The following is a 54753-nucleotide window of genomic DNA, read 5'->3' as shown; positions in this document are numbered from 1 at the left end:
CGGCTACCGAGAGGCCCGGCGAGCCGAGCAAGGTCACCGTACGGGCGTTCGTGTCGGCGAGGTGTCACGATCGTCCATATAGGAGGATAAGATGCGTCGATGTCCGGCACCACTGGCGGAATGGCCTGTCGCATCCAGGTCCGACCGCTCAAGCCATGAATGCCCTGCTCAGCCGAGGCCTCTGAAACGAGTTGGATTTCAGGTCGAGGAACCAAGGACTGCCAAGCGGGGGCAAGTCACGAAGATCGGCCGGAATTCCAAACCAAACCGTACGCGCGTACGTGCAAAAATGCGTGTCACGCCGCCGCGGATTCGACGTCCAGACATGCAAAAGGCCAGCTAAGCTGGCCTTTTGTTCCGTCGGGCTGACAGGATTTGAACCTGCGACCCCTTGACCCCCAGTCAAGTGCGCTACCAAGCTGCGCTACAGCCCGATCCCGCCCCGACCCCAAGGACCCGGCGCGACATCTCCTAAAGCCTACCAACCCTACCCGTGGGCCTTCCCCCGACCCCCCGGCCCCGTCTTCTTCCGAGGCTTCACCGAGATCTCCACCGGGGTCCCCTCGAAGCCGAACTCCTCACGCAACTTCCGTTCGATGAACCGCAGGTACCCCGCGTCGAACGGCGCCGTCGTGAACAGCACGAAGCGCGGCGGCGCAACCCCCGCCTGCGTCGCGAACAGCACCCGAGGCGCACGCCCGCCCCGGACCGGGTGTGGCGTCGCAGCTGTCAGCGCGGTCAGCCACTGGTTCAGCGCCCCGGTGGGAACCCGTTGCTCCCATCCGGCCAGCGCCCGCCGGATGGCCGGCGCCAGTTTGTCCACCGCGCGGCCGGTCTTCGCCGAGATGTTCACCCGGACGGCCCACGTGACTCGTTTGAGGTCCCGGTCGATCTCCTTGTCGAGATAGAACCGCCGGTCCTCATCCACCAGGTCCCACTTGTTGAACGCGATGACGAGGGCCCGACCCGACTCGATGACCTGGGAGATCACCCGCTGGTCCTGCTCGCTGATCACGTCACCGGAGTCCAGCAGCACGACGGCGACCTCGGCGGCTTCGACCGCCCCGGCCGTGCGCAACGACGCGTAGTACTCCGTCCCGGACGCCTGGTGCACCCGGCGGCGCAGGCCGGCGGTGTCGACGAACTGCCAGACCTCGCCGTCCATCTCGACCAGCGAGTCGACCGGGTCGACGGTGGTGCCGGCGACCGAGTCGACCACCGCCCGCTCTTCGCGGGCGACCCGGTTCAGCAGGCTGGACTTGCCGACGTTGGGGCGGCCGACCAGCGCCACCCGGCGCGGCCCGCGGGGACCGCCTTCGGTGACCGGTGGGGTGGGCGGGAGTTTGGCGAGGATGTCGTCCAGCAGGTCGCCGGACCCGCGGCCGTGCAGGGCCGAGATCGGGTGCGGCTCACCCAGGCCCAGCGACCACAGCGAGACGGCCTCGAGTTCCAGGTTCTGGTTGTCCGCCTTGTTGGCGATCAGGATCACCGGCTTGTGGCTGCGGCGCAGCATCTTCACCGCCGCCTCGTCCACGTCGGTGGGGCCGACGGTCACGTCCACGACGAAGATGACCACGTCGGCGGTCTGCACGGCGATCTCGGCCTGCGCGGCGATGGCGGCGGCCCGGTCCTTCGCGTCGGGTTCCCAGCCGCCGGTGTCGACGACGGTGAACCGCCGTCCGTTCCATTGGGCGTCGTAGGGAACCCGGTCCCGGGTCACGCCGGGCACGTCCTCCACGACCGCCTGCCGCCGCCCGATGATGCGGTTGACCAGCGTCGACTTGCCCACGTTGGGCCGGCCGACGACGGCCACCACGGGCACGGGGCCGGTGAATTCGTCCGCGTCGGAGCCGGACGGGGAGTCGGAGATGTCGAAGCCGCCCTCGAAATCGTTGATGTCGAGGCCGGCGGGAAGGTCAGTCACTTACTTACCTTGCTGTTGAGCAGTTCAAGAAGGTGCGTCACGACCTCGTCGATGCCCATCCCGGTGGTGTCCACCTCGATGGCGTCGGAGGCCTGCCGCAACGGGTCCACAGCCCGGCTGGAGTCAAGCTTGTCACGGCGGGCCAGGTCGGCCTCGGTCGCCGCCACGTCGGTGGCGTCCTCGGCGCTGCGCCGGGCGGCCCGCGCTGCCGCCGAAGCGGTCAGGTAGACCTTCAGGTCGGCGTCGGGCGCCACCACTGATGCGATGTCGCGTCCCTCGACGATGATCCGGGGGTGCGCCGCGATGATCGCCTGCTGCAGCGCCACCAGGTGCTTGCGCACGGCCGGCACCGCGGCGACTGCCGACACCGCCCCGGTCACCTCGGCGCCCCGGATCGGCGCGTCCACGTTCGTGCCGTTGGCCGCGAAGTGCGGCGCCGCCGGGTCCGTGCCGATCGACAGCTCCGTCTCCAGCGCCACCTTGGCGATCGACTCGGCGTCGGTCAGATCGACGCCGGCGTCCAGCACCGCCCAGGTGATTGCCCTGTACATGGCGCCGGTGTCCAGGTAAACCCCGTCGACCGCGGTTGCGAGCCGCCGCGAGACGGTGGACTTCCCCGAGCCCGACGGCCCGTCGACGGCCACCACACACTGTTCCGGCCGTTCCTGAAGAGCCACCGTTCCTCCTAAAGTCCCCAGAACACCAACCCTCCCATTGTGCCCGCCCCGGCCCTCATCGACGAACGGGGGCACCTGCGCCGGCACACCCGCCGAGATCCGCGGCCACCTGCCACCGAACGGCCGCGGGGCGCCCGACGCCACCTGCGCAAACGCGAAGCCGCCCGCACCCAGGCCGAAACCCCTTACCCCCATGCGGCGGTACGCCCTACGCGCGCCGCCCGCAAGAAAGACCGCCGGACCGGCACGCCGTCACGAACCCGTCACCCGCACTGATTCAACGTCGGCAGCACCTTGGCCGTGATCACTCCCAGCCGCTGCACGTCCTCCGCGCTCAGGTGGTCGAACATCAGCCGCCGCACCTCGGCCACATGACCCGGCGCCGCCTCCCGCAGCACCGTGGCCCCGGCCTCGGTCAGGCACGCCACCTGCCCGCGCTTGTCACTGGGGCAGGCCCGCCGGCGCACCCACCCGCGCTGCTCCAGGCTCGCCACCGCATGCGACAGCCGGCTCGTGGTGCTTCCCACGACCCGGGCCAGGTCGCTCATCCGCATCGACTGTCCCGGCTCCGCGCTGAGCATCGCCAGGATCTGGTAGTAGGCGTGCGGGATCCCGGCGTCCTCACGCAGCTGCCGGTCCAGCGCCGCCGGCAGCAGCATCAGCATCTGCGCGACGTTCACCCACGTGTCGAGCTCCGCCGCACTCAGCCAGCGCGGCTCACCGTCGCGGGCAGCGGGTCCCGGCTCCGCCTCAGCCACGGGTCAGGGCTTCAGCACGTGTGCGTTGATCTCCCGCACCTGCTGGGCGAGATCGGGCATCTCGACGATCTGCACCCCGCGCCGCCGCAGCGTCTCCACCCCGTCGCAGTCGGCGAAGAACAGCGGCTCCCGCAGCGCCAGCACGACGCGCCCGATCCCGGCGGCCAGCACCAGGGTCGTGCAGGACGCCGGCCGCGACGCCCGGGTCGTACACGGCTCCAATGATGTGTAGAGCGTCGTCCTCGTCAGATCCACCCCGGGGAGCTTGGCCAGCGCGACCTCTTCGGCGTGATGCGCCGGGTCGGTCTCCCCGGTGTAGCCGGTGGCCAGCAGCGTCCCGTCGCCGTCCACGATCACCGCACCGACCGCGTACCGGCTCGGCACCAGCGGCGCCGAGCGCGACACGTCGATCGCGGTGTGCAGCCAGTCCCGCATCGTGGCCGTCAGAACCGGAACAGCCGGCCCAGGAGCGGCCGGACCAGGCACGGTCACAAGGGGAGAAGTCAGAGTCGTCATGTCAGCTCGCCAGCGGAAGGTCGAGGGTGTGCGCGGTGTGGTCCCGCTTCGCGGCAAGATACCGGGCATTCGCCTCGGACAGGTGCACATCGGTGGGGATCCGGTCGGCCACCTCGATGCCGTGGCCCGCCAGTTGGGCGGCCTTGTCCGGGTTGTTGCTCAGCAGCCGGATCCGGTCGGCGCCCAGCGCGGCGAGCATCTGCGCGGCCGGCGTGTAGTCCCGCTCGTCCTCGCCGTGCCCGAGGGCCAGGTTCGCCTGGTAGGTGTCGAGGCCGGTGTCCTGCAGCGCGTACGCGTCCAGCTTCGCGTAGAGGCCGATGCCCCGGCCCTCCTGGCGCAGGTAGAGCAGGAAGCCGCCGGCCTCGGTGATCCGCTCGGCCGCCTCGCGCAGCTGCGGGCCGCAGTCGCAGCGCTCGCTGCCGAACACGTCGCCGGTGAGGCATTCGCTGTGCGGCCGGACCAGCGGGGCCGGCCCGCCCGGCGCCGAGGCGGCGAGCGCCGCCCGCCAGTCGCCGAGGGCCAGCGCCAGGTGTTCCTTGCCGTCGGTGAGCCCGGTGAAGGTGTGTACCTCCGCGGTGGTGGCGTAGCCGTCGGGGAAACGCAGCGGGACGACGACCCGGGTCCGCACCCTGGCCACCGGCGTTCCGGTCGCGATCGTCATACCAACCCCCCGATTTATTGAAGCTTCACCGACATCCTCTGCCGGTGATGTTGAAACTTCAAGCTTGATCCCAGTGTCGAACGACACGCACCGCACCCCGGCGGCGGCACTGTCCGTCGATCGGCACCGCCGCCGCCGTGGTGCAGCCTTCCTCCGGCGCAGTTCGGTAGCGAAAGCACGGATCATCAGCCGCGCGCAAAGAAGTGCCGCCGGCACAGGAGCGGCGGCGGCACTTCGGGGCCAGCAGGAATGGCGGGGATGCGAATTCCGATCACGACTCGCGTGGCACTTCGGGGCCATCGTATTCGATTTTCTCCTTACGCACCGTCCCGGTGACCAATTCCTCGTCCCGCACGATTTCCTTACCGAGCCGCACCTGTTCCACCGCGACCGTCTCCGTGGTCACCACGGGCCGCTCGGCGTGCAGCACCACCGGCTCGCCCGGGGCCGGCACCGCCGGGTCCTCGGGGGCGTCGGCCGGCACCCGCTCGAGGCGGACCTCCTCGCGGGTCACCGGCACGGTGATCTGACGTTCCTCGGTCACCAGATATTTGCGCAGCCGCACCTTCTCGACCGGCTCGCGCAGGGTGCCGGTGACGAGCCGCTCCTCGGACCGGGTCATCGCGTCGTCGTCCGGACTTCCCGAGCCACCCCGCAAGCGCGAGGCGAAACCCGAGGTCAGCCCATAGTGGGCGGCCAGCCGTTCGGCGTCGTCGAGGTCCAGCGGGCCGTCGGTGTCCAGCATCGGGGCCTCCCGGACGCGCGCCCCGCCGACCGCCACCGTGAGCCGGCCGGCTTCCAGGCGGGCTCCCTGCAACGGCACGAACGCCTCCTGGAAGGAGAACGTTCCGGTGCGGACGGTCACCCACAGCGGATCGCCGTCGGTGGGATCCAGATAGACCTGGCCGACCGTGCCGATCCGGTCGCCCGCGTCGTCGTACACCTCGGCGCCGTCGAGGTCACCGAGTTCCTCCTTGGTAATCACCGAATCTCCTTTGTGGAATGGCGCTGAAGGGCTGAAAAGCGATTCATACCCGCGAGACTGCGACTGTCACATCAGCGGCCGGGATTCCTTGCCAGGTGTGAAGGAAATCCCCTTCACGCTGATTCATCAGATCATCGCGCATGGCCGAATTCGGGCCGGGTAGTGATGCAGTCGTACCGAGCGAAAGGAGACCCCCTGATGATCACGCTGGACCAGGTTCACACCCTCAACGGCCACGACGTCTACGACCGCGACGGTGACAAGATCGGCAGCGTCGGCCAGATCTGGACCGACGGCAACGGACAGCCGACGTGGGCGAGCGTCAACACCGGCCTGTTCGGCATGAACGAGTCGTTCGTGCCGCTGCAGGACGCCGACCTCCAGGGCGACCGGCTGGTGGTGCCGTTCGACAAGGCCAAGGTCAAGGACGCGCCGAACGTCGACGCCTCGCACGACGAGCCACTCGTGCGCGACGACGTGGAGCGGCTGTACGAGTACTACGGCATGAGCTGGTCGGACAGCTACGACTCCTACCAGGCCGGCGCCGCCGCGGGTGACGCCAACTACCAGGGTGCGACCTACCAGGACACCGAGTACCGCGGTGCCCGCACCGAGGACCGGGACCACGACACCTCCGGCATCGGCGCCGGCGACAACGCGATGACCCGTTCGGAGCAGCGGCTGCAGGCCGGCACCGAGCGCGAGGAGGTCGGCCGGGCCCGCCTCCGCAAGTACGTGGTCACCGAGCAGCAGCAGGTCCGCGTTCCGGTGGAGCGCGAAGAGGTGCGGCTGGAGCGGGAGCCGATCACCGACGCGAACCGGGACGCCGCCCTCGCGGGCCCGGACCTGACCGAGTCCGAGCACGAGGTGACCCTGCACGCCGACCGGGCGGTGGTCGGCACCGAGACCGTGCCGGTGGAGCGCGTGCGCCTCGGCAAGGAGACCGTCACCGAAGAGGAGACCGTCAGCGGCGAGGTGCGCAAGGAGCGCATCGAGGCCGACCTTCCGGACGAGAAGGGCCGGCGGACGCTCGACTGAGCGCCTTCCTCACACGGCTGGACACCCCCGCGCCCCGTTGCGGCCTCATCGGCTGCAGCGGGGCGTCGGCCTGTCCGGCGATGATGCGCGAGCGGAGCGGGGTCAGGCGGCCTCGGCCAGCACGCAGACCGCCAGCAGGTGCAGCGAGGGCCACGACGCGCGGTGCCAGCCCGCCCGGGTCTCCTCGGCGGACCAGCCCTTGGCCGTCACCGTGTCGGCGACACCGTCCGCGTACGCCGCGAGCTTGTCCGGGCGCACCTGGCCGATCGCGTCCTTGATCTGCGCGACGTGCTGGTCCACGGCGGCGGCCAGGCCGGGCACGGAGCGCATCGCGTCCATCCCGGCGGCGCCGAGCCGCTGCGACCACTGTGCCAGCGCCAGCCGCGCCGCCGCTGTCACGGTCTGGCAGGTGTGCCGATCCATCTCCATGACGAGGCACCGTACAAACTCGGCCGACCGCGTACAAGAGGCGATATCGCACACCTGGACCGCTGGTCAGCCGTCCGGGGTCGGTCACTCGGCCGCGATGTTGGCCTTGGCCTCGTCGTAACCGGCCGGGATCGGCGCCTCGGCGGGCGTGTAGATCACCCGGATCACCCCGGTCGGGAAGACCTCGGTCGCCGCCACCTTCAGGTGGTACGCGGTGTCGCCGTCGTCGAACAGCTTCTTGCCCTTGCGCGCGGCGACCGGGTGGATCAGCAGGCGCAGCTCGTCGACCAGCCCGGCGGCGAGCAGCTGCTGCACCACTGAGATCGAGCCGGGGATCAGGATGCCCTTGACCGACGGGTCGGCCTTGAGCGCGGTCACGCTGTCGACCAGCTCGGTGATCTGCTCGCAGTTGCGCCAGATGAACTCCTGCGGCTTGCGCGAGGCGACCACCTTGCGCATGTCGCCGATCTGCTTGGCGAACGGGGCGTCCTCGCCGCCCGCGGTCTCCCGCTCGGGCCACGCGCCGGCGAAGCTGTCGAACGTCTCCCGGCCCAGCAGCAGGGTGTCGGAGGTCTCGTAGTCCTCGGTGACGGCCCGGCCCATGTTCTCGTCGAAGTACGGGAAGTGCCAGTCCGGGTCGATCTCGGCGATCCCGTCGGCGGAGATGAACAGCGTGGAGATGACCTTGGCCATGGTGATGTTCCCTTCGGATCAAGTGGTGTTGTCAGGTAGACCGGCCCACCGGCCCGAACTCATCGGTGCGCCGGAAGAAATCTCTCAGCGGATGCCGACGGCGGAGAACGCAGCGAGGCCGGCCAGTGCCAGGGGCAGCGCCGCGGCCAGGGCACGCACGCGCAACCGGGTGGTGCGGGCGGCCACGGCGATGACGACGACACCGAGGACGGCGGCGATCGCGGCGTTGCCGAGCGAGCCGGTGCCGTAATTCGGGTCCGTCACATGCAGGGCGTGCAGGCCGGCCTCGGCGAACAGCACCGCGCCGGGCAGAGCGGTGCCGACGATCTGCCACCGGTCCGTGCGGCTGCGCGACCAGGTGCCGCCGATGCCGAAGACGACGCCGGCCACGACACCCATGGCCATCCACATGACCGAGGTGAACGCCCAGATCATCGCCCAGTCGTCGTTCTGGATCAGGGCGGCCGCCACGTAGTAGCTGGGCACCGCGACGACCAGCAGCGCGGAGGCGCCGACTGCGGCCCGCACCGCGCCGGCACGCACCCAGTAACCGAAGGCGAACGCCGCCACCGCCCAGACCGCCATCGAGTTGCCGAGCTCGCCGAACGGGGCCGGCACGTACTTGATCCAGACGAAGTCCAGGAAGCCGAGCAGGAATCCGGCGGGGACGACGGCTGCGGCCACCCGCCGATGATCAGGTCGCATAGGGCGGGACGGTACCCGCTGGTGTCACACCGGCTTGAGGACTTTCGCCAACGCGGTCGCGACCACGCGGGACTCCTCGGCGGTCATCCGGTCGGTGAAGTGCCGCCGGATGCCGGCCAGATAGATCTCGGCGGCCTCGCGCTGGCGCTGCCGGCCGGCCTCGGTGATCGTCGCGTACGCGGAGCGGCGGTCGTCGGCGTTGGACTCCCGCTCGACGAGGCCGGCCGCGGAGAGCGCGTCGACGACCCGGCTGACCCGGCTGCGGCTGACCACCGCCCGGTTGCCCAGCTCACCCATGCTGAGCCGGCCGTCCGGGGCGTACTTCAGCTCCAGCAACACGTCGTACCAGGTCAACGGCATTCCGCAGGCGGCCTGCAGCTCGCGGTCCAGCACCGGGACCACGGCGGCGTGCACCCGCAACAGGGCCGCCCAGGCAGCCACGTCGGTGTCGCTCATCACCGGAGTCTATCCAACTCTTGTGCGTGCGCACGCACAGAGGTAAAAATGTGCGTGCGCACGCACTTACTGATGGAGGAGAGATCGATGAAGAAGCTGCTGCACCTGTCAGCGTCCCCGCGCGGAGCCCGGTCCGAGTCCCTGGCGATCGCAGCCACGTTCCTCGACACGGCGCGCGAGACGGACCCGCACCTCCCGGTCGAGCAATACGACCTGTGGGACGGCACGCTGCCCGCCTTCGGGCCGGACGCGGTCGCCGCCAAGATGGCCGTCTTCGCCGGGGAGGAGCCGCAGGGCGCCGCCGCCCGGGCGTGGGACGCGGCGATCGCCACGTTCCGGCGTTTCGACGACGCCGACGGCTACCTGTTCAGCGTGCCCATGTGGAACGGCGGCGTGCCGTACATCCTCAAGCAGTTCATCGACGTGATCAGCCAGCCCGGGCAGGTGTTCGGCTTCGACCCCGAGCAGGGGTACACCGGGCTGCTGCGCGGCAAGAAGGCCGCCGTCATCTACACCAGCGCGGTGTACGGCCCGGACCGCGGCCCCACCTTCGGCGCCGACTTCCAGGCGCCGTACCTGGAGGACTGGCTGCGCTGGGCCGGCGTCCAGGACATCACCACGATCCACTTCCGGCCCAACCTCGCCACCGCCGACGCCGACACCGGCCGGCGCGACGCCCACGCCCGGGCCCGCGACGTGGCCAAACGATTCATCGCCTGAACCGGAAACCGGCCGAAGGAGCCTGCCATGACCTCCGCAGCACGAGTGGGACTCTGGGCACTGCCCGCGTACGGGGTCCTGCTCGGCCTGAGCACCCTCACCCATCAGCCGCCGGTCGACGACTTCGACGCCTACGCGCGGTACACCACGACCGGAGTCTTCCTGATCAGCCACCTCGGGGCGAGCATCCTCGGGGCCGCGCTCGCGATCCTCGGCGCCGTGGCGGTCACCGCCCACCTGCGACAGTCCCGGGCCGCGGTGACCGGGCTGGCCCTGACCACGATCGCGAACGTGTTCCTGGCCGCCACGTTCGGCAGCGCCACGTTCGTGCAACCGGGTCTCGGCCGGGCGCACCTCGACGGCGTGCCGGGCATGCCGGAGCTCAACGGCGACACCGCTTACGGGCCGGCGTTCTTCGCCACCGCGCTGTCGGCGTCGCTGCTGATGATGATCGCCGCGATCGTGCTCGGCGGTGCGCTCGCCCGCGGTGACCGGCGGCTCCGGGGATACGGCATCGCCTACGCGGTACTGATCGCGTTGTTCGTCGTCTCCGGATTCGCCCTGCAACCACTGCAGCCGATCGCCGGGTTCGCGCTGGCCGCCGCGACAGCCGGACTGGCGATCCGGCTTCCGCGCCTCGTTCCCGGCCCGGCGCCCGTCACCGTCACCTGATGGCGTGGCCACGAGCCTGATGACGTGGCTACGAGCGCTCGACCGCGGCGCGGCCGCCCGGATCGTCCGTGCGGCCGCGCCGGCGGGCGGAATCACCCGCCGTGGCAGGCGTACCCGGCGCTGCAGCGGGAATGGCAGTACGGGTGAGAACCGTCAATGTCACCGCAGCCGTGGTCGCCGTCGCGCTGGGCGTGCGCGTCGCCAAGTCCCGCCACCGCCGGTCACTGCACCCGGCCGGCCGCACGTTCACCGGCGAGCTCGACGTCTGGGGCCTGCCGGCACCGGTCGGCTCGGACCTGATCGACCAGCGCGGCCGGCACCCGGTCACCGTGCGGATGTCCAAGGGCGCCGGCACCCGCGGCGACCGGCTCGACGTGCTCGGCATGGCGATCCGGGTGCACGGCCGCGACCTGCTGCTCTCCACCAGCGGCACCGGGCCGCTGACGCGACATGTGCCGGTGCCGCGGCGCACGTTCGACACCGTCTACGGGTCGATCATGCCGTTCCGCAGCGGCACCGGAACCCGGCTCCTCCTGGCCGCCGGACCGGACCCGGACGCGCCGCCGGTGGGCCGGACCCTGGAGTCGGTGGCCGCGGCGGCTCAGCAGGATCGGGCCGCCTTCTTGCTGTACGCCGGCAGCGCCCAGCCGTTCGGGCGGCTGCGCCTCGGCGCGGAGCTGTCCCGGGAGACCGACGCCGAGCTGGCGTTCGACCCGATCCGCAACCACCCGGCCGATCTGCGCCCGGTGGGACCGCTGAATGCGATCCGCGCCGCGACCTATCGGCTCAGCCGGCACTGGCGCGGCGCGAGCGCCCCGTCGGTCTCCACCGATCTCAGCCCGGCGGCCGCGCCGCGGGCGTGAGCGGGCAGCCAGGTCGCGGTGTGGCCCCGGGACCGGGCCTGACTCGTACTCAAGAATGGAAGTAGGCCCGCACCGACGCGGCGTCCTTGCGCCACCGGGTCTCCTCCAGCAGCGGCGGCACGGTGGCCGGGAGCGGACCGCCGTCGCCGGGGTCGTCAGGGTAACGGGCCGTGACGTGGGTGTGCAGGTGCGGCTCGGTGTTGCCCATCGTCAGGAAGTTCATCTTGGCCGGTCGGAAGCAGTCACGGATGGCGCGGGCGACGAGCAGCGTCTCGCGGTTGAACTGCGCGGCCTCACCGACCGTGAGGTCCATCGGCTCGACGACGTGCCGGCCGCGCCAGACCACCACCGCGTAACCGCGGACGAAGGCACGCCTCGCGAAATAGACATCCGTGACCTTGCCGGTGAAGATCCGGATGCCCAGATCGATCTCGTCCCGCGGCCGGGGAACGCACCACCGGCAGCCGTCCCCGGTCACCCGCGCCGCCCAGTCGCCGCCGAAAGCCATGATTGCCGAACATAGACGACGATCACGCTGCGCGCTGCCCCGCTCACCGAAACGGAAGCGGGCCGCTCACCGCACCGGCGCGGCCTCGACCACCCGCCGCCGGCTCCGCGACACCGCGACCCCGGCCAGGCACAACGCCCCGCCCGCCAGCGTCCACCACCCGGGCACCTCGCCGAGCAGCGCCCACGACAGCGCGATCACCACCACCGGCACCGCGTAGGTCGTCGAGCCCATCTTGCCCGCGGTCGTGCGGGCCAGCGCGTACGCCCACGTCGTGAACGCGACAGCGGTCGGGAACACGCCCAGGTAGACGACGTTGAGGGTGGCGCTCAGCGGCGCGGCGGCGACGTCGGAGATCAGCCGGCCGGTGAACGGCAGGCAGGCGACCGCGCCGATCAGGCAGCCGAACGTGGTGGCCTGCAGCGCGGTCGCGTGCCGCAGCGCGGGTTTCTGCGCGACCACCCCGGCCGCGTAGGTGATGGCCGCGACCAGGCAGAGCAGCACACCGAGAATCGACGAGCGACCACTGCCGGACATGGACAGGCCCACCACGATCGTGCCGGCGAACGACACCGCGATGCCGGCGAGCAGCCGGGGCGGGAAGCCCTCGTGCAGCAGCCAGCCGGCGAGCAGCGCCATCACGGCCGGGCCGACGTTGACCACCATGGCCGCGGTGCCGGCGTCGACCATCTGCTCACCCCAGTTGAGGGCGACCATGTAGACGCCGAACCAGACCACGCCGGAGATCGCGATGCCGGGCCAGGCGGCCTTCGGCGGCAGTCCCTGGCGGCGGATCGCCAGGAAGATCAGCAGGGTGAGGGCGCCGGCGAGCAGGCGGCCGAGAGCCAGCGAGCCGGGGTGGAAGTGCGGTGCGGCGGCGCGGATGCCGACGAAGGCCGAGGCCCAGAGCACGACGGTGACGGAGGCGGCGGCGATCGCGCTGCGGGACGGTGCCATCCCCCGAGCCAACCCTGCCCGCCCCGCCCCGGCTAGTGGTTTTCGGACGTGGCGTTCGTTACCCCATGATCAGCTCGGCCGCGTCGATGGCGTTCTGCCGGACGACGTAGCGGGTGATCCCCCACCGCTGCTCGTGCCGTGCCATCGCGGCCCGGATCTGCTCGACCGTCCCGATCAACACGAACGGGGCGGCGAGCAGGTCCGCCACCGCGACACCCAGCTCGGCGGCGTGCGGCGCGGCGACCTTCTCCGCGTCGTCGGTGATCTCCACGATCTGGACCAGCGCCTCCCGCGCCGGCGGATCACCGCGGCCGGCGACCCCGGCGTCGACGCAGGACACCTGATGGTCGATCTGATCGAGGCGCCAGCGCGCCTCGTGCTGGTGCCCGTCCTCGAGGGTGCGGCCCAGCCCGCTGAGCCCGACGATGTCCGCGTGCGCACCGGCCCACCGCAGCATCCGCGAGTTCGCGGTGCCCAACGTCATGGGGATCCGCTCCTGCACCGGGCGCGGACTTCGCAGATCCTCGTCGAGCAACACCCTGATCTGCTCGGCGACAGCGAGACACCGGTCGACGCGGCCGCGCACGCCGGGTCGCTCCCGGCCGATCGCCTGCCATTCCGCCGGCGTGTGCCCGGCGCCCAGACCGATGCGGGCCCGGCCGCCGGAGACCACGTCCAGGGTCGCCACGTCGACAGCCAGGTGGATCGCCTCCCGCACCCCGGCGTTCGACACGTTCGAACCCAGCCGGATCGTCTCGGTCACCGACGCCGCTGCGGCGAGCGCCACGAACGGCGCCGCACACGACCCGGGATGATCAGGAACCAGCAACGAGTCGAACCCGGCACGCTCGCAGCGGACCGCCAGCTCCCGCCACGCCCGCGCCTCCACCGGGACGGCCTGCACCGAAAACGTCATGCGCCGACCCTGGCATCGGCCTCGCACCGCCGCCGACTCTTTCTGCGGTCAGCAGATCAAGGCCTTTGTTCTGGTACGCCAACGCGAACCGCGCCGGACCGGCTCCCTTCGGAGGTCGGCCCGGCGCGGTCCGGTCACCCTCTGGCGTTGCGCACGCTTGCTACGAGCGGCTCCCCTGGGCCGGAACGGTCGCGCCGACGAGCTCGCGCTCGGCGGGCTCGGCCGGCTCCAGGGCCTGCTCACCACTGGCGAACTGCTCGAGGTCCAGAATGCCCTCGCGCTTCGCGCATGATCGGGTCGACGGCCAGCAGCAGACCGACACCGGCCAGCGGCAGGCCCAGCGTGGACAGCGTCAGCGTCACCATGACCGTGGCGCCGGTGGTGCCGGCGGTCGCGGCCGAGCCGAGAACCGAGACCAGCACGATCAGCAGGTAGTCCGGAACGGTCAGGTTCAGGCCGAAGAACTGCGCCACGAAGATCGCCGCCAGCGCCGGGTAGATCGCCGCGCAACCGTCCATCTTGGTGGTGGCGCCGAGCGGGACGGCGAAGCTCGCGTACGACCGGGGCACCCCGAGACGTTCGTCGGGATCAGCGCGGTGATCGCGAACCAGAGCAACGTCTGCCCGGCCGGCCGGGCGGCCCCGGCCACACCGCGCAGGTTGGCGATGCTGGCGATGATCGCGGTCACGATCAACGGCACGACCAGCGTGCGCAGCAGCGAGACGAACGAGTTGTGTCCCTCCCGGGACACCGGCCGCACGCGCCGGTATTTCGGTCGCGGCCGCACCGGGGCGCACCCATAATCGGCCGATGGACCGGCCGACGATGACTTCACCGAAGCAGGACCGGATTGCCGCTCTCCTGAGGGAGGCCGGCTACGGCGACGGCGAACCGGTTGTGGTGGGTGTGCGGCAGGGTGACGCGCCGCCGGTCTACGTGGCCGGGGAGTCGATGACCGCCGACACGGTCGTCTACCTCGCCTCCCTGTCGAAACTGATCACCGCGACCTGCGTGGCGCTGCTCGTCCGCCAGGGCCGGCTGGACGTCGAGACGCCGCTGTCGCGGTGGATGCCCGAGCTGCCGGCCTGGGCGCGCACCGTCCGCCTGCGCCATCTGCTCCACCACACCGGCGCGCTGCCCGACGTGGACCCGTTCGGGGAGCTCCACCAGGCGAAGCGGAACCGCACCACCGACGGCGTCGTCGACGGCCTCTGCCGGGCCGGGCATCTCACCGGCACCCCGGGCGCGGAGTTCAGCTATGCCAACGCCGGATATGTCTGCCTGGCCGTCGTCGTCGAGCGCGCGTCCGGCCGGCCGTTGCCCGAGTTCGCCCGGGAGCACGTGTTCACCCCGCTCGGCATGACCGCCAGCCGGTACTGGCCCGGCCCGGCGGGGCAGCCGCCCGGGGCCCGGCCGCTCGACGCGTCGTTCCCGCTGCCGCTGTCTGTCGGTGACGGCGGAGCCTGGTCGACGGCCCGCGACCTGCTGCGCTGGAACCAGGCCCTCGAACGCGACGAGCTGGGCGTTTCCACATTGCTGCACACCCCCGGCCACCTCGACGACGGCACCCGGCTCGACTACGGATGGGGTGTCGACGTGCTCACCCGCAACGGCCGGCCGGTGCACCGGCACGGCGGCCGGTGGGCCGGGCTGAGCGTCCAGCTGGTGCGCCTGCCCGGCGCGCGGGCGAGCTTCGTCATCCTCGCCCTGGACAACGACGAGGAACGCACCGCACGCCTGGCCGCCACCCTGATCGACGAGCTCGCCGAGGCATAGGCCGGCGACGCGTCAGGTGATGTCGTACTGGTCGCCGACACGGTCGCGCAGATCATCCGCCGGCATCGGGTCAGCGGGGGTCTGCACGTTCCACCGATGCCCGAACGGGTCCACGATCCAGCCGGCGCGCGCCCCGTCGTCCTGTGCCGTGACCGGTCGCTCGACGGTGGCGCCGGCCGCGACGGCCCTGGCCACGGTCGCGTCGGCGTCGGGCACGCTGAGCACCAGGGACACCGCCGTGCCGCCGAGCACACGCGGGCTCCGCACCCCGATCTCCGGATGCTCGTCGGCGAGGTACAACGGCTCGCCGGCCACGCGCAGCTCGGCGTGCCCGATCCGGCCGTCGTCCGCGGTCCAGCGCTGGTCCTCGACCGCGCCGAACGTGGACACGTAGAAGTCGATGGCGGAGGCGGCGTCGGCACAGCACAGGTATGGCACCAGTCCTTGTCCCATGCCCGGACTCTACGGATCGGACCGGGACTGCCGCGACCTCAGCGGCGGCCCGCGGCCATCTCCATCAGGTGACCCAGGACCTGGGGGCCGGACGTGCGCAGCCCGTCGTGCTCGTGTTCGTTCGTCACCCAGGTGCGGACGTTGCCGACCGCGGCGGCCGTCTCCAGCGACAACCCGGCGTCCACGTACATGTCGTCGGCGTAGACGGCGGCCAGGACCGGGACCTCGTTGGCGGCGAGACGCTCCAGGTCGTACAGGGTGGGCCAGTCGTCGGTGGCCGCCAGCAGATCGGCCGCGCCGGCGAAGGGGCGGAGGGCGGCGATCTCCTGGAACATCCAGGGGTACATCATCTCGCCGGTGAACAGCAGCGGGTCGGCGGTGGCGGCGAATGCCGGGAAGCCCTCGAGGGCGCGGGCGGCGGCCCAGCCGGTGGGCTGCTTGCCCTGGCCGTACGTGAACTCCTGCAACGCGAACAGCGGGGTGTCGACGAAACCGGTGAGCCGGAGCACCTCGTGGCGGAACGTGTCGGACAGCTCGGCGCCGTTCCAGGCCTCGTCGAGCAGCCAGTGCAACTGGGCGTACCCGGTGCTCATGCCGAAGCCGTTGCCGATCAGGCGCAGCCGGTCGACGGTGAGGCGGTCGCCGTCGGGCAGCCGGACGTCGGACGACGAGAGATGGTCGGCGATGCGCCGGACGGCGGCCACGTCGCCGGGGAAGGCGCGGTAGAACTCGGCGTTCTTGGCGGCGACCCGGGGGTAGGTGCGGGCGTAGACGTCGTCGGCGGTGACGGTCAGTCCGGGCAGGCCGCCGGTGATGTAACAGGTGCGCAGTGCCTGCGGCGCGGTCGACAGGTATGTCATGGTGACGAACCCGCCGTAACTCTGGCCGAGCGTGTCCCACCGGGCGCCGCCGGCCACCCGCTCGCGGAGGATCTCGGCGTCGGCGACGATGCTGTCGGCGCGGAACAGCCTGAGGTGGGCGGCGAGCGCGCCGGCCGGCATGTCGCGGACGGTGCGGGCGGTGACCGGAGTGCTGCGCCCGGTTCCCCGCTGGTCGAGAAGCAGCACCCGATGGGTACGCAGGGCGTGCCCGAGCCAGCTGTCGGCGCGCAGCGGGCGGGGTGACTTGCCGCCGGGCCCGCCCTGCAGGAACAGCAGCCAGGGCAGATCGTCGCCGGCCCGGTCGGGGGCGACCACCTCGCGGGCGAAGACCTCGATGGTGTCGCCGTCCGGCCGCCGGTGATCGAGCGGGACGGTGACGGTGTGGTCGGTGTACCGCAGTCCGGGAAGCGCGATCATCGCCCGATGATGCCACGGCGCGGTTTCCCGGGTTTGCCCGTGACGGCGCAGCAAATGCGCAAAAATCTCAGGTAAACCGCTCACTCCCGTCATCACACCGGCATCAGTGGTGGATTGGCATGCCTGTGCGCATTGCCGTTCTTCGATCCTCGATGGTGGGGTGGGGGGAACATCCCCCGAACCCCGGAGGTCGTTCATGAGACGACGTCGTTCCCTCGCTGCGCTCGCTGCGGTCTCGCTCTGCGTGACAGCGGCGATCGTCGGCTCTTCTCCCGCGGGCGCGGGCCCCACACCGGATCCCGCCGCCGAGTACGAGATCTACGACGTGCGCACGCTGGCGCAGCGCAACACGATCACCAAGACCGGCGTGGCCCTGGAGGACGTCGAGCACGGGACCGCCACGGTCACCGCGACCGGCGCCGAGGTCAGCAAGCTGCGCAAGCTCGGCTTCACCGTCGAGCCGGTCCTGCGCACCCTCGACTTCCCGCCCGCCGACGCGGCGTACCACAACTACGCCGAGACGATCGCCGAGATCAACCGCGTGGTGGCGGCGTTCCCGGCCATCGCGAGCAAGCGGGTGCTGGGCAAGACGTACGAGGGACGCGACATCGTCGCCGTGAAGATCTCCGACAACGTCGGGACCGACGAGTCCGAGCCGGAGGTGCTGTACGACGCGAACCACCACGCCCGGGAGCACCTCACCGTGGAGCAGGCGCTCTACCTGCTCAACCAGTTCACCAGCAGCTACGCGGGCGACACCCGGGTGCGCAACATCGTGAACAGCCGCGAGCTGTGGATCATCCCGATGGTCAACCCGGACGGCGTCGAGTACGACATCGCCACCGGCAGCTACCGCTCGTGGCGCAAGAACCGGCAGCCGAACAGCGGCTCCAGCTACGTCGGCACCGACCTCAACCGCAACTACGGCTACCGCTGGGGCTGCTGCGGCGGCTCGTCCGGCAGCACCTCGTCGTCGACGTACCGGGGACCGTCGGCGTTCTCCGCCCCGGAGACCCGGGTGATCCGGGACTTCGTCAACAGCCGGGTGGTCGGCGGCGTGCAGCAGATCAAGGCCGCGATCGACTTCCACTCGTACTCGCAGCTGGTCCTCTGGCCGTACGGGCACACCACCGCGAACACGAGCACCGGCATGAGCGCCGACCAGGCCAACACGTTCGCCACGCTGGGCCGGCAGATGGCCGCCACCAACGGCTACACACCGCAGCAGTCCAGCGACCTCTACATCACCGACGGCGACTCGCTCGACTGGCTCTGGGGCACGCACAAGATCTTCGCGTACACCTTCGAGCTGTACCCGGGCAGCGCCTCCGGCGGCGGCTTCTACCCGCCGGCCAGCGTCATCCCGCGCGAGACCCAGCGCAACCGGGAGGCCGCGCTGATGATCGCCGAGGCCGCCGACTGCCCGTACAAGGTGATCGGAAAGCAGTCGACGTACTGCTGATCGGGCAACAGAATGCCGGAGTGATCTCCGAACAAACGGTGCGCGAGCTGATCGCGGATCAATGTCCCGAGTGGGCGGACCTGCCGGTCAGGCAGGTCCGCTCCACCGGCACGGTCAACGCCATCTTCCGGATCGGCCCCGGCCTGACGGCCCGCTTCCCCCACCCGCGCGGGGAGATCTCCGCCGAGCAGGTCCGGCAGGAACTTCTTGCCGAGATGTACGCCGGAACGAAACTGCACGAGAGCACCAGGTTCCCCACCCCCGCGCCGCTGCGGATCGGCGCGCCCGGCCACGGTCACCCGCTGCCCTGGACGGTGCAAACCTGGCTGCCGGGCACGACGGCCGTCGACGACGATCCCGGCCACTCCGAGGGCTTCGCCCGTGACCTCGCCGAGCTGATCACCGAGATGCGGGCCGTCGGCACCGACGGGCGCGTCTTCGACGGGCGCGGGCGTGGCGGCGTGCTCGCGGACCATGACGAGGGAATACGGGCATGCCTGGAGAAGAGCGAGCGGCTTCTGCCCGTACCCGCGCTGGAGAAGCTCTGGGAGCAGTGGCGTGAGTTGCCCCGCGGCCCCGCGCCCGACGTGATGGCGCACGCTGATCTGATGCCCGGCAACGTGCTGGTGGCCGAGGGCCGCCTGGCCGGCGTCCTGGACACCGGCGGGTTCGCCCCGGCCGACCCGGCGCTCGACCTGATCGGCGCCTGGCATCTGCTGGAGCATCGGCCCCGGCAGGTGCTGCGCCGCGCCCTGGGCTGCGACGACGCCGAGTGGGCACGCGGCCGGGCGTGGGCGTTCGCGCAGTCGCTCGGACTGGTCTGGTTCTACGAGACGAGCAACCCGGTGATGAGCCGGATCGGCCGGCGAACGCTGGACCGCATCCTGGCCGACCCGCACTGATCCGAGGTTTCGGCGCTGTTACCCGCGCGACCGCTCCACGGTATGAGCGACCTGAGATATACATATTTCGATTGTTGAATGCAAAGCTCCCCTCAGTGGCGTTCCCCACCGGGCACGCCCCGACTGAGGAGGACCCCCACATGCGCAGATGGCGAACCCTTCTGGCGACCGCAGCCGCCGCGTTCACGGTGGCGACCATGGGCGCGCTGGCCGCACCGTCCGCCGCCCAGGCGGACGACCCGGTCACCCCGTACGTCGTCGGCGGCACCCGCGCCGCCCAGGGCGAGTTCCCCTGGATGGTGCGCCTCTCGATGGGCTGCGGCGGGGCGCTCTACAGCCCGCGGCTGGTGCTGACCGCCGCCCACTGCGTGAGCCGGAGCGGCGCCAACACCTCGATCACCGCCACCCTCGGCTCGGTCGACCTGCAGGGCAGCGGCCGCATCCAGGTGCGCTCCAACTATGTGCAGCGGGCGCCCGGCTACAACGGCAACGGTGACGACTGGGCGCTCATCCGCCTCGCCACCCCGGTCACCGGCGTCGCCACCCTGCCGATCGCCACGACGACCGCCAACGACACCGGGACCTTCACCATCGCCGGCTGGGGCGCCAACCGGGAGGGCGGCTCGCAGCAGCGCTACCTGCTGAAGGCGACCGTGCCGTTCGTCAGCGACTCCACCTGCAACTCCAGCTCGATGTACGGCGGCCGGGTGATCGCGGCCGAGGAGATCTGCGCCGGTTACACGTCCGGCGGGATCGACACCTGCCAGGGTGACTCGGGCGGCCCGATGTTCCGCCGGGACGCCTCCAACGCCTGGATCCAGGTCGGCATCGTGAGCTGGGGCGACGGCTGCGCCCGCCCGAACAAGCCGGGCGTCTACACCCAGGTCAGCTACTTCTCCTCGGCGATCCGCTCGGCCGCCACCACCCTCGGCGGCTGACCGGCCCCTCCGGTGCGACGGTCAGGGCGTTCCACGGGGACGTCCTGACTGTCGTTTCCGTCCAAGACTCCGCTTCTATCCTGACTTCATGCGCGAACTGGTCTACACAGGGTTCATGTCCCTCGACGGCGTCGTCGACTCGCCGGGCGGGCCCGGCGAGGGGCACCGCAGCGGCGGCTGGGTGGTCAACGACCTCGAGTTCCGGCCGGAAGCCTGGTCGTTGAAGGGTGACGAACTCGCCGACACCACAGCTCTGCTGTTCGGGCGCCGCAGCTACGAGGCGTTCGCCCCGTTCTGGCGTGACTCCGAGGATCACGCCGCCTACCGTGACCTGCCGAAATATGTGCTGTCGACCAGCTTGACCGAGGACGCCCTGGTCGACGGGTGGGGCCCGACGACGATCCTGCGCTCCGCCGGCGAGGTCGCCGAGCTGAAGAAGAGCGACGGCGGCGGCATCTTCATCCACGGCAGCGCGGAACTGGCCCGGCGGCTGTCCGACGCCGACCTGATCGACCGGTACAACCTGCTCGTCTTCCCGGTGCTGCTCGGCGCCGGCAAGAGCCTGTTCAACCGGGCGGACCGGGACAAGCAGATGCTGCGCCTGCGGGAGACCGAGCCGTACGCCAACGGCATCGTGAAGATGATCTACGAGGTCGTCCGCTGATCCAGCTGCAGGGCGATCGCGCCGCCGTCGCCGGCCCGTAGCTGCCGCGCGGTGCGCCCGACGTACCGGCGCAGCGCCCGCGCCAGGTGCGGCTCGTCGAAGTAATCCAGTCGCACCACCACGTCAGCGACCGCGAGACCGCCGGCCAGCAGCACGGCGGCCTCGCGGGCCCGCTCGATCTGGCGGACCGCGCCCCGGGTCAACCCGGTCGCCGCCCGGAACCGGCGCTCGACCGTCCGCACCGAAGCCGGCGGGTCCAGGCCCCGCCGGACGTCGGTGACCAGCGGATCACGGATCACCGCGCCGGCCCGCACGAGACGCCCGACCAGGGCCTCCACGTCATCGGCGCCCGGGATCTCCCAGTCGGCGCCGTCGAGCCGGAACGTGCGGCGGGTGGCGGCGGGCAACTCGGCGCCGGCGTCGACCAGCGCCGGAACCGGCAGGGCCCGCAGCGAGGTGCCGACCGAGAACTCCACACCGACGAACGCCGCGCCCTCCGGCACCGGCGCGGTGCCGCTGCGGGTCTCCGGGCCGGTGACACTCGCGAACCGGCTGCCCTCCCGCTCCCAGAAGACCAGTCCCCAGGACGCGGTGGCGACCGAGGTCATCGACGCGACCCGTTCGCTGGCACAGGTCCACACGGTGTCGACCCACGGCGAGTCGGACACGCGGGTGACGAACCGCAGCCCCATCCGGGCAAGAATAGTCGCCCATGACGCTGACCAATCCCTGGCTGGCCGGCCCCGCGCCGACGGCGCGGCTCGACCCCGAACGCCTCGAGGAACGCATCCTCAACCTGCTCTCCGGCCAGAACATGTGCGTGCTCGCGACCGTCGGGCCGGACGGACCGCTGGCGACGCCGGTCCGCTACTTCCACCTCGGGCTCACGCTGGTCTTCACGGCGGCCGCGGACTCGCCGAAGATGCGCAACCTGCGGGCCGACCCGCGGGTGTCCGCCGGGGTCTTCGCGCCGCTGGTGAGCCAGGCGAGCAGCCGCGGCGCCCAGATCTTCGGAACGGCCCGGGTGTTGTCGCCGGGGGATGCGGGCTTCGACGAGCACCGGGCAGTGGTGCGGTGGCAGTCCGATCATGTGGAGCGCGGGCGGTCGCTCGACGAGCCGCCGACGGGCGTGATCGGAGTCGTCCCGGCCGACCGCGTCGTCTACACCGAACACTGGTTACGCCGGGAGGGATTCGCACCCCGACAGGTCTGGCGACGCCGGGGTCAGCGTGGCGAGGAAGTTGTCGAAGGCCTGGTCGGCCCGTGACACGTCGCCGGTGTCCTCGAGATCCATGATGAGGCCGCGGATGACCGCAAGCACCAGCGTGCCCAGCTCGGGCCGGCCGAGGCTGCGCATGCCGTCCTCGAACGGTTGCAGCCAGTCCGTCGTGGACTCGCGGCGGAAGCCCGGCCACAACCGCTGCCCCGCGTCGTCGCGCAGCTTGCCGAACATGCTGAGGTACGGCCGCCCGGCCGGACCGGTCATCGCCTGCCAGGCCCGCCGCAGCGTGGCCGGGTAGGGCTCGGCCGGTCGCGGGGAAACCAGCTCGCCGAAGAGGTCCCGCTGCCGCCGCCGCGCCCGGCGCAGGGTCTCCCGCAGCAGCGCGTCCCGCGTCCCGAAGTGGTAGATCAGCATCCGGGTCGAGGCGCCGGACGCCGCCGCCAACGGCTCGAGGCGGTCCGGCAGCCCGTGCGCGAGCGCGTGGTCGACACAGGCGTCGAGGATGCGGTCCCGGATCTCGGGCTGTTTGTGCCGTCCCATCGCCGCACTTTTTCACGTAACTGGCAGTACGTCTACCGTTGATCTCGTCGCCCGTCCCGAGAATCAAGGAGCAGCACAATGCGCGTGGTGTTCGTCCATGGAGCATGCGTACGTGACGGAGCGTGGTGGTGGCACCCGACCGCGGCCGTCCTCCAGGAGCGCGGCGTCGCCAGCGTCGCGCCGCTGCTGCCGAGCTGCGGAGAGGGTGATCAGCTGCCCGGATCGCAGGGCCCCGGCCTGCCCGAGGACGTCGCCTCGGTGCGTGCCGTCCTGACCGGGACCGACGAGCCGACCGTGGTCGTGGGGCACAGCTACGGCGGGATCGTGGCGGCCGAGGCGGCAGCGGGCCTGGACACCGTGCGTCACCTGGTCTTCGTGTCGAGTTACCTGCCCGAGCCCGGCGAGTCGCTGTCGACGTTCGGCGCCGACCCGCCGCCGCCGTTCCTGGACTTCGACCCCGACGGCGGCACGTTCGGCGCCCGGCCGGAACTGTTCGCCGAGACGTTCGCCCAGGACTGCCCGCCCGAGCTCGTCCGGGACGCGGCGACCCTGCTGGTGCGGCAGACGCTGGCCGTGACGCAGCAGCCCGTCCGGGCGGCGGCGTGGCACGAGCGGCCCACCACGTACGTGGTGTGCACCGAGGACCGCGGCACCCCGGCGGCGGCCCAGCGCGAGTTCGCTCGCCGCGCCGACAAGGTCGTCGAGGTGGACGCCGGCCACCACCCGTTCCTGTCCCGGCCGCGGGTCGTCGCCGGCATCGTCGCCAACCTGTTCTGACCGGCTTACAGAGGCAGCGGCTTCCACTCCCGGACGCCGGCCACCCGCACGCCGGCCGTGCGGAAATAGGGATCGGCGCCGAGCACCGCGTCCACGGCCGCGCGGTCCACCACGTCCAGAATGATCATGGCGCCGGTGTCGTCGGCGAGCGGCCCGGCCATCAGTACGGTGCCGGCCCGGTGCAGCGCGGCCAGCCGGTCACGGTGGGCCGGGCGGGCGGCCAGACGCTCCGGCGCATCGGAGAACGCCAATTCAACGATCCACATCCCCGCACGGTACGCCGTACCCGCACCGGTGACGGTCCTGTCCCTCGTTGACCAGCGCTTGTAGCCTCAGGCCATGGATCGCCACTCCCGGATCCGGGTCTCCGACGCCGACCGCGAGGGCATCGTCGCGCGGCTCGGCGTGGCGACGTCCGAGGGCCGCCTGACCGTCGACGAGTTCAGTCAGCGGGCGCAGCTCGCCTACGCCTCCCGGACGTGGGGTGAGCTGTCCCGGCTGGTCGACGACCTGCCGAGGCCGGTGGTGCCCCATCCGCCACCGCCACCGTTCAAGGTCCGCAACGACAGCCGGCTCCCGCTGCTCGCCCTGATCTTCGGCATCCTGTCCGTCCCGACGTTCGCCTGCCTCCCGCTCGGCGCCCCGGCCGGGGTGGCGGCGGTCGTGCTGGGCGTGCTCGGCATCCGCGGCGGCGACCGCGGCATGGCCGTCGCCGGCCTCGCCTGCGGCGTGCTCGGGCTGATTTTGCAGATCGGGGCGGTGCTGTTCTTCACCTCGGCGGACGTCTCGGGTCTCGGCTGATCCGAGCGCCGGGCTCAGCTCGTTGGAACCGCGCGGCTGCTCACTGAGCAGCACGAGGATCAGCACACTCCACTCCCCCGGCCCAGGATCTCGGTGGCCGCGCACGCCTCGCGGTCGGCCGGGGTGACGGGCAGCAGGGTCACCGGTGACATCGATGTGCCTTTTTTCTCCGCGTACGGGCGGTGACCACGATGAAAGCATGCGCACGGTGGTGATCACAGGAGGAACCCGGGGCATCGGCGGCGCCCTCGCCGCCCGGCTGAGCGACGAGGGGCACCGGGTGATTCCGCTCGGCAGCGCCGACGCCGACCTTTCGTCGATGCGGCAGACCGCGGAGCGGGTGACCCGGCTGCCGGACCGGGTCGACGCGCTGGTGCTGGCGGCCGGCCGGTTCGACCAGCAGCGGATGGTGACGGCCGAGGGGTTCGAGCGGACGTTCGCCCTCGGTGTGCTGGCACGGCCGCTGCTTGCCGAACGGATGCGGCCGACGCTGGAACGATCCGTGCGGTACGTGCTCCACAACCCGCTGTTCGTGAACAGCGGCATACACCGCTATCTGCGACAGCCGTTCCAGGGTGTGGTCGGTGTCGCGGCCAGTCACCGGAGAAGGCCGCGAGCCGCTCGCGCACCTCGTGGTGGAGCCGCCGGAGGCGCCGCTGACCGCACCGCGGCGGGGCACCGCGGTGCCGGTGAGCGGCGCGGCCTTCGATCCGAGTGGCGGCCGACCGCCTCTATCGGGTGTTCGATTCACTCGTGGCCGGCGTCTCCACCGTCCGGCACAGCGGATGCCTCCTTCGTGCGGAGCCGCCGGTCCGGTCAAGGCGTGACGCCTCCGGACCGGCGGGCGCTCTTCCACCATCAACCCATGGCGGAGCGCTGCCCCGGAAACCTGACTTCAAGCTCGATCGTATTCTCTTCCCGCCTCATGCTTGCTGCGATCGGGGCCGGCCTCCCCGTCCAGTATCCCTGGGCGAAATCGACGCCGTACTTTCTCAGTAGTTCGACAGTCTCCCTGTCCTGTACGTACTCGGCGGCGACCCGGATACCGAGTGCGTGGCACAGCTCTACCAGCTTCGACACGACGGCTTGATCCGGCGGCGACTGGCAGATGTCGACGATGAACACGCCGTCGATCTTGACCAAATCCACCGGTAGGTACTTCAAGTAAGCCAGGGCCGCATATCCGGTACCGAAGTCGTCGAGTGCGAGGTGACAGCCAATCTCCCTGATGCCCTTGGCGAAGGCAAGAGCTTCGTTGCGGTTTTCGATCAACGCCGTCTCGGTGATCTCGAACGTTAGGCATTCCGGTTTCACCCCGTGCCGGTCGATCGCTTCGGTCACATAGGAGAGGAGCCCGGGATCGGCCAGCGACTTCCCGGAGATGTTGACTTGGTAGTGAGATGTCTGTGCGCCCTGGCCGACCAGCTCCAAGGCATGGTCGATCACCCATTTGTCTACAGCAAGGATCGCGCCGACCCGCTCCGCCATGTCGAGGAACGCCCACGGCGCGATCAGTTCGCCAGTGTCGTTCCGCACCCGTAGCAAGATCTCATGGCGGGTGATCTGATTGAGGCCGAGATCGACGAGAGGCTGAGCGTAGAGCGCGAACCTTTCGCTCCGCACCGCATGCAGAACCCGGGAACGGCAGCGGTCCAACCGGTCGTCGTACCCGGCCGGCTCATCGAGAACGCTGACAGCGATGCCTTGCCGGCGCGCCTCGCGCGCCGCGTGCTCACCATCGGCGAGTAGATCGAAGCCAGTCGCGGACACGCCGCTGCTGAAGCGGACTACTCCTGCCCAGGCGTTGAGGCGGAGTGCCTTCTGCTGCAGGGTGAAGAGGTGGCTCCGGAATGTCGCGACTATATGGATAGGGAGGTCATCGGCAGCCTCCTCGGAAGGGATGAGGACTCCCCATCGCCCCGGGCCGACCAGCCCACAGGTGAAGCCGGGGCCGGCGATGGAACGCAGGAGATCGGCAACATCCTTGGCCAACTGTTCCTGCTCCTGGTCGGTGATGAAGCTGGGCAGGCGTGTGGCGAGTTCCGTCGCCACAACGACGAGGGCCCCGTCGGTGGCGCGCCGAGCACGATCTACTTCATCGGTGAAATACCCACGGTTGGGTAGTCCGGTCACGAGGTCCCGCGCGGCCGCATCGGCGCAAAGCATCTCCTTGCGGGTGGCCAGCCGCCTGCGCTCCTGGTGAGCGAGCTCGAAGGCGGTGACGTCTTCGCCGGTCGCGATGATGCCCGCGGGCTGCCCGCCGGTAGTCAGGATCTCGATGTGGCTGTGTATGTGGCGAACGCTGCCGCCCGGATGGACGACGCGGTAAGTGACCTCGCCAGGCCGACGCGACGTCCAAGCCGCTTCGACGGCTTCTCGGACCGCCGGCGCATCGGCCGGATGCACGAGTTCACTGAGCAACTCGGGTGTGAGATGCAGTGTTCCCGGCGCACTGCCGAAGATCATCGCCATCTCGTCCGACCATGACAAGCCACCGGCGGTCTTACCCGAGCCCATCATCCACGTGATCGTGCCTCGCTTCGCCAATTGTGCAGCACGCGCGATCCGAAGCGCTTCGTCGATGTCGCCTGTGAGGGGGTCGCTGACATCGGCGTCGACCAGAAGCTGGTAACCATCGGCGAGCGAAAGGTCATAATCACTCTGCACGGTCCGCGCCACTCGCCGCGCTCGGGCGAGTTCCAACGGGCTCGGCTTTCCCGCTTCAGCCAGAGCGAGGATGTCATCGAGATCCATGAGCACCTCCCGGGCGGCGCCGGCTGTCGGAGTCCGTGTAACCGGCCGCCTCGGCCAACTGACGTAACCGCTGCCTAGCAGCTGCTTTGTAGCTTCGGACACTGATGTCGGCCAGACCGAGGATCCGGGCGATCTCATCGTTGGAGAAGCCTTCACGCGACATCTGGAACACTTCGGCTTGCCGGGGAGGCAGTTGCTGCAGCCAGCCGCGCAGCGTCTCCTGGGCCTCCCACTCGTCGGCGAGGTCGCGCCGAGAATCCACGGGAAGATTCTCGGGTATCACTGCGGTCTCGCGCTGCCGCCGATGGCGTTCCTTAAGGATCTTGTTCCGGGCAGTGGCGATGACCCATGCGATCGGCTCGGTGTATGTCCGGATCTTCGCCCACTGGACCCGGCCATGCAGATAGGCGCTCTGCAGCGCGTCCTTGACAGGTTCACGATCCCAGCACCACGCGCGAAGGATTCGCTCCACGGTGTGGTAGGTCTGCTCGGTGAAGGCGCGGAACTCTTCGTCGTGGCTCTTCTTGAGGCGTGCAGCCTCTCCGTCATCCGGCTCCGGCACCAGGGCCGCGGAGCCGTCCACCACACTCACGCCGCCTCCTCCTCGCTGTGTTCGATCATCGAGTCTCGATTTCCGAGCTCCACCTCGCGATCACCGTCGCGATCATGCTCCACGATTCGCACGACACCACGGCGCCTCTCTGCGAGTCCCATGAGTCCGGTCGCTCGAGCCGCGGCTCGGACTGAAGCCTCCCGCTCCGCGTTAGCTCGCGTGCGATGCGCAATGTAGGCCCGCACTAGCCCCCCCATCACCCCGACCGCAGCAATAGCCGAAATCATCGCTCCGTAATCAAAAGTCGATCCAGCCATCGGCTCGCCCATCCTGCCCCCTCGTTCACTGTCTCCTCGCTAGCTACTGTCCGTGGGGAGGCTGAGATGTAGATGTCTAACTGTCCACATTCTTCTTCGTGATCCACTACGGAGACTCTGAGCTGCATATGTATCAAAAAGTTACTCAACACGCACGGTGAGACATGTGGCCCCGGTGCCACCGTTTGGAAAGGTCCAATCACGGAGGGCAATGGTTGGTGACTGCCCACGCTGCCCTGAGCGAGGAGATCATGCCTGATCACTTGTTACCGTGCGTAGGACCATCCTGCGCTGACGGCTCAGCCCATCGGGCGTCGAGCGGCTGGGGCCGGCCGGAGCCGCGGCCGGAGAAGCATCTGACTGCTGAGTCGTTTCTGTGCCGCTGAGCGGCGCGGCCATCTGTCCGGTAGCGGCCGATCGCCTCTATCGGGTGTTCGATTCACTCGTGGCGGGCGATCTCACCGTCCGGCCTAGCCCGGGCGGGTCGCCGTCGCACAGATCCGCCATGTGCGGGGCGTGGCGGATGCTGGACTGCTGCACATGACACTTGTACGCGCCGCGCTCGGCGCCACCTGCGCTGTCGCCCTTGCCGGGACGCCCGCCGTCGCCGCCCCGCCCTCCGTCGCGCCACTCGCGCGGTCCGGGCCGCACGCCGCCGCCGCACTGCACGCCGCCGCCGCGCCGCATGCTGCCACCGCGCCGCACGCCGCGGCTGCTGGGGCGGCGCTGCCCGTGGGGCGGCTGGAGCTGCAGTATCAGGGTGACCTCGTCGACCCGGGCCGGGTCGCTGACAGCAGCGGCAACGGACTGCACGGGACCATCCTCACAGGACAGGGCGGGGCCGTCACCACGGTGACCGAACCTGACGGCAACCGCGTGCTGCGGTTCCCCGGCGCCAGCTGCACGACCGCTCCCTGTCCGCAGGCGATCGTCCGGCCGGCGAGCGCCGTCACGCTGGTGCCGGGCGACGACGGGGAGGGCCGGTTCGTGTTCGGGGCGGACATCCGGCTCACCGAACCGCCGTCGGCGGCCGCCGGTATGAACATCTTCCAGTTCGGGGCGGCGGGCACCGGCGTCAGCCAGTGGAAGATGCAGGTCGACTCGGGGCAGCCGTCGTGCCGGTGGTCGGACGGTGCGGAGTTCGTGCTGCTGTCGTCCGGGCTGACGTTGACGGTGGGCCGGTGGTACCGGGTGACCTGCGTGCGGCTGTCCCCGGTGCTGTTCCAGATCCGGGTTCACGACGCGCGGACGGGCCGGCAGGTGCAGCCGCCCCGGCAGCAGACCGGCCCGTTGGCGGACATCCTGCCGAGCGGCGCCGTGGTGATCGGCGGCAAGCGGGTGAACGCGGCGCAGAGTGATGTGGACACCGACCAGTTCCACGGCGACCTGGACAACATCGAGTTCGGGCGCCGGATCCTCCCGTCGGACTGATGGGGAGGCAGGACGCGCCGAGCCCGGGCCCAGGAACGGGCGTACGGATCCGGGGCGCAGGGTTCCGGGGAGTCGGCAGATAGCCGTTCCACGGATAGAAGCGGTGCGCGATCCGTTGTCCGCGGCCCAGTTGGTCGCGGCGCAGCGACAGGCTCTGCCGCAGCGATCGCCCGCCGATCGGCTCGGCCATCGAGACGGTTCGCGCCGTCCCGGTGTGCCGATTCCGACACCCGGCCGGTCCGCTGCCCATTCCGGCCGTTGCGCCCACACCGCGCGGAATGGTCAGGCTGTTATCGGCATCCTCCGATCATCCATAACGTCCGGCCGGCGCGGCAATCGCCGCACGGCCCGGCCAGGACCGGCGTACCGTCCTTTTTGCCAAGACCAGGGAAGCAGAAAAAACGGGGGTAGAAGTCATGCGAGTTCGCAAACTGGGCGCCGCGCTCGGCACCGCGCTTTTCCTGAGTGCCACCATCAATCAGGTGGTCGCCGTCAGTCCGGCATCGGCCGCGCCGGCCGGCGCCACCATCGTGGCCGGCGCCGACCAGCGCACCGACCCACGGGACTTCCGTCGCGGTTACCGGAACGGTTTCACCGCGGGCTGGAAGATGGCGCGTGAGGAGTGCCAGATGATGCGTACCTATGCGTTCCATCAGGATGACGACGAGGACGATTACGCGCGCGGATACGACCGGGGATTCGACCGCGGCTTCGACAAGGGCTTCGAGGAGTACTGCGACTGACCCGGCCCGGCGCGGGAACAGAGGGCGACCTCTGTTCCCGCGTTCGGTGTCATCGGGCGCCGTACAGTTCGTCGATCTGGTCGGCGTACCGTTCTTGAACGACGCGGCGGCGCAGTTTCAGTGTCGGGGTCAGCTCGCCGGTCTCCGGCGTCCAGGCGGTGGACAGGATCCGGAACGTCTTGACCTGCTCCGGCCGGGACAGTTTGGCGTTGGCGGCCTCGACCGCCGCGCCGATCTCCGCGACCAGCGCCGGCTCGGCAGCGAGCGCGGCGAGTCCGGCCGGCTCGGCGAGACCGTGGCGGCGGGCCCAGGCCGGGACCATCTCCTCGTCGAGGACGATCAGCGCGGTGACGTACGGGCGCCGGTCACCGATCGCCACCGCCTGCGCGATCAGCGGATGCGCCCGGAGCAGGTTCTCGATCTGCGCGGGTGAGATGTTCTTCCCACTCGAATTGATGATCAGTTCTTTCTTGCGGTCGGTGATGGTCAGGTATCCGTCGTCGTCGAGGGTGCCCACGTCCCCGGTGGCGAGCCACCCGCCGGCGTCGGCCACCGGGTCGACGCCACCGTCCGCGCGCAGGTAGCCCGCGCACACCAGCGGACCGCGCACCAGGATCTCGCCGTCGTCGGCGATCCGCAGTTCCATGCCCGGGTTGACCCGGCCGACCGAGCCGGTGCGGAAGTGCTCCGGCGTGTTGATCGTGCAGGTGCCCGTGGTCTCGGTCATCCCCCACACCTCGAACACGTCGATGCCGAGGCCGGCCAGGAAGTGCAGCACCGCCACCGGGATGGGCGCCGCCCCGCTGCTGCCGGAGATCAGGTTGTCCAGGCCGAGCCGGGCCCGCAACGGCTTGAGCACCCGCTCGTCGAGTGCCGCCCGTTTCGCGGCCGGCGCGGCGGGGATCGGCTGTCCGTTCTCGCGCAGCTGATAGATCTCCAGCGTCACCGCGCGGGCGGCGTCGATGGCGGCCCGCACCTGCGGGTCGAGGGTGCCGAGCTGCGCCTGCACTCCGGCGACCATCTTCTCCCAGACGCGGGGCACCCCGAAGAACGAGGTCGGCCGGACCTGGGTCAACCCGGCGAGCAGCTGCGCCGCGTCGGGGCAGATCGTGACGTGCCCGGCCCGGTAGACCGCGTTGTAGATGCTCAGCAACCGCTCGGCGATGTGCGCGAGCGGCAGGTACGCCAGGGAGGCGGCGTGGTCCGGGGTGTCGAAGACCTGTTCCAGGATCACCGACTGATAGATCACGTTGTGGTGGGTGAGCACCACACCCTTGGGGTCGCCGGTGGTGCCCGAGGTGTAGAGCAGGGTCACCGGTTGCTCCGGTCGTACCTCCCGCCAGGTTTTCTCGAAGGCGCCGAGATCGGCCTCGCCGCCGGAGATCTCGTCCCACCGAGGGCTGCCGATCACCAGCGCGCGCAGCTCGGGCAACTCGTCGAGGATGGGCTTCCACCGGTCCAGGGCGGCGTCGTCCTCCAGCACCACGATCCTGGCGCCGCTGTGCCGGGCGAGATGGCGCAGCTGGGACGTGGCGAGGGTCGCGTAAACCGTGGACGGCACCGCGCCCAGATGCACAGCGGCCAGGTCGACGAGCCAGTGCTCGGGGCGGCCACCCATCATGATCAGCATGCGGTCGCCGGCCCGCAGCCCGAGGTCGGCCAGGCCGCGGGACAGGACCGCGACCTCGGCGCGCAGCTCGCGCCACCTGCGGGTGCCCGGTTGACCGAGAACGCTCAGGGCCGGCAGGTCCGGGAACTCGGTGGCGTTGCGGTGCAGCAGGGCGGGAACGGTCAGGCCGCCGGCGATGTCGGCGCACCGCTGAGCGAGGTCGTCGGAGTCCATGGGCGTCGCCCTTTCCTTGGAGTGTGACGTAAGGCACACCTACCCCTGGCGCGACGGTAGACACCGAAGAACTTCGATGGGAAGGGACACGGCGCGATGACCCGCCTGACGGCGAATCCGGCTCGGCCGCCGATCAGGCCCGCAGGACCGTCAGCGCGAGGCGCACCAGGTGCCGGTCCATCCCGGTGCTCCGGTCGAACCGCACCCACCGGCTCAGATCGGTCACCAGGTTGAGCGCGGCGTGCACCAGCACCCGCGCCTCGGCGGCCGGGAGGTCCGGCCGCAACCGCCCGAGCAGCCGCACCCACTCCTCCACGTGCAGCCGCTGCACCTTGCGCAGCTCATGCCGGTCGGCCTCGGGCAGGTTGTTGTTCTCGGCCAGATAGACCGAGACCAGCGCACTGCGCTCGAAGGTCAGGTCGACATAGGACGCCGCCATCCGCCGCAGCGCGTCGTCGTCGTCGCGGGCGCCCCGCAGCGCGGTCGCGGTCACCTCGGCGACCCGCTCGGAGGCGCGGTAGAAAGCGGCCGCGAGGATGTCGCTCTTGCCGGGGAAGTGACGGTAGACGCTGGAGGCGTTGATCCCCGCGGCCCGGCCGATGTCCTCGACACCGACCGCGTGATAGCCGTACCGATGGAACAGCCGGACCGCCTCCGTCAGCAGGATCTCGCGGCGCGCGCCGGCCGGCGGGCCCGGCTGCTCGTCGCCGCCCTGCGCCGACGGCCCCAGGGTGGGTGGTTCATCGAGCAGGACGGCCATGGCCGTGCGGTGCAGGGCCGCCTCGGCGCGGCCTTTGGCGATCACCGCACGGTGGGTGCCGAGACTGCCGAGCACGCTGAGCGCGGCGTGGACCAGTGCGGCGGCGTCCGGCTCGGCGAGCTCCGGGCGCAGACCCCGCAGGGGTACGACCAGACGACGCACCAGCAGCACCAGATCGTCCCGGAACTCCGCGCGGTGCTCCTCGGTCAGGTAACGCCACTCCCACTGGTACAGCCCGGCGACCCGGCGGCCCCGCACAGCGAGCCGGGACAGCGCGCCCAGCAGCACCGCCAGATCGGCCTGCTCGTGCGTCGCGGCCAGCACGGTGTCGGCCACCTGGCGGGTCGCGTGGACGAGCATCGCGTATTTGTTCGGGAAGTGCCGGTAGATCGCCGGACCGCTGATCCCGACCGCCTCAGCGATCTCGTCGAGGCTCACGCCGTGATAGCCGCGCTCGCAGAACAGCTCCGCGGCGGCCAGCGACAGCTGGGCCTTGCGGTCCTTCGGCCGTTTACGGTCCGCTGCTACGTGCACGCAGCGCAGCGTACCGGTGATCTGCGATTCGCTGCACGTCTTCTTCCGTAGCCTTGACACCTAGCGGAAACATCGGCAAAAGTTAGTCGCAATTCGCACCCGAGGGAGTTGGCGATGACCACTGAGGCCTTCATCTACGACGCCGTGCGCACGCCGCGCGGGCGCGGCAAGAAGACCGGCTCGCTCTACGAGGTGAAGCCCATCTCGCTGGTCGTCGGCCTCATCGACGAGCTGCGGCGCCGCTTCCCCGGCGTCGACCCGGCCGACATCGAGGACGTCGTGCTCGGCGTGGTGTCGCCACTCGGCGACCAGGGCTCGGTCATCGCCAAGACCGCCGCGATCGCCGCCGGCCTGCCCTGCACGACACCCGGCGTGCAGCTCAACCGCTTCTGCGGCTCCGGCCTGGAGGCGGTCAACGTGGCCGCGCAGAAGATCCGCTCCGGCTGGGAGGATCTGGTGCTGGCCGGCGGCGTCGAGTCGATGTCGCGGGTGCCGATGGGCTCCGACGGCGGCGCCTGGGCGCTCGACCCGGAGACCAGCCTGAAGACCGACTTCGTCCCGCAGGGCATCAGCGCCGACCTGATCGCCACGATCAACGGCTTCAGCCGCGAGCACGTCGACACGTTCGCCGTCGGCTCGCAGCAGAAAGCGGCGAAAGCCTGGCAGAACGGGCACTTCGACAGGTCCGTGGTGCCGGTCCGCGACCGCAACGGCCTGCTGATCCTCGACCGCGACGAACACATCCGGCCGGACTCCACCGTGGACAGCCTCGGCAAGCTGCCCGCCTCCTTCGCCGCCATCGGCGACCAGGGCGGTTTCGACGCGGTCGCCCTGCAGAAATACCACTGGGTCGAGAAGATCGACCACGTGCACTCGGCCGGCAACTCCTCCGGCATCGTGGACGGCGCCGCCCTCGTGCTGATCGGCTCCGAGGCCGCCGGGCAGCGCGCCGGCATCACGCCGCGCGCCCGTATCGTGTCGGCGGCGCTCAGCGGCGCTGACCCCACCATCATGCTCACCGGCCCGGCCCCGGCGTCCCGCAAGGCGCTCGCGAAAGCCGGCCTCACCGTCGACGACCTCGACCTCGTCGAGATCAACGAGGCGTTCGCCGCGGTCGTGCTGCACTACATCGACGACATGAAGCTCGACCCGGAGATCGTGAACGTCAACGGCGGGGCGATCGCCATGGGCCACCCGCTCGGCGCCACCGGCGCCATGATCCTCGGCACGCTCGTCGACGAGCTGGAGCGGCGCGGCGGCCGGTACGGCCTGGCAACGCTCTGCATCGGCGGCGGCATGGGCATCGCCACCATCGTCGAACGGCTCTGAGGGGAAACACTGATGACCGACACCATTCGCTGGGACCGCGGTGACGACGGCATCGTCGTGCTCACCCTCGACGACCCGACGCGTGGCGCGAACACCATGAACGACGCGTTCGTGACCAGCATGGAGGCGACCGTCTCCCGCCTCGAGGCCGAACGCGACGACATCACCGGCGTGATCATCACGTCGGCGAAGAAGTCCTGGTTCGCCGGCGGCGACCTGGATCAGCTCGGTTCGGTCCCGGCCGACCAGGGCGCGCAGGTGTTCGCCCTCTCCACCAAGGTCAAGGGGCAGCTGCGCCGCCTGGAGACACTGGGCCGGCCGGTGGTGGCCGCACTCAACGGCTCGGCCCTCGGCGGCGGCCTCGAACTCGCGCTCGCCTGTCACCGCCGGATCGCGCTGAACGATCCACGGCTCGAGGTCGGCTGCCCCGAGGTGACCCTCGGCCTGCTGCCCGCCGGCGGCGGCGTGGTGCGCACCGTGCGGCTGCTCGGGCTGGTCACCGCCCTCACCCAGGTGCTGCTGCGCGGCAACCGGCACCGGGTGGCCGCGGCCCGGGACCTGGGCCTGATCGACGAGATCGTGGAGACGCCGTCGGAGCTGCTGACGGCCGCCCGCGAGTGGATCGCCGCCAACCCGGGCGCGGCCCAGCCGTGGGACGTCAAGGGCTACAAGATCCCGGGTGGCAGCCCGTCCAGCCCGGCGCTGGCCATGCAGCTCCCCGCCTTCCCGGCCACCCTGCGCAAGCAGCTCAAGGGCGCGCCCTACCCGGCGCCGCGCAACATCCTGGCGGCCGCGGTCGAGGGTGCCCAGGTCGACGTGGACACCGCCTTCGTGATCGAGACGCGGTACTTCGTCGAGCTGGTCACCGGCCAGATCACCAAAAACATGATCAAGGCGTTCTTCTTCGACCTGAACGCGGTCAACGGCCGCGACGTCGGCGACGTGCCGCCGGTCACCAAGGTCGCGGTGCTCGGCGCCGGCATGATGGGCGCCGCCATCGCGTATGTGTGCGCCAAGGCCGGGCTCGACGTGGTGCTGCGCGACGTCTCCCTGGAGGGGGCGCGGCGCGGTAAGGCGTACTCCGAGAAGCTCGTCGCCAAGGACGCCGGCCGCGGCCGGATCACGACCGGGAAGGGACAGCAGCTGCTCGACCGGATCACCGCCACCGACCAGGTCGCCGACCTGGCCGGCGCGGACGTGGTGATCGAGGCCGTCTTCGAGGACCCGGCGCTCAAGCACAAGGTGTTCGCCGAGATCGAGGGCGTGGTGGCGCCGGACGCGCTGCTCTGCTCCAACACCTCGACGCTGCCGATCACCCTGCTCGCCGAGGGCGTACGCCGGCAGGCAGATTTTCTCGGTCTGCACTTCTTCTCCCCGGTCGACAAGATGCCGCTGGTCGAGGTGATCAAGGGCGAGAAGACCGGGGACCAGGCGGTACGCCGTGCCCTGGGCCTGGTGCAGCGGCTGCGCAAGACACCGATCGTGGTCAACGACAGCCGTGGCTTCTTCACCAGCCGGGTGATCGGCACCTTCACCAACGAGGGCCTCGCCATGCTGGCCGAGGGTGTGCCGCCGGCCAGCATCGAGCAGGCCGGCAGCCAGGCCGGATATCCGGCGCCGGTGCTGCAGCTGATGGACGAGCTGACGCTCACGCTGCCCCGCAAGATCCGCAAGGAGTACGAGGTCGCCGCCCGGGCAGCCGGCCAGGCGTGGACGCCGCACCCGGCCGACGCGGTGATCGACCGGATGATCGACGAGTTCGGCCGTCCGGGACGTTCCGGTGGCGCCGGCTTCTACGAGTACGTGGACGGCAAGCGCACCGGGCTGTGGCCGGGACTGTCCGCGTTCGCCCAGCCGGACGTGCGGATCCCGTTCGAGGACCTCAAGGAGCGGATGCTGTTCATCGAGGCGATCGAGTCCGTCAAATGCCTGGACGAAGGGGTGCTGCTGTCGGTCCCGGAAGCGAACATCGGGTCCATCTTCGGCATCGGATATCCGGGCTGGACCGGCGGCGTCCTGCAGTACATCAACCAGTACGAAGGGGGCCTTCCCGGATTCGTCGCCCGGGCCCGCGAGCTCGCGGACCGGTACGGCCGGCGGTTCACCCCGCCACCGCTGCTGATCCGCAAGGCCGACGCGGGCGAGACCTTCGCCTGAATCGCTTCACCGGCCCGTCGCATCGATCAACGGCTTTCGGGTTACCGTAGTTGATCATGAGCACGGAACACGAGTTACCCGGCGGCCGGACGGGTGGTGCGGTCCGCGTCGGGCGGACCGTCCGCCGTCCGGCCGGACCCTGGACCCCCGCGGTCCACGCCCTGCTGCACCACCTCGCCGACACCGGGTTCGACGGCGCACCCACGCCGCTCGGCATCGACGAGAAGGACCGGGAGATCCTCTCCCTCCTGCCCGGCGAGGCCCTCGGACCGGAATATCCCTGGCCCGGCTGGGTGCACAGCGACGAGACACTGTGGCAGGTCGCCCAGTGGCTGCGCGAGTACCACGCCGCCGTCGCCGACTTCGTCCCGCCCGCCGACGCCGTCTGGCGCAAGGGCGGCACCTGGGAACCCGGCCTGGTCATCGGCCACAACGACGCCGCACCGTGCAATGTGGTCCGTGCCGACGGCCGGGTCACCGGCTTCTTCGGCTGGGACTTCGCCGGACCGGTCACCCGGGAGGCCGACCTCGCGTTCGCCGCCTTCGCCTGGGTGCCGCTCTCCGCACGGCACGTCGCCGAGAAAGAAGGATTCACCGCCTTCGCCGACCGGCCGCGCCGGCTGCGGCTGTTCCTCGACGCGTACGGCTGGCGCGGCCCCGCACGGCAGATCGTCGCCGAGGTCCGCGACCGGATCAGCGCCTCCATCCACGACATCCGGCGGCTGGCCGCCCTCGGCGATCCGGGATGCCGGGAACTCGCCGACGCCGGGTACGACAAGGATCTGGCCGCCGCCGTCCGGCAGCTCGCCGACTTCCCGCGCTGAGCCCCGGTCAGCCGGCAGCAAGTCGCCGGCAAGCGGGCGCGCTCACCCTCGGGGCATGGACCACATCAACCGACTCGGCACCGTCCTCGGCGTCTGGGCGCATCCCGACGACGAGGCATATCTCTCCGGCGGCCTGATGGCCCTCGCCCGCGACGCCGGTCACCGGGTCGTCTGCGTGACCGCCACCCACGGCGAGCGCGGCACCCCGGACCCGGCCCGGTGGCCACCCGGCCGGCTCGCCGTCCGGCGCGCCGCCGAACTGCGCGACTGCCTGGACATCCTGGGCGTGACCGAACACCACTGGCTGGGATACCGCGACGGCGAGTGCGCCCGGGTGCCGCCGAGCGCGGCCATCGCCCGGATCGGCGACATGATCGCCGCGATCCGGCCGGACACCGTGGTCAGCTTCGGCCCCGACGGCAACACCGGCCACCCCGACCACCAGGCGGTGGCCCGGTGGACGGCGGCCGCGGTGGACTGGGCTGCCCCGGCACACACCCGCCTGCTCCAGTCCACTGTCACCGAGAAGTGGGCCGAGCAGTGGCGCCCGGTCAACGACCGTTTCCACGTCTTCGACGCCGGCTACCCTGTCACCCGGCCGGAGTCCGACCTGGCCCTGCACCTCACCCTCGACCCGCCGACGGTGGACCGCAAGGTGCGGGCGCTGGCCGCCCAGCACACCCAGACCGCGGGGCTGATCGAGGCGATGGGCACAGCTGCGTACGCCGCCTGGGTCGCCGATGAGGCGTTCACCGAACGACGGCCCGGCCTCGGCGGGCCGTCACCGCTGACCTGCGCACGCTGCTGGTGGGACCCGGCACAGGCGAGGTGGGCGTGCACCGGACGCCGCTGACAGTCGCCCGATGCGCCTACCCGTTTGCGGTCCGGTAAACGTAGAGCCGTTCGCCGGTCGATGCGGCGCTGCGAGCCACCGGGATGAGTTCGTCCGTGACGGGCCAGTGGCTCGACGCGGCCCGGAGCGTCTCGTCATCAGCCGAGGCGAGCGCGTCACGAAGAGTGTCGGTCAGCGTGGCAACGTACTCGTCGATGTAGACGCCGAGTTCCGTGACGAGGGCCAGGTGGCGATCGTCGTCGTTGACGTCGTCGTAGGACCGGTCGGTGAGGAAGCACTCCAGCTCGCGCAGAACCTCGGAGAGTTCGCCCTGGTCGGGCCGCGTCGGACGGCTCATGGCCGAGCGGGCCGCGGCATCGTCCGGCGCATGGAAGAACGCGATCGGCGACATGGCCGCGATCATGCCAGCGACGAGGCGCGTTCGTTGCCGGTGGGTGTCACTCCCGGATACGTGCCAGCTACCCTAGGTCATCGGGTGGGGTGTGGTGACCGGAGCACAGTCCTCCACATGAACAGAACCGCAAGTGTCCTCACCGCCCTCGCAGTCGCCGGCGCGGCCGTCGTCGCACCCGCCACAGCCGCCGCGGCCCACAGCTCCAGCCGGGCCTGCGTGCCGACCCGGCCCGGCAACGGCTTCTACGCCGGCGGCCGGATCGCCTCCGCGCCGGTGACCGTGCCGAAGTCGAAGTGCACCACGATCTCGGTCTCGCACATCCGGGACGCCAACAACCCCCGCGACCGGTGCCAGACCTTCCTGGTGGCCTTCATGCCCCGCAACGGCGGCGAGATGACCTACACCAAGCCGGTACGGGCCTGCGCCAAGAAGGCCGGCACGCGCACCGTGCTGGCCAGGAACGTGCGCAACGGCACGGTGTTCCGCGTGCTCTACCAGATCGACTACCTGGAGCCGAAGGTGCAGACCGTCCGCTACAAGGTCTGGCGCTGATCCCATCAGCCGGCGCTGCGGACCCCGCAGCGCCACCAGGGGCGTAGCCGGACCGACTCTCCCCGGCGCGGACAAGTCCGCTTCTGATCGGCGATCGCGGCCCGCGCCCGTGTGCCGAGATCGGTGAACCCGCGCGCTGAGGGAGTCAGTCCAGGGCGGCCGCCTTGCGGAGCAGCACCCAGCGTTCGCTCCGGTTGGCGCAGAGGCGGGCGGCGAGCTCCAGCTCGGCACGCGCCTCCGATCGCCGGCCGAGGCGGGTCAGCAGCTCGCCGCGTACGGTCGGGACCAGGTGGGAGCCGGGGAGCCGGTTCGCGGCGATCAGTTCGTCCACGATGGCCAGGGCCGGCGCCGGGCCGGAGGCCATCGCGACCGCGACGGCCCGGTTGAGTTCGACCACCGGGGAGGGCGCGACCCGGCCGAGCGCCTCGTAGAGCCGCACGATCCGGTGCCAGTCGGTCGCCTCGACCGAGGGCGCCGACGCGTGGACGGCGGCGATCGTGGCCTGCAGGCCGTACGGGCCGAGGCCGCCGGTGGCGGCGCCGGCCAGCGCGGCGAGCCCGCGGCGGATCGCCGGCCGGTCCCACAGCCGCCGGTCCTGGTCCTCGAGGAGGATCGGCGTGCCGTCGGGGGCGGTCCGGGCGGGGAAGCGGGCGGCCGTCAGCTCGCACAGGGCCAGCAGACCGTGCACCTCCGGCTCGTCCGGCTGGAGCGTGGCCAGCGTGCGAGTCAGGCGGATCGCCTCGTACGCCAGCTCGGGGCGCAGCAGCCGGTCGCCGGACGTGGCCGTGGACCCCTCGGTGAAGATCGCGTAGAGGACGCTGAGCACGCCGGACAGGCGTTCCCGGCGCTCGCCGGCCGGTGGCAGCTCGAACGGCACCCCGGCCGCCGCGATCGCCTTCTTGCCGCGGGTGATGCGGGCCTGCACGGTCGGTACGGGCACCAGCAGCGTGCGGGCGATCTCCGCACTGGACAGCCCGCCGACCACGCGCAGGGTCAGCGCCACCCGGGTCTCGCGGGGAAGCACCGGGTGGCAGCTGACGAACATCAGCGCCAGGACGTCGTCGCCGATCAGGTCGGGGTCGATGTCCTCGTCGGCCACAGGTTCGGCCGCCAGCAGGGCGTACCGCTCCTGAAGGGCGGCCCGGCGGCGGATCGCGTCGATCGCCCGTCGCCGCGCCGTGGCCATCAGCCAGCCGGCCGGATTGGCCGGGGCGGACCGCGGCCACGACACCAGCGCCTCGGCCACCGCTTCCTGGGCCGCGTCCTCGGCCAGCCCGAGGTCGCCGGTGAGCCGGGCCAGGGCGGCGACGATCCGGGCCGACTCCATCCGCCAGACGGACTCGAGATCGGCCGTACCCATCAGGTGTGGCCGTTGCCGTTGCCCAGCCGCGGGGTCTCGTCGGCCTCGGCCACGCGCCGGACCTCGATCTGGGAACCGCGGACCACGGGAACCCGTTCGGCCCACGCGACCGCCTCCTGTTTCGAGGCGACCTCGAGCAGGAAGTAGCCGCCGAACAGTTCCCTGGTCTCGCCGTACGGCCCGTCCGTGACCACCGGCGCCGCGCCGCTGAAGTCGACCACGGCGCCCTGGGCCGGATCGTCCAGACCTTCGGCCGCGAGCAGCACGCCGGCCTTCATCATGTCCTCGATGAACCGGCGGGTCGTGGCCATCATCTCCGCCATGTCGGCCATCATGGCCGCGTTCGTCTCGTCGGTGCCCCGCATGATCAGCAGGTATTTCGGCATCTTGTTCTCCTCGTCCGGCGGGGCCGCACCTCGGCCCTCGCTGCACACGTCGAACGAGCGTCCCGCTGATCGACACGATTCCGGAAAGAGGTTTCCCACGCACTCCCTGAGACCTCGATGGTGGGCGCTCGTCTCCGCGGCGGCGGCGCCCGTCCTGCTGATCGGCGGCTGGATGCTGGCTGCCCGGCGGCAGCCGGACGGCTTCGACAGCACGGTGGACACGATCAGCGCGCTGGCGGCGCGGGACGCCACCGACCGGTGGCTGATGACCGCGGCCCTGATCGGCGTCGGCATCTGTCACGTGGTCACGGCGCTGGGCCTTTCCCCCGTCGCGGTGGCGGGCCGGGTCGTGCTGGGCGCCGGCGGTGTGGCGGCGGTGCTGGTGGCGGTGTTCCCGCTGCCGGCCACCGGTGCCGCGCCGGCGCACGCCGTTTCGGCGGGGGTGGCGTTGTTCGCCCTGGCGGTGTGGCCCGCGGCTGCCGCGCGCCGTGATGGCCCCGTGGCGCTGCGGCCGGTCGTCGCGGGGGCCGCGACGCTGGTGCTGCTCGGACTGCTGGGGTGGTTCGCCGTGGCTCTTGGCAGCGGTGACCGGGTCGGCCTCGCCGAACGCCTCGCCGCGGGCGCGCAGGCGTGCTGGCCGCTGATCACCGTGCTGTCGTGCCGTGCGCGCCGGGTGTCGCGGCGAGACGTGCGCACCTGAGGCGAGACCGGAAGGGCCCCGGAGGCGTTCTGTTCTTGGCGACTCGTTCCGGGTCGCCGTCCGCCTCTTCGAAGGAGCAGACAGTGCAGTCTCTCGCCCTCCGTACGCTCGGCGCCGTCGTGTCCGCCGGCCTCGGCCTGAGTGTCGGCGCGGCGCCCGCCGCCGCCGCCGAGTCCTCGACGTTCCGGCTGGTGACCGGCGGTGCCGTCGCGCACGGTACGTACCACCGGATGATGAGCGCCCCGGAGCGGCCGGTGCCACCGTTCAGCATCGCCGGCACCCTGGTCGGCCGGAACCCGCTGCGCTGTGCCGTGGTCCAGGTGGCCGGCAGCGGCCCCGCCGACGGCCTCGAGTGGCGGACCGTCGGCAAGCAGTGCGGCCGGGGCCGGACCGGGTTCCGGGTGCAGACCTCGTACCTGTTCCGTGGCGTCAAGCCGCCGGTGCGGCTCTGCGCCGGCTGGACCACGGCCCAGGCCGAGCGTGGCCGCCAGTGCGACGTGTACCGGCCGCCGGCGGATCGCTGACGCCACCGGCCCTCCGATGGCACGAAGCGGGACCGCCGCGGCGGTCCCGCTTCGATAGTCTCGCCGGATGGAGACGTCGCCTCGACACGGATGGCGGGCGGCTCGGGCCCTGATCGCCGCGGCGGCGCTTCTGGTGACGCTGGCCTGTGGCTCGGCCGACGATCCGGAGCCGTCGCCGGGTGCGCCGGCGGCACTGCCGACGAGCGGCACGGGCACGGTGGAGATCGGCGGCCGGCCGGTCACCGTGCACGTCCCGGACTCCTACGATCCGGCCCGGCCCGCGCCGCTGGTCGTCCTGCTGCACGGGTATTCGTCCGACGCCAAGGAGCAGGAGTCGTATTTCCGGTTGACCCCCGAATCGGATCGGCGCGGGTTCGTCTACGCCTATCCGGACGGTTCCGTCGACGACCGGGGCGACCGTTTCTGGAACGCCACCGACGCGTGCTGCGCCTTCTTCGGCCCGGAGCCCGACGACTCGCGTCATCTCAGTGAGCTCATCGCCACTGTGCAGAGGTCGTACAGCATCGATCGTGTCTATCTCGTGGGTCATTCGAACGGCGGGTTCATGGCGTTCCGGATGGCTTGTGATCACGCCGACCAGGTGACCGCGATCGCCTCTCTGAACGGCGCGACCTGGAACGACACCGCACGGTGCCGGCCGTCCGAGCCGGTGAGCGTGCTCGCCGTGCACAGCAGCGCCGACGAGACCATCGCGATCGGCGGTGGTGAGCTGGACGGCACCGCCTATCCGTCGGCGGCCACCACCGTCGCCCAGTGGCGCGACCACGACAAGTGCACCGACGACGGCCGCGACGCTCCCGCGCTCGACCTGGTCACCGACCTGCCGGCGGCCGAGACGTCGGTGCGCACCTATGTGCGGGGTTGCGCCGGCAAGTCGACCGTGCAGGCGTGGACGATCAACGGCGGCACCCACGTGCCGCAGCTCGGGCCCGGCTTCGCCACCGCCGTGATCGACTTCCTGCTCGCGCAGACCGAGCCGGTCAGCTAGTTACGAGGCCGGGTTGCGGCGGGCGTGTCTCTTGGCCAGGGCCATCCGCAGCAGGAACGCCGGGCTGGGCGGAACCCAGCCGAGCTGCTTGGCCATGCCGAGGTCGTCGCGGTTGGCCCAGTGTTCGACGACCTGACCTTCCCGCATGCGGAACCAGTGGCTGTGTGTGACGGCGAAGGTGCGGCCGGTCGGCGGAAAAGCCTCAGCCACCTCGCCGCGCTCGTCGTACGCCACGAACGGGCCGATCTGGCGTCCCGACATCGTGCAGTGCACGGCGATGAGGTCGCCGTCGGTGACCACGTCATGGACGTCGAATCTCAGGTCGGCGAAAGCGGCTCGCATCCAGTGAGCGGTGGCCACGAACGCGGCCGGCCCCTTTCCCCGGCAGGCCGGCGGCTCGTCCTTAGCCTCCCGGTTGACCGCCTCGGTGTGCACGATGCGGCTGAGTTCGCCGAGGTCACCGGAACCCATGATGGTCATGGAACGAACGCAGGTGTCGGCATCGACGGTGAGCATGAGACCTCCCTGGAGCTATCGGATACACTTCAGCAGCATCCAATACTGTTGGGCGGTATTCAATGACTCGTCGCGTTTACGACAACACCCGCCGCGCCGAGCAGGCCCGGCTCACCCGGCGCAGCATCCTCGACGCCGCCCTGGAACTGCTGGTCGAACGCGGCCCGGCGGCGGTCACCATGCGTGATGTGGCCACGCATGCGGGCGTCTCGGTCGAGACCGTCTACAAGACGTTCCGCACCAAGGCGGCGCTGATCAAAGACGTCTACGACGTGACGCTCGCCGGCGACGACGAGCCCATCCCGATGATCGACCGGCCGGAGATCCAGGCGGTCTTCGCCGCGACCGACCCGCGGGACAAGCTGGCCCGGTACGCCTTCGCCGCCCGCCGGGTCAGCGAACGGGTGGGGCCCCTGCTCGTCAGGCTCCTCGCCGCGGCCCGCGGTGGCGACCCCGAGCTCGCCCGGTTCCGCGAGACCACCAACCGGGAGCGGACGGCCGGTGCCGGCGGCATCGTGCGCCACCTCGCGGCGACCGGCGGCCTGCGCCCCGGACTCGACCCCGACCGGGCCTGCGACATCGTCTGGACCCTCATCTCGCCCGAGGTCTACGAACTGCTCGTGGCCGACCGGGGCTGGACAGCCGACGAGTACGAGCAGTGGCTGGCCCGGGCGCTCACCGACGCCCTCGTCGCGGACTAGGAGAAGCGAGACGGCACGGGCTCGCGGAGCAGAAACCCCTGATTCAGGAATTCATTCACCAGGGCGCCTTCGCTGCCCGGCGGGCCTTGCAGGTAACAGGCGACCGGGTCCTTGCTGTCCTCCCACCAGATCGCCCGCCGCTCGCCGACCAGCGGATAGCTGAAGAAGTGACCGTGCCGGTCGGAATCCTCCCGGTGCCACGAATTACGCCACCCACCTTCCCCGATTTGGCCGTTGGTCCCCCTTACCGGGCGGTCCCCTGACCACGTCAGCGTGGGCATGTCGGTCCACTGGGCGCAGAACAGGTTGATCGAGTCGGTGATCTCGCACCTGTCTCGGGACTTCTGACCGTCTCTCGTGGTGTGCGTCCTGCAGTCGACATCGCGCCAGAAGGCTTCGTACTCTGCCTGGAGCGACAGTGCAGTCGCAGCGGACACGGCGGGCGGGGCGGACGTGGGGCTGCCCCGACCCGAGGACCGGTCGGACAGTCCCGGTACCGCCCAGATCACCACTGCCGCGGCCGCAACCGACCCGATGAGCGCAGCCACCGCCTTACCCGTGTTCGTGCCGTCCGCCGGTGGCGCGACAACCGGCGCCGCCACCGGACGTTCCACACGAGTCGGCGCCGGTGGCGCGGGCTTCGCGGACCGCGCCGGGGCCGCTGCCGGTTTCGGGCGCCGGCCGAAGAGCAGTTTGCGCGCCTGAGCGGCCGTCGGCCGACGTTCCGGAACCTTGAGCAGGCACGCCCGGACGGTGGTCAGCAGAGGTTCCTCGCCGCCTTCCAGCCGCGGCGGGCGGGTCAGGATCGTTTGCGCCACCTGTTCCCGCCGATCGCCGGGAAACGCCTGCTCACCGGTGGCCGCGAAGACCATCGTCGACCCCCAGGCGAAGAGGTCGACCGCCGGCGTCAGCGGATCGTTGGCTACCTGTTCCGGCGCCATGTAGGGAACCGACCCGGCGATCTCGCCGACCCGGTGCGTGGAGTCGAGTGCCTGGGCGATGCCGAAGTCGATCACCCGGGGCGCCACCTTGGCCGAGGATGATGTTGGCAGGCTTGAAGTCGCAGTGGATGATCCCCGCCTGGTGGATCGCCTCCAGCGCGGTGAGCGCCTGCATAGCGACCTGTAACAGGTCGCTGTCGGTCAGCGGTCCGTTCTCCCGCACGTGCTCGGCAAGGTTGAGCCCCTCGATGTACTCGCTGACGATGTACGGCAACTCCCCCGCCACGTCGAAGTCGAGCACCTTCGCGGTCACGAACTGCGCGACCTTGCGGGCGTTCACGAGTTCCCGGTCGAGGCTTCGCCGGAGCATGCCGCTCGAATCCCAGTCGACCCGGAGAACCTTGACGGCCACCCGCTTGCCGCCGGGATCCGCCGCTAGGTAAACCTCACCCTGCCCGCCCCTCCCGAGCCGGGCAAGCGTCGTGTACGGCCCGATCAGCGGCGGGTCGTGCGGCCCCAGCTTCGCCGGTCGCGACATGGGCGCCTCCACAAGGAGCGAGCACTCATTGTGCGCAGACGACTACTTTGCGCGCAACGACAGATGTCGTTGCCTGATCAACTGCCGGAGGCGAAGCGCCGGTAATACGGGTTCACCGCCATCAGCTCCGCGTGCGTGCCCGCCGCGGTCACCCGGCCGCCATCGACCACCAGCACCCGGTCCGCCGACCGCACCGTGGAGAACCGGTGAGCGATCACCACCAGCGCGCAGGCCGATGCCACCTCCCGCAACGCCGCGGCCAGGGCCCGTTCGCTGTCCGGGTCCAGGTGCGCGGTGGGCTCGTCCAGCAGCACCAGCCGCGGGCGGGCGAGCAGGCAGCGGGCGATCGCGACCCGCTGCCGCTGCCCGCCGGAGAGCCGGCCGCCGCGCTCGCCGACCGGGGTGTCCAGGCCGGCGGGCAGGGCCGCCACCACGCCGGTCAGGCCGGTCATCGCCAGCACCCGGCGCAGGTCGTCCCCGGTCACCGGGCCGGCGCCGTACAGCAGGTTGTCGCGCAACGTGCCGGCCAGCAGCGGACAGTCCTGCTCGACCAGGCCGACCGCGGCGCGGTGCCAGTCGTACGGAAGGAACCGCCCACCCAGCAGCACCGCACCGCGATCCGGCTCGTAGAACCGCTCGGCCAGCGCGAAGACGGTCGACTTGCCCGCGCCGGACGGCCCGACCAGCGCCACGCATCCCCGTTCCGGCACCTCGAACGTGATGCCGCGCAGCACCGGACGCCGGCGGTCATAGCCGAACCAGACGTCGCGGAACTCCAGCACCGGAGGCTCGGGCCGCATCGGCGCCACTGCCATCGGCGGGTCCCGCTCCACCGGCAGGTCGAGCACCTCGTTGATCCGGTGCAGCGCCCCGGAGCCCTGCTGCACCGCGCTGACCGCCTGGAAGATCTCGTAGACCGGCGCCGACAGATAGGTCATGGCCAGGGTGAACGCCACCAGCCGGCCGAGGCTGGTGTCCCCCGCCGCGACCCGGCCCGCCCCGACCATCAGCACCGCGAGGAACGCCCCGCTGACCGCCAGGTCGTTGGTCGGCCCGCTCATCGCCACCAGGCCGGCCATCCGCAGGTTCGCCCGGTACGCCCGTCCCGCCGACGACTGCAGGCGGGCCTCCTCCACCGGCTCCGCACGGCACGCGCGCACCGTCCGGATGCCGCCGAGCACCCGCTCCAGATCCGCCAGCAGGGTCCCTTCGGCGGTCTGCGCCCGGCGCGACGCCACCCGCAACCGCCGCACCACGGCGAGCAGGCTGCCGATCGCCACCCCGAACAGCAGCACCACCAGCCCCAGCAGCCACACGTCCAGCCAGCCGAGCAGCACCACCAGCGCCACCAGCCCGATCACACCGGCCACCCCGGTGCCCAGACTCTGCGCCACCAGCATCTTCACGATCGTGGTGTCGCCGCACGCCCGCGCGATCACGTCGCCGGTGCGCACCCGGTCCAGCGCCGACAGCCGCACCCGCAGCAGGTGCCCGGCGAGCGCGTGCCGCAGGTCCCGGGTCATCGTCTCGCCGGTCAGTGCCTGCACGTAGCGGGCCAGGGCCATCGCGGCGGCCTGCGCGGCGAACAGCCCGGCCAGCCCGGCGAACACCGGCCACGGCACCTGGCCGGCGGCTGCGCCGTCCACCGCCGCCCCGGCCAGCAGCGGCTGAGCCAGCGCCAGCGCCGAACCGAGCAGGCTCAGCCCGGCCGCGGCTCCGATCCACCGGCGATAGCCCCGGGTCAGCCGGCGCAGGTCACGCCACCCGGCCCGGTCGGTGTTGCGGTCAACGGCCACAGATGGACGCTAAGCAGCATCTATTACGCCGAGCAATCGGGTGATAACCCTCGGGCGGCGACCGGCGGCGGCGAAACCACCGGCCCGGGTGACAGAATCCGGGCATGACGCTGCTGGCCGCGCTCCACGACGACGCCGACCTCAGCGACGCTGTCGTCACCCCGGACGCCACGCTTTCCCGCCACGAGCTGCTCGGCCGGGCCGCCGGGGTGGCCGCCGAGATCGCCGGAGCGCCGATCGTGGCCGTGCACGCCACCCCGAGCGCGGCCACGATCATCGCGATCACCGGCGCGCTGCTCGCCGGGGTGCCCGTGGTGCCGGTGCCGCCGGACGCCGGTGACCTGGAGCGCGATCACATCCTGCGGGACTCGGGCGCGGTGGTGCTGCTCTCCGACGATGCCGCGGCCGCCGGCGCGTCACGCGTACCCCTGCTCGAAATCGGCCGACGGCTCGGCAGCGTCCCACCCGAGCCCGCGGTGCGACGGCCCGCTCTGGTGCTCTACACCAGCGGCACCACCGGGCCGCCGAAAGGCGTGGTCCTGTCCCGCGCGGCGATCGCCGCGGACCTCGACGCGCTCGCCGGCGCCTGGCAGTGGAGCGCCGCCGACACGTTGGTGCACGGCCTACCACTGCATCACGTGCACGGGCTCGTTCTGGGCGTGCTCGGCGCGCTGCGCCTCGGGTCGCGGCTGGTGCACACCGGAAGACCGACACCCTCGGGGTACGCGTCAGCGCTCGGCACCCTGTACTTCGGCGTACCCACGGTGTGGTCCCGCATCGCTGCCGACCCGCCCGCCGCCCGCGCCCTGGCCGGCGCCCGCCTGCTGGTCTCCGGCAGCGCCCCGCTGCCGGTGCCGGTCTTCGACGCCCTCGCCGGGCTCACCGGCCGCCCACCGGTCGAGCGGTACGGCATGACCGAGACCCTGATCACCGTCAGTGCCCGCGCCGACGGCGAACGCCGGGCCGGCCACGTCGGGCTGCCGCTGCCCGGCGTCACCACCCGCCTGGTCGACGAGACCGGCGCCGTCCTGCCGCACGACGGGGCCACCATCGGCCACCTCCAGGTGCGCGGCCCGACCCTGCTCGACGGCTACCTGCGCGGCCCGGTCACCGAGCCACCGGCCCTGGTCGACGGCTGGTTCCCGACCGGCGACGTGGCCACCGTCGGCCCGGACGGCTGGCACCGGATCGTCGGCCGCGCCTCCACCGACCTGATCAAAACCGGTGGTTACCGGGTCGGCGCCGGCGAGGTCGAGGACGCGCTGCTGCGGCACCCGGCGGTCCGCGAGGCCGCCGTGATCGGCACCCCGCACCCCGATCTCGGCGAGCAGATCACCGCCTTCGTCGTCGCCGGTCCGGTGCAGCCGGCCGACCTGGTCACGTTCGTGGCCGAACGGCTCGCCGCCCACAAACGGCCGCGCGTGGTGCACCTCGTCGACCATCTGCCCCGCAACACCATGGGAAAAGTGCGAAAGACGCTGCTCCGCGAGCCCTGATCCTCAGGTCGGCACCGGTGCCCGCCGATGGTTCCGGCATGATGAGACCCGCGCTCCGACCCGGCACCACGGCCGGACTGGTGCTCATCATGGCCGTGTTCTGGGTGCTGCTGGGTGCGGCGATCGCCGGCCTGGCCCAGCCGCCGGGGGCCCCGGCCTGGCTGCTCTGGCCCTCCACTGTCGCCGCCACCGTCACCGCCGCGCTGGCCTGCGGGAACGCCACTCGCACCGCGCGCGGCCCGGCCCGGGACTTCTGGCGGCGCCTCACCTGGGCCGCCGGGTGGCTCGCCGTGGGCGTCGCCGGGCAGGCCACCAAGACGCTGATCGGCGCCCCGCCGTTCGAGGTGCGCCTGACCATCGCCGGTTGCTATCTGGCCGCGGTCACCGTCGCCCTGCTCGCCCTGCTCCGCCTGCCCCGGCCACGCCGCACCTGGCGCGCGACCGTGGCGATGGGCCTCGACGTCGCCGTGGTCGCCGTCGCCGCCGCCGTCCTGATCACCCACTTCATGTCTTCCACCGCCCGCCCCTCCACCGGCAGCGCCTTCGAGGGGGTGCTGCTGGTGGTCGTGCTGGCCGCGGCCTGCGGGGCGGTGGTCGGCGTGATCAAGGTAGGCGTCACCCGCAGCGGCGCCGTCCACCGGCCGGCGCTCTGGGCGCTGCTCCCGATCGGTCTCCTCGGCCCCTTCGCCTGGGGGATCGCGCCGCTGCTGCACGGCCGCCCGATGCTCAACCCGACGGTGATCACCCTGCCCCTCGCGGGCCTGTTCTTCGCGATCGCGGCCCACCTGCAGACCCGGGCGAACCTGGCGCCGGCCGTCGTCGAGCCCTCCGCCGCCCCGGTCGACCGGCAACAGGCCCAGCTCGGCATCTCCCGGCAGGTCAGCGCGGTCCCGTACGCCGCCGTCGCGGTCACCGCGATCATGCTGATCGTCGTCACCCTGCAGCTCGGCCACCTGCCGCTCGGCCTGGCCGGCGGCTCCGTGGTCCTCACCCTGCTCGTGCTGCTCCGCCAGTACGCCGCCCTGTCCGACAACACCGTGCTGCTGGACCGGCTGGACGAGCAGGCACACCACGACGACCTCACCGGGCTGCCGAACCGGCGCCTGTTCACCGCGACCCTGGCCCGCCGCACCGGCGCGACCACCGTGGCGGTCTGCGACCTCGACGGGTTCGCCGCGCTCAACGACAGTCTCGGTGACGAAGCCGGCGACGCCCTGCTGCGCGCCGCCGCCGACCGGGTGGCCGCCACCGCCGGCCCGGACGCGGTCGCCGCCCGGCTGCTCGGCGACGAGTTCGGCGTCCTGCTCGCGGGCGACCGCACCGACATCGCCGAGGCCCTGCTCCAGGCGTTCCACACCCCGCTGCGGGTGGACGGGCACGACCTGCTGGTCACCGTCACGGTCGGTGTCGCCGGCGGCGACGGCAACACCGCACCCGACCTGCTGCGCCGCGCCGAGTTGGCATTGCAGGCGGCCAAACTCACCGGCGTCAACCGGCACCGCGAGCACAGCGCCGACCTGGACGCCACCGCGCAACACCACGCCGAACTCGCCGCCGCGCTGCGCCGCGGCCTCGACCGGGGCGAGTTCCGGCTGCTCTACCAGCCGATCGTGGAGCTGCCCAGTGGCCGGCTCACCGGCGTCGAAGCACTGGTCCGCTGGCACCCGGCCGACGGGCCGATGGTCCCGCCGGCCGAGTTCATCCCGGTCGCCGAGCACAGCGGCCTGATCATCGACCTGGGTGCCTGGATCCTCGACACCGCCTGCGCGGACGCCGCCGCCTGGCAGGAGCGGCACGGCGCCGCCGGGCCTCGCGTCAACATCAACGTCTCGGCACGCCAGCTGCTCGACCCCGACCTGCCCGGCCTGGTCACCGGCGCGCTGCACCGGCACGGGCTGGCCGCCGACCGGATCACCATCGAGATCACCGAGACCGCGGTGTTCGCCGGGGGCACCGCGCTGGGCACCGTGCGGGAGCTGCGCGAGCTGGGAGTGGGTGTGGCCCTGGACGACTTCGGCACCGGGCACAGCTCGCTGACCCTGCTGCGCACCTGCCCGGTGACCACGCTGAAGGTGGACAAGTCGTTCATCGACGACCTGAACGGCACCGCGGAGCAGGAGGCCATCGCGACGTCGCTGAGCACGATCGCGGCGACGCTCGGGCTGCGGGCGGTGGCCGAGGGCGTGGAGACCCAGGACCAGGCCATGCGGTTGTACGACCTCGGCTACCGGTACGCGCAGGGGTACTACTTCGCCCGGCCCGCGCCGGCCGACCAGATCGACGCCATCCTGAGCCAGCCGGCCCTCGCCGGCTGACTCCGCAGCGCGCCGCCCCGCCGAGCGTGGTGATTTCGGGTTCGTTTCGCACCCGAAGTCCCCACACTGCCGTGGTCGAGAGGCCGCGTGGGGACTTGAGGTTCGTTTCGCACCCGAAGTCCCCACACTGCCGTGGGCCGAACGAGTGTGGGGATTTCGGGTGCGGAGCGCACCTCAAATCCTCACGTGGGGGTTGTGAGGCAAGTCCAGGCGGTCAGGGCGGCGCCGGCCGCCGGCAGCGCCACCCGGGTCGCCAGCGCGAACGGCACCGGCCCGGCCAGGCGCCGCTGCCAGACCAGCGGCGGACGGGACTCGTCGACCGCGCGCGGGGCATAGCCGAGCAGCCGCGTCCGATAGGCCGCCAGCGCTTCCGGCAGCGGCCCACCGGCGAGATCGGCGGCCAGGTGCGTCGCATCGAGGATCGCGGTGCTCGCGCCCATACCGCCGGTCGGTGGCATCGGATGGATCGCGTCGCCGAGCAGCGTGACGCGGCCGTCCGGCCAGGGCTCCAGCGCGGCCGGGAGCGAGAACGGGAACGCCGCGACGCTGCCCGGCTCGGAGGCGTCGACCAGGGCCCGGAAGCCCCGGCTCCACCCGCTCGTCAGCTCGTGCACCCGGGCCAGGAGATCGCCGTCGACCCGTTCGGCCCGCGTTGCGACCGACCACACCACGTACGGCGGCTCCGCCTCCGGCTCACTGCTGTGCTGGTCGTGCAGGCTGAGGAACGCGCCGACCCCGCCCGGCCCGATCATGAAAGCCAGGCCGCGCCGGAGGTCGGCGGGGACGCGTTGCGGCAGCAGTGCCCGGCCGGCGATCCCGACCACCCCGGTGGGCTGCGCGGTGGGCCGGCCGATCCACTGCCGGGCGATCCGGGATCCGGTGCCGTCCGCAGCGACGAGGAGGTCCACGTCGCTGCCGTCGGCGTTGTCGAACGTCACCCCGGTGTCCGAGGCCGTGAAGCCGCTGACCGGTGTCCTCCAGCGGATGACGTCCGCCAGTCCGCGGGCCAGGATCGCGCGCAGCGGTCGCCGGCCGATCAGCAACACTTCGGCGGAGTGGCTGAACGGCAGGCGCAGCAGCGTACGACCGCGGTGGTCGAGGACGGCGAACTGCCGGAACGAGGCAGCCCCCGCCCCACAGGAACGCAGCGCGCGCACCGAGGAGGCGGGCAGCAGCCCGGTGAGTGCCGCGAACGCCTCCTCGGTGAGGTGCAACCGGTAGCCACCGGTGTCCTCCGGGCCCGCGTCGCGGTCGAAGACGACGCAGTCGACGCCCCGGCGGCGCAGCGCGTGCGCCAGCGTCAACCCGCCGACGCCCGCACCGACGATGCCGACCCGGAGCGCCGTCGTCATTCCTGCGCCTCGGCCGGTTCGCCGACCCAGGCGGAGAAGACCGGAACGCCGTCCCAGAACCCGCCACCCGTGGTGACCGCGACCACCGCATAGGGGTGGCCGAACCGCAGCTCCGCGAACCGGACCGTCCGGTCGGCCGGCATCGAGGTCAGCGTCGCGAAGCCGGTGACCGCGGCCGCCTCGAACCCGTACCTGCTGAATCGGGCGGTCGCCACCTGACGGGCCTCGAACTGCAGCGGCCGCAGGCCGAGCAGCGGCTCCAGGACCCGGGTCGCGGCGTCGAACCCCAGCCCCGGACCGGTCAAGTCATGATCGCTGGTGGCCGACCAGGCCGGCAGCACCGCGCTCACGTGCTCGGCGGCGTGCATCGCCGCCCGCTCCTCCCGCAGCGTCCACAGCGGGGCGTCACCGAGCGGCAGGTCGAACAGCGAGGTCCGCGCCGCCGACCCGAGGTCGTGGCCGATCTCGTAGGCCGCGGCGATCACCCGTTCCGGCGCCACGTCCGCAGCGGCGGCGACCGAGACCACCCGCACCTGCGCGCCCGAGTCGTCGGTGGCCGGCGCGGCATGCACGATCACCTGACCCGCCACCTGCGAGGTGGCGATGAACGCGGTGTGCCCGGCACCCGGTGTCCGCAACGCCCGGGTGAGGCCCGCCGCCCAGCCACCGCCGAGCGCCTCCGCCTCCACCACGTCGAACGGCTGGTCCCAGCTCAGCCGGGTCGCCAGCGCGCTGGCCAGCAGCAGCACCATCGCCGGCGACCGGGTGATCGGGAACTTGTCGATGAGACCGAACGTGTTCTCCCGCACCCAGCGGTCCAGCCCGGCCTGGTCCGGCAGCGGCCCGGTCCCGGTGGTCGCCGGCAACTCCGCGAGCCAGCCGGTCAGCCGGTCCGGGTCGACCTGCTCCGAGTGCCAGACCGCGGACGCCGCCGCGACCAGCGGATGCGGCTCCGCGAGCAGGCCGGCGGCGATCTCCGCGGCGCGGCGGGGCGGCACACCGAGCACGTCGGCCAGCGCGTCGATCTCCCCGGTGGGCGACACCTTCTCCGCCGCCGCGGTCATCGCCAGCAGCAGCCAAGCGCCCAGCGGGGAGGCCACATGATGCGTGCCGTCAGCGGTCGCGTGCAGCCGTCCCGCATATCGTGCCAGCGCTGGAATCCACTCGTCGGTCATGCCCGCCAAAGCTATCGGTGAACCCGCCACCCGTCGACCGGTGGCCGGTGTCCGGGGGTGCGAGACCGAGCGAGGCGCATCCAGACGGCGTTGGCGAAGGCGCGGACGCGGGCTCTCGAATAGTCAGACCGTTGCCGGGTAGGTTGACGGTCGTGACCCCTTCCTGTCCTGAGTGCGGCTCGCCCGGCGTACCCCTGCTCTTCGGTCTTCCGGTCCCGGAGGCGCACGCCGCCGCCGCGAACGGTGACCTGGCGCTGGGCGGCTGTGTCATGCCGAGCCCCGCACCCAACTGGCAGTGCGGCAATCAGCACCGCTGGCACGACAGCGACGAGCGCGCCTGGAACTCCCGCCTGACCACGATCCTCGAGGCGCACGGCTACCGCGCCTGACCAGCGCGAAACGTGGGGACTTGCGGTTCGATACGCACCCAAAGTCCCCACGCAAGGACGGCGCACGAGCGTGGGGACTTGCGGTTCGATACGCACCCGAAATCCCCACGCAAGGACGGCACGCGAGCGTGGGGACTTGCGGTTCGATACGCACCCGAAATCCCCACGCAAGGACGGCACGCGAGCGTGGGGACTTGCGG

General features: G+C 71.3%; 56 protein-coding genes, 1 tRNA gene and 2 pseudogenes. 26 read left to right on the top strand and 33 right to left on the bottom strand.

Annotated features, from left to right (window positions below):
* Positions 1 to 360: 360 nt before the first annotated feature.
* The 7 genes from AC0NH5_RS24190 to AC0NH5_RS24160 form a co-directional block, all read right to left on the bottom strand.
* A tRNA-Pro gene (locus tag AC0NH5_RS24190) sits at positions 361 to 434 on the bottom strand.
* A 53-nt stretch (positions 435 to 487) separates the two neighbouring features.
* A complete protein-coding gene (der, locus tag AC0NH5_RS24185; protein ID WP_474408061.1) occupies positions 488 to 1870 on the bottom strand; it encodes a ribosome biogenesis GTPase Der in 1383 nt (460 codons plus the stop codon).
* Between the two features lie 50 nt (positions 1871 to 1920).
* Positions 1921 to 2601, bottom strand: coding sequence for a (d)CMP kinase (cmk, locus tag AC0NH5_RS24180; RefSeq protein WP_474407748.1), 681 nt, complete (start codon positions 2599 to 2601; stop codon positions 1921 to 1923).
* A 263-nt stretch (positions 2602 to 2864) separates the two neighbouring features.
* Positions 2865 to 3359 carry a MarR family winged helix-turn-helix transcriptional regulator gene (locus tag AC0NH5_RS24175; RefSeq protein ID WP_474407746.1) on the bottom strand — a complete coding sequence of 165 codons (495 nt, stop codon included), beginning with the start codon at positions 3357 to 3359 and terminating at the stop codon, positions 2865 to 2867.
* 3 nt (positions 3360 to 3362) lie between these two features.
* Entirely contained in the window at positions 3363 to 3794 is a 432-nt protein-coding gene (locus AC0NH5_RS24170) for a cytidine/deoxycytidylate deaminase family protein (protein WP_474408059.1), read from the bottom strand.
* Between the two features lie 82 nt (positions 3795 to 3876).
* Positions 3877 to 4536, bottom strand: coding sequence for a GTP cyclohydrolase II (locus tag AC0NH5_RS24165; protein WP_474407743.1), 660 nt, complete (start codon positions 4534 to 4536; stop codon positions 3877 to 3879).
* Positions 4537 to 4807: 271 nt separating this feature from the next.
* Entirely contained in the window at positions 4808 to 5521 is a 714-nt protein-coding gene (locus AC0NH5_RS24160; protein WP_474407741.1) for a DUF2382 domain-containing protein, read from the bottom strand.
* Between the two features lie 198 nt (positions 5522 to 5719).
* On the opposite strand from AC0NH5_RS24160, the gene AC0NH5_RS24155 reads away from it, so the two are divergent.
* Positions 5720 to 6559 (top strand): PRC and DUF2382 domain-containing protein, encoded by an 840-nt coding sequence (locus AC0NH5_RS24155; protein WP_474407739.1) that lies wholly within the window; start codon positions 5720 to 5722, stop codon positions 6557 to 6559.
* 102 nt (positions 6560 to 6661) lie between these two features.
* Here AC0NH5_RS24155 and AC0NH5_RS24150 read toward each other — a convergent pair whose 3' ends face one another.
* The 4 genes from AC0NH5_RS24150 to AC0NH5_RS24135 form a co-directional block, all read right to left on the bottom strand.
* The gene (locus AC0NH5_RS24150) at positions 6662 to 6988 is read right to left on the bottom strand and encodes a DUF6401 family natural product biosynthesis protein (protein WP_474407737.1); all 327 of its coding nucleotides are present in this window, start codon (positions 6986 to 6988) and stop codon (positions 6662 to 6664) included.
* 84 nt (positions 6989 to 7072) lie between these two features.
* Positions 7073 to 7681, bottom strand: coding sequence for a dihydrofolate reductase family protein (locus AC0NH5_RS24145; protein WP_474407735.1), 609 nt, complete (start codon positions 7679 to 7681; stop codon positions 7073 to 7075).
* Between the two features lie 84 nt (positions 7682 to 7765).
* On the bottom strand, positions 7766 to 8386 hold the full coding sequence (locus tag AC0NH5_RS24140) for a DUF6518 family protein (protein WP_474407732.1): 621 nt from the start codon (positions 8384 to 8386) through the stop codon (positions 7766 to 7768).
* Between the two features lie 24 nt (positions 8387 to 8410).
* Positions 8411 to 8842, bottom strand: a complete 432-nt coding sequence (locus AC0NH5_RS24135; RefSeq protein WP_474407730.1) for a MarR family winged helix-turn-helix transcriptional regulator — start codon at positions 8840 to 8842, stop codon at positions 8411 to 8413.
* An 87-nt stretch (positions 8843 to 8929) separates the two neighbouring features.
* Between AC0NH5_RS24135 and AC0NH5_RS24130 the strand changes: the two genes are divergently transcribed.
* The 3 genes from AC0NH5_RS24130 (at position 8930) to AC0NH5_RS24120 (ending at position 11097) form a co-directional block, all read left to right on the top strand.
* Positions 8930 to 9562, top strand: coding sequence for an FMN-dependent NADH-azoreductase (locus AC0NH5_RS24130; protein ID WP_474407727.1), 633 nt, complete (start codon positions 8930 to 8932; stop codon positions 9560 to 9562).
* A 27-nt stretch (positions 9563 to 9589) separates the two neighbouring features.
* Positions 9590 to 10234 carry a hypothetical protein gene (locus tag AC0NH5_RS24125; protein WP_474407725.1) on the top strand — a complete coding sequence of 215 codons (645 nt, stop codon included), beginning with the start codon at positions 9590 to 9592 and terminating at the stop codon, positions 10232 to 10234.
* Between the two features lie 143 nt (positions 10235 to 10377).
* Positions 10378 to 11097, top strand: a complete 720-nt coding sequence (locus AC0NH5_RS24120; protein ID WP_474407723.1) for a hypothetical protein — start codon at positions 10378 to 10380, stop codon at positions 11095 to 11097.
* A 49-nt stretch (positions 11098 to 11146) separates the two neighbouring features.
* Here AC0NH5_RS24120 and AC0NH5_RS24115 read toward each other — a convergent pair whose 3' ends face one another.
* The 4 genes and pseudogenes from AC0NH5_RS24115 to AC0NH5_RS24100 all read right to left on the bottom strand — a co-directional run.
* Positions 11147 to 11605 carry an HIT family protein gene (locus AC0NH5_RS24115; RefSeq protein ID WP_474407720.1) on the bottom strand — a complete coding sequence of 153 codons (459 nt, stop codon included), beginning with the start codon at positions 11603 to 11605 and terminating at the stop codon, positions 11147 to 11149.
* 66 nt (positions 11606 to 11671) lie between these two features.
* Positions 11672 to 12562 (bottom strand): DMT family transporter, encoded by an 891-nt coding sequence (locus tag AC0NH5_RS24110; protein WP_474407718.1) that lies wholly within the window; start codon positions 12560 to 12562, stop codon positions 11672 to 11674.
* A gap of 58 nt (positions 12563 to 12620) precedes the next feature.
* On the bottom strand, positions 12621 to 13478 hold the full coding sequence (locus AC0NH5_RS24105) for an LLM class flavin-dependent oxidoreductase (RefSeq protein WP_474407716.1): 858 nt from the start codon (positions 13476 to 13478) through the stop codon (positions 12621 to 12623).
* Positions 13479 to 13753: 275 nt separating this feature from the next.
* Positions 13754 to 14059 (bottom strand): annotated as a pseudogene (locus AC0NH5_RS24100) (cation:dicarboxylate symporter family transporter); the annotation flags it as partial.
* Positions 14060 to 14288: 229 nt separating this feature from the next.
* Between AC0NH5_RS24100 and AC0NH5_RS24095 the strand changes: the two are divergent.
* Complete coding sequence (locus AC0NH5_RS24095) at positions 14289 to 15254, top strand: serine hydrolase domain-containing protein (RefSeq protein ID WP_474407714.1); 966 nt, start codon at positions 14289 to 14291, stop codon at positions 15252 to 15254.
* 12 nt (positions 15255 to 15266) lie between these two features.
* Here the strand turns inward: AC0NH5_RS24095 and AC0NH5_RS24090 are convergent, their stop codons facing one another.
* Positions 15267 to 15707, bottom strand: a complete 441-nt coding sequence (locus tag AC0NH5_RS24090; protein ID WP_474407710.1) for a VOC family protein — start codon at positions 15705 to 15707, stop codon at positions 15267 to 15269.
* A 38-nt stretch (positions 15708 to 15745) separates the two neighbouring features.
* Positions 15746 to 17005, bottom strand: coding sequence for an alpha/beta fold hydrolase (locus AC0NH5_RS24085; RefSeq protein WP_474407707.1), 1260 nt, complete (start codon positions 17003 to 17005; stop codon positions 15746 to 15748).
* A gap of 196 nt (positions 17006 to 17201) precedes the next feature.
* Here AC0NH5_RS24085 and AC0NH5_RS24080 point away from each other — a divergent pair.
* The 4 genes and pseudogenes from AC0NH5_RS24080 to AC0NH5_RS24065 all read left to right on the top strand — a co-directional run.
* A pseudogene (locus AC0NH5_RS24080) lies at positions 17202 to 18464 on the top strand (M14 family metallopeptidase); the annotation flags it as partial.
* A 23-nt stretch (positions 18465 to 18487) separates the two neighbouring features.
* Positions 18488 to 19369, top strand: coding sequence for an aminoglycoside phosphotransferase family protein (locus AC0NH5_RS24075; RefSeq protein ID WP_474407705.1), 882 nt, complete (start codon positions 18488 to 18490; stop codon positions 19367 to 19369).
* Positions 19370 to 19509: 140 nt separating this feature from the next.
* Positions 19510 to 20307: a S1 family peptidase gene (locus AC0NH5_RS24070; protein ID WP_474407703.1), complete on the top strand. Its 798-nt coding sequence runs from the start codon at positions 19510 to 19512 to the stop codon at positions 20305 to 20307.
* A gap of 88 nt (positions 20308 to 20395) precedes the next feature.
* Positions 20396 to 20971 (top strand): dihydrofolate reductase family protein, encoded by a 576-nt coding sequence (locus AC0NH5_RS24065; RefSeq protein ID WP_474407701.1) that lies wholly within the window; start codon positions 20396 to 20398, stop codon positions 20969 to 20971.
* Here the strand turns inward: AC0NH5_RS24065 and AC0NH5_RS24060 are convergent.
* Positions 20953 to 21663 carry a helix-turn-helix domain-containing protein gene (locus AC0NH5_RS24060; protein WP_474407698.1) on the bottom strand — a complete coding sequence of 237 codons (711 nt, stop codon included), beginning with the start codon at positions 21661 to 21663 and terminating at the stop codon, positions 20953 to 20955. The genes AC0NH5_RS24065 and AC0NH5_RS24060 overlap by 19 nt on opposite strands.
* Positions 21664 to 21683: 20 nt before the next feature.
* Between AC0NH5_RS24060 and AC0NH5_RS24055 the strand changes: the two genes are divergently transcribed.
* Entirely contained in the window at positions 21684 to 22238 is a 555-nt protein-coding gene (locus tag AC0NH5_RS24055) for a pyridoxamine 5'-phosphate oxidase family protein (RefSeq protein ID WP_474407695.1), read from the top strand.
* Here AC0NH5_RS24055 and AC0NH5_RS24050 read toward each other — a convergent pair.
* A complete protein-coding gene (locus AC0NH5_RS24050; protein ID WP_474407694.1) occupies positions 22149 to 22733 on the bottom strand; it encodes a TetR/AcrR family transcriptional regulator in 585 nt (194 codons plus the stop codon). The two genes, AC0NH5_RS24055 and AC0NH5_RS24050, sit on opposite strands and share 90 nt — an antisense overlap.
* A gap of 78 nt (positions 22734 to 22811) precedes the next feature.
* Between AC0NH5_RS24050 and AC0NH5_RS24045 the strand changes: the two genes are divergently transcribed.
* Positions 22812 to 23510, top strand: coding sequence for an alpha/beta hydrolase (locus AC0NH5_RS24045; RefSeq protein WP_474407692.1), 699 nt, complete (start codon positions 22812 to 22814; stop codon positions 23508 to 23510).
* A 5-nt stretch (positions 23511 to 23515) separates the two neighbouring features.
* Here AC0NH5_RS24045 and AC0NH5_RS24040 read toward each other — a convergent pair whose 3' ends face one another.
* Positions 23516 to 23776, bottom strand: coding sequence for a YciI family protein (locus AC0NH5_RS24040; protein ID WP_474407690.1), 261 nt, complete (start codon positions 23774 to 23776; stop codon positions 23516 to 23518).
* 73 nt (positions 23777 to 23849) lie between these two features.
* Here AC0NH5_RS24040 and AC0NH5_RS24035 point away from each other — a divergent pair, with 73 nt between their 5' ends.
* The gene (locus AC0NH5_RS24035; RefSeq protein WP_474407687.1) at positions 23850 to 24311 is read left to right on the top strand and encodes a DUF1707 SHOCT-like domain-containing protein; all 462 of its coding nucleotides are present in this window, start codon (positions 23850 to 23852) and stop codon (positions 24309 to 24311) included.
* Between the two features lie 858 nt (positions 24312 to 25169).
* On the opposite strand, the gene AC0NH5_RS24030 is transcribed toward AC0NH5_RS24035, so the two are convergent.
* Positions 25170 to 27065 (bottom strand): GGDEF domain-containing phosphodiesterase, encoded by a 1896-nt coding sequence (locus AC0NH5_RS24030; protein WP_474407684.1) that lies wholly within the window; start codon positions 27063 to 27065, stop codon positions 25170 to 25172.
* Positions 27052 to 27657: an RNA polymerase sigma factor gene (locus AC0NH5_RS24025; RefSeq protein ID WP_474407682.1), complete on the bottom strand. Its 606-nt coding sequence runs from the start codon at positions 27655 to 27657 to the stop codon at positions 27052 to 27054. The genes AC0NH5_RS24030 and AC0NH5_RS24025 overlap by 14 nt, the downstream gene beginning before the upstream one ends.
* A gap of 818 nt (positions 27658 to 28475) precedes the next feature.
* Here AC0NH5_RS24025 and AC0NH5_RS24020 point away from each other — a divergent pair.
* Both AC0NH5_RS24020 and AC0NH5_RS24015 read left to right on the top strand, forming a co-directional pair.
* Positions 28476 to 29366: a hypothetical protein gene (locus tag AC0NH5_RS24020; RefSeq protein WP_474407679.1), complete on the top strand. Its 891-nt coding sequence runs from the start codon at positions 28476 to 28478 to the stop codon at positions 29364 to 29366.
* A 416-nt stretch (positions 29367 to 29782) separates the two neighbouring features.
* Positions 29783 to 30109 carry a hypothetical protein gene (locus tag AC0NH5_RS24015; protein WP_474407678.1) on the top strand — a complete coding sequence of 109 codons (327 nt, stop codon included), beginning with the start codon at positions 29783 to 29785 and terminating at the stop codon, positions 30107 to 30109.
* Between the two features lie 49 nt (positions 30110 to 30158).
* Here AC0NH5_RS24015 and AC0NH5_RS24010 read toward each other — a convergent pair whose 3' ends face one another.
* Together AC0NH5_RS24010 and AC0NH5_RS24005 are read right to left on the bottom strand one after the other, a co-directional pair.
* Positions 30159 to 31952 carry an AMP-dependent synthetase/ligase gene (locus AC0NH5_RS24010; RefSeq protein ID WP_474407676.1) on the bottom strand — a complete coding sequence of 598 codons (1794 nt, stop codon included), beginning with the start codon at positions 31950 to 31952 and terminating at the stop codon, positions 30159 to 30161.
* Positions 31953 to 32085: 133 nt separating this feature from the next.
* Positions 32086 to 33246 (bottom strand): TetR/AcrR family transcriptional regulator, encoded by a 1161-nt coding sequence (locus AC0NH5_RS24005; RefSeq protein ID WP_474407674.1) that lies wholly within the window; start codon positions 33244 to 33246, stop codon positions 32086 to 32088.
* 114 nt (positions 33247 to 33360) lie between these two features.
* On the opposite strand from AC0NH5_RS24005, the gene AC0NH5_RS24000 reads away from it, so the two are divergent.
* From AC0NH5_RS24000 to AC0NH5_RS23985, 4 genes are read left to right on the top strand one after another with little or no spacing between them, the layout of a single operon-like run.
* Positions 33361 to 34575, top strand: a complete 1215-nt coding sequence (locus tag AC0NH5_RS24000; protein WP_474407671.1) for an acetyl-CoA C-acetyltransferase — start codon at positions 33361 to 33363, stop codon at positions 34573 to 34575.
* A 12-nt stretch (positions 34576 to 34587) separates the two neighbouring features.
* A complete protein-coding gene (locus AC0NH5_RS23995; RefSeq protein WP_474407669.1) occupies positions 34588 to 36732 on the top strand; it encodes a 3-hydroxyacyl-CoA dehydrogenase NAD-binding domain-containing protein in 2145 nt (714 codons plus the stop codon).
* Positions 36733 to 36788: 56 nt separating this feature from the next.
* Positions 36789 to 37556 carry a phosphotransferase gene (locus AC0NH5_RS23990; protein WP_474407667.1) on the top strand — a complete coding sequence of 256 codons (768 nt, stop codon included), beginning with the start codon at positions 36789 to 36791 and terminating at the stop codon, positions 37554 to 37556.
* Positions 37557 to 37611: 55 nt separating this feature from the next.
* Positions 37612 to 38409: a PIG-L deacetylase family protein gene (locus tag AC0NH5_RS23985; RefSeq protein ID WP_474407666.1), complete on the top strand. Its 798-nt coding sequence runs from the start codon at positions 37612 to 37614 to the stop codon at positions 38407 to 38409.
* Between the two features lie 16 nt (positions 38410 to 38425).
* Here the strand turns inward: AC0NH5_RS23985 and AC0NH5_RS23980 are convergent, their stop codons facing one another.
* Positions 38426 to 38800, bottom strand: a complete 375-nt coding sequence (locus tag AC0NH5_RS23980; RefSeq protein WP_474407663.1) for a hypothetical protein — start codon at positions 38798 to 38800, stop codon at positions 38426 to 38428.
* A gap of 117 nt (positions 38801 to 38917) precedes the next feature.
* On the opposite strand from AC0NH5_RS23980, the gene AC0NH5_RS23975 reads away from it, so the two are divergent.
* Entirely contained in the window at positions 38918 to 39355 is a 438-nt protein-coding gene (locus tag AC0NH5_RS23975) for a hypothetical protein (protein WP_474407660.1), read from the top strand.
* A 145-nt stretch (positions 39356 to 39500) separates the two neighbouring features.
* Here AC0NH5_RS23975 and AC0NH5_RS23970 read toward each other — a convergent pair whose 3' ends face one another.
* Both AC0NH5_RS23970 and AC0NH5_RS23965 read right to left on the bottom strand, forming a co-directional pair.
* Positions 39501 to 40715 (bottom strand): RNA polymerase sigma factor, encoded by a 1215-nt coding sequence (locus AC0NH5_RS23970; RefSeq protein WP_474407657.1) that lies wholly within the window; start codon positions 40713 to 40715, stop codon positions 39501 to 39503.
* The gene (locus tag AC0NH5_RS23965; RefSeq protein WP_474407655.1) at positions 40715 to 41101 is read right to left on the bottom strand and encodes a YciI family protein; all 387 of its coding nucleotides are present in this window, start codon (positions 41099 to 41101) and stop codon (positions 40715 to 40717) included. Before AC0NH5_RS23965 ends, AC0NH5_RS23970 begins: the two co-directional genes overlap by 1 nt.
* On the opposite strand from AC0NH5_RS23965, the gene AC0NH5_RS23960 reads away from it, so the two are divergent.
* The 3 genes from AC0NH5_RS23960 to AC0NH5_RS23950 all read left to right on the top strand — a co-directional run bounded on the left by AC0NH5_RS23960 (position 41079) and on the right by AC0NH5_RS23950 (position 43334).
* Positions 41079 to 41801 (top strand): DUF998 domain-containing protein, encoded by a 723-nt coding sequence (locus AC0NH5_RS23960; RefSeq protein WP_474407653.1) that lies wholly within the window; start codon positions 41079 to 41081, stop codon positions 41799 to 41801. The genes AC0NH5_RS23965 and AC0NH5_RS23960 overlap by 23 nt on opposite strands.
* 83 nt (positions 41802 to 41884) lie before the next feature.
* The gene (locus AC0NH5_RS23955) at positions 41885 to 42325 is read left to right on the top strand and encodes a hypothetical protein (protein ID WP_474407650.1); all 441 of its coding nucleotides are present in this window, start codon (positions 41885 to 41887) and stop codon (positions 42323 to 42325) included.
* 67 nt (positions 42326 to 42392) lie between these two features.
* Positions 42393 to 43334, top strand: a complete 942-nt coding sequence (locus AC0NH5_RS23950; protein WP_474407647.1) for a CE1 family esterase — start codon at positions 42393 to 42395, stop codon at positions 43332 to 43334.
* Here AC0NH5_RS23950 and AC0NH5_RS23945 read toward each other — a convergent pair whose 3' ends face one another.
* Positions 43335 to 43850 carry an ester cyclase gene (locus AC0NH5_RS23945; protein WP_474407643.1) on the bottom strand — a complete coding sequence of 172 codons (516 nt, stop codon included), beginning with the start codon at positions 43848 to 43850 and terminating at the stop codon, positions 43335 to 43337.
* A gap of 62 nt (positions 43851 to 43912) precedes the next feature.
* Between AC0NH5_RS23945 and AC0NH5_RS23940 the strand changes: the two genes are divergently transcribed.
* Entirely contained in the window at positions 43913 to 44551 is a 639-nt protein-coding gene (locus tag AC0NH5_RS23940) for a TetR/AcrR family transcriptional regulator (protein WP_474407640.1), read from the top strand.
* On the opposite strand, the gene AC0NH5_RS23935 is transcribed toward AC0NH5_RS23940, so the two are convergent.
* The 3 genes from AC0NH5_RS23935 to AC0NH5_RS23925 form a co-directional block, all read right to left on the bottom strand.
* The gene (locus AC0NH5_RS23935; RefSeq protein ID WP_474408056.1) at positions 44548 to 45513 is read right to left on the bottom strand and encodes a protein kinase domain-containing protein; all 966 of its coding nucleotides are present in this window, start codon (positions 45511 to 45513) and stop codon (positions 44548 to 44550) included. The two genes, AC0NH5_RS23940 and AC0NH5_RS23935, sit on opposite strands and share 4 nt — an antisense overlap.
* Positions 45401 to 46030, bottom strand: coding sequence for a protein kinase domain-containing protein (locus AC0NH5_RS23930; protein WP_474407638.1), 630 nt, complete (start codon positions 46028 to 46030; stop codon positions 45401 to 45403). Before AC0NH5_RS23930 ends, AC0NH5_RS23935 begins: the two co-directional genes overlap by 113 nt.
* 77 nt (positions 46031 to 46107) lie before the next feature.
* On the bottom strand, positions 46108 to 47826 hold the full coding sequence (locus AC0NH5_RS23925) for an ABC transporter ATP-binding protein (RefSeq protein WP_474407636.1): 1719 nt from the start codon (positions 47824 to 47826) through the stop codon (positions 46108 to 46110).
* Between the two features lie 104 nt (positions 47827 to 47930).
* On the opposite strand from AC0NH5_RS23925, the gene AC0NH5_RS23920 reads away from it, so the two are divergent.
* Both AC0NH5_RS23920 and AC0NH5_RS23915 read left to right on the top strand, forming a co-directional pair.
* Positions 47931 to 49322 carry an AMP-binding protein gene (locus tag AC0NH5_RS23920; RefSeq protein ID WP_474407634.1) on the top strand — a complete coding sequence of 464 codons (1392 nt, stop codon included), beginning with the start codon at positions 47931 to 47933 and terminating at the stop codon, positions 49320 to 49322.
* A gap of 38 nt (positions 49323 to 49360) precedes the next feature.
* Positions 49361 to 51637 carry a putative bifunctional diguanylate cyclase/phosphodiesterase gene (locus AC0NH5_RS23915; protein ID WP_474407633.1) on the top strand — a complete coding sequence of 759 codons (2277 nt, stop codon included), beginning with the start codon at positions 49361 to 49363 and terminating at the stop codon, positions 51635 to 51637.
* A 182-nt stretch (positions 51638 to 51819) separates the two neighbouring features.
* Here AC0NH5_RS23915 and AC0NH5_RS23910 read toward each other — a convergent pair whose 3' ends face one another.
* Positions 51820 to 52989: an FAD-dependent oxidoreductase gene (locus AC0NH5_RS23910; protein WP_474407631.1), complete on the bottom strand. Its 1170-nt coding sequence runs from the start codon at positions 52987 to 52989 to the stop codon at positions 51820 to 51822.
* Complete coding sequence (locus AC0NH5_RS23905) at positions 52986 to 54164, bottom strand: hypothetical protein (protein ID WP_474407629.1); 1179 nt, start codon at positions 54162 to 54164, stop codon at positions 52986 to 52988. Before AC0NH5_RS23905 ends, AC0NH5_RS23910 begins: the two co-directional genes overlap by 4 nt.
* A gap of 152 nt (positions 54165 to 54316) precedes the next feature.
* Between AC0NH5_RS23905 and AC0NH5_RS23900 the strand changes: the two genes are divergently transcribed.
* Complete coding sequence (locus AC0NH5_RS23900; protein WP_474407626.1) at positions 54317 to 54553, top strand: hypothetical protein; 237 nt, start codon at positions 54317 to 54319, stop codon at positions 54551 to 54553.
* Positions 54554 to 54753 lie beyond the last annotated feature (200 nt).

Source organism: Actinoplanes sp. 13 (genome assembly GCF_056134165.1).
Note: the sequence above shows the minus strand (reverse complement) of the source record. Positions and strands in the feature narration are given on the sequence as shown.

Bases quoted from the DNA above. Each gene is read 5' to 3' on its own strand.
- AC0NH5_RS23915 (WP_474407633.1), top strand. From the start codon at position 49,361: ATGATGAGACCCGCGCTCCGACCCGGCACCACGGCCGGACTGGTGCTC.
- AC0NH5_RS23985 (WP_474407666.1), top strand. From the start codon at position 37,612: ATGGACCACATCAACCGACTCGGCACCGTCCTCGGCGTCTGGGCGCAT.
- AC0NH5_RS24150 (WP_474407737.1), bottom strand. From the start codon at position 6,988: ATGGAGATGGATCGGCACACCTGCCAGACCGTGACAGCGGCGGCGCGG.
- AC0NH5_RS24090 (WP_474407710.1), bottom strand. From the start codon at position 15,707: ATGGGACAAGGACTGGTGCCATACCTGTGCTGTGCCGACGCCGCCTCC.
- AC0NH5_RS24155 (WP_474407739.1), top strand. From the start codon at position 5,720: ATGATCACGCTGGACCAGGTTCACACCCTCAACGGCCACGACGTCTAC.
- AC0NH5_RS24170 (WP_474408059.1), bottom strand. From the start codon at position 3,794: ATGCGGGACTGGCTGCACACCGCGATCGACGTGTCGCGCTCGGCGCCG.
- AC0NH5_RS23930 (WP_474407638.1), bottom strand. From the start codon at position 46,030: ATGTCGCGACCGGCGAAGCTGGGGCCGCACGACCCGCCGCTGATCGGG.
- AC0NH5_RS23980 (WP_474407663.1), bottom strand. From the start codon at position 38,800: ATGTCGCCGATCGCGTTCTTCCATGCGCCGGACGATGCCGCGGCCCGC.
- AC0NH5_RS24070 (WP_474407703.1), top strand. From the start codon at position 19,510: ATGCGCAGATGGCGAACCCTTCTGGCGACCGCAGCCGCCGCGTTCACG.
- AC0NH5_RS24125 (WP_474407725.1), top strand. From the start codon at position 9,590: ATGACCTCCGCAGCACGAGTGGGACTCTGGGCACTGCCCGCGTACGGG.
- AC0NH5_RS24010 (WP_474407676.1), bottom strand. From the start codon at position 31,952: ATGGACTCCGACGACCTCGCTCAGCGGTGCGCCGACATCGCCGGCGGC.
- AC0NH5_RS23920 (WP_474407634.1), top strand. From the start codon at position 47,931: ATGACGCTGCTGGCCGCGCTCCACGACGACGCCGACCTCAGCGACGCT.
- AC0NH5_RS24130 (WP_474407727.1), top strand. From the start codon at position 8,930: ATGAAGAAGCTGCTGCACCTGTCAGCGTCCCCGCGCGGAGCCCGGTCC.
- AC0NH5_RS24105 (WP_474407716.1), bottom strand. From the start codon at position 13,478: ATGACGTTTTCGGTGCAGGCCGTCCCGGTGGAGGCGCGGGCGTGGCGG.
- AC0NH5_RS24045 (WP_474407692.1), top strand. From the start codon at position 22,812: ATGCGCGTGGTGTTCGTCCATGGAGCATGCGTACGTGACGGAGCGTGG.
- AC0NH5_RS24000 (WP_474407671.1), top strand. From the start codon at position 33,361: ATGACCACTGAGGCCTTCATCTACGACGCCGTGCGCACGCCGCGCGGG.
- AC0NH5_RS24040 (WP_474407690.1), bottom strand. From the start codon at position 23,776: ATGTGGATCGTTGAATTGGCGTTCTCCGATGCGCCGGAGCGTCTGGCC.
- AC0NH5_RS24060 (WP_474407698.1), bottom strand. From the start codon at position 21,663: ATGGGGCTGCGGTTCGTCACCCGCGTGTCCGACTCGCCGTGGGTCGAC.
- AC0NH5_RS23960 (WP_474407653.1), top strand. From the start codon at position 41,079: ATGATCAGCAGGTATTTCGGCATCTTGTTCTCCTCGTCCGGCGGGGCC.
- AC0NH5_RS23970 (WP_474407657.1), bottom strand. From the start codon at position 40,715: ATGGGTACGGCCGATCTCGAGTCCGTCTGGCGGATGGAGTCGGCCCGG.
- AC0NH5_RS24110 (WP_474407718.1), bottom strand. From the start codon at position 12,562: ATGGCACCGTCCCGCAGCGCGATCGCCGCCGCCTCCGTCACCGTCGTG.
- AC0NH5_RS23940 (WP_474407640.1), top strand. From the start codon at position 43,913: ATGACTCGTCGCGTTTACGACAACACCCGCCGCGCCGAGCAGGCCCGG.
- AC0NH5_RS24165 (WP_474407743.1), bottom strand. From the start codon at position 4,536: ATGACGATCGCGACCGGAACGCCGGTGGCCAGGGTGCGGACCCGGGTC.
- AC0NH5_RS24020 (WP_474407679.1), top strand. From the start codon at position 28,476: ATGACACTTGTACGCGCCGCGCTCGGCGCCACCTGCGCTGTCGCCCTT.
- AC0NH5_RS23995 (WP_474407669.1), top strand. From the start codon at position 34,588: ATGACCGACACCATTCGCTGGGACCGCGGTGACGACGGCATCGTCGTG.
- AC0NH5_RS23945 (WP_474407643.1), bottom strand. From the start codon at position 43,850: ATGCTCACCGTCGATGCCGACACCTGCGTTCGTTCCATGACCATCATG.
- AC0NH5_RS24015 (WP_474407678.1), top strand. From the start codon at position 29,783: ATGCGAGTTCGCAAACTGGGCGCCGCGCTCGGCACCGCGCTTTTCCTG.
- AC0NH5_RS24065 (WP_474407701.1), top strand. From the start codon at position 20,396: ATGCGCGAACTGGTCTACACAGGGTTCATGTCCCTCGACGGCGTCGTC.
- AC0NH5_RS24030 (WP_474407684.1), bottom strand. From the start codon at position 27,065: ATGGATCTCGATGACATCCTCGCTCTGGCTGAAGCGGGAAAGCCGAGC.
- AC0NH5_RS24050 (WP_474407694.1), bottom strand. From the start codon at position 22,733: ATGGGACGGCACAAACAGCCCGAGATCCGGGACCGCATCCTCGACGCC.
- AC0NH5_RS24035 (WP_474407687.1), top strand. From the start codon at position 23,850: ATGGATCGCCACTCCCGGATCCGGGTCTCCGACGCCGACCGCGAGGGC.
- AC0NH5_RS24140 (WP_474407732.1), bottom strand. From the start codon at position 8,386: ATGCGACCTGATCATCGGCGGGTGGCCGCAGCCGTCGTCCCCGCCGGA.
- AC0NH5_RS24115 (WP_474407720.1), bottom strand. From the start codon at position 11,605: ATGGCTTTCGGCGGCGACTGGGCGGCGCGGGTGACCGGGGACGGCTGC.
- AC0NH5_RS24085 (WP_474407707.1), bottom strand. From the start codon at position 17,005: ATGATCGCGCTTCCCGGACTGCGGTACACCGACCACACCGTCACCGTC.
- AC0NH5_RS23990 (WP_474407667.1), top strand. From the start codon at position 36,789: ATGAGCACGGAACACGAGTTACCCGGCGGCCGGACGGGTGGTGCGGTC.
- AC0NH5_RS23965 (WP_474407655.1), bottom strand. From the start codon at position 41,101: ATGCCGAAATACCTGCTGATCATGCGGGGCACCGACGAGACGAACGCG.
- AC0NH5_RS23950 (WP_474407647.1), top strand. From the start codon at position 42,393: ATGGAGACGTCGCCTCGACACGGATGGCGGGCGGCTCGGGCCCTGATC.
- AC0NH5_RS24055 (WP_474407695.1), top strand. From the start codon at position 21,684: ATGACGCTGACCAATCCCTGGCTGGCCGGCCCCGCGCCGACGGCGCGG.
- AC0NH5_RS24135 (WP_474407730.1), bottom strand. From the start codon at position 8,842: ATGAGCGACACCGACGTGGCTGCCTGGGCGGCCCTGTTGCGGGTGCAC.
- AC0NH5_RS23905 (WP_474407629.1), bottom strand. From the start codon at position 54,164: ATGACCGACGAGTGGATTCCAGCGCTGGCACGATATGCGGGACGGCTG.
- AC0NH5_RS24145 (WP_474407735.1), bottom strand. From the start codon at position 7,681: ATGGCCAAGGTCATCTCCACGCTGTTCATCTCCGCCGACGGGATCGCC.
- AC0NH5_RS24095 (WP_474407714.1), top strand. From the start codon at position 14,289: ATGGACCGGCCGACGATGACTTCACCGAAGCAGGACCGGATTGCCGCT.
- AC0NH5_RS23975 (WP_474407660.1), top strand. From the start codon at position 38,918: ATGAACAGAACCGCAAGTGTCCTCACCGCCCTCGCAGTCGCCGGCGCG.
- AC0NH5_RS23910 (WP_474407631.1), bottom strand. From the start codon at position 52,989: ATGACGACGGCGCTCCGGGTCGGCATCGTCGGTGCGGGCGTCGGCGGG.